General features: G+C 44.8%; 47 protein-coding genes (1 of these 47 running past the window's edge). 29 read left to right on the plus strand and 18 right to left on the minus strand.

What is annotated here, in order from left to right:
- Nucleotides 1-263: 263 nt before the first annotated feature.
- Nucleotides 264-488 carry a hypothetical protein gene (locus EV12_RS14025; protein ID WP_193742141.1) on the minus strand — a complete coding sequence of 75 codons (225 nt, stop codon included), beginning with the start codon at nt 486-488 and terminating at the stop codon, nt 264-266.
- Nucleotides 489-514: 26 nt separating this feature from the next.
- On the opposite strand from EV12_RS14025, the gene EV12_RS13600 reads away from it, so the two are divergent.
- The 5 genes from EV12_RS13600 to EV12_RS12885 all read left to right on the plus strand — a co-directional run bounded on the left by EV12_RS13600 (nt 515) and on the right by EV12_RS12885 (nt 7,682).
- Nucleotides 515-757 carry a bacteriocin gene (locus tag EV12_RS13600; protein WP_152562368.1) on the plus strand — a complete coding sequence of 81 codons (243 nt, stop codon included), beginning with the start codon at nt 515-517 and terminating at the stop codon, nt 755-757.
- A gap of 805 nt (nt 758-1,562) precedes the next feature.
- Complete coding sequence (locus EV12_RS04250) at nt 1,563-1,754, plus strand: hypothetical protein (RefSeq protein ID WP_036912422.1); 192 nt, start codon at nt 1,563-1,565, stop codon at nt 1,752-1,754.
- A 314-nt stretch (nt 1,755-2,068) separates the two neighbouring features.
- Nucleotides 2,069-2,398 (plus strand): DUF3764 family protein, encoded by a 330-nt coding sequence (locus EV12_RS04255; RefSeq protein WP_241466567.1) that lies wholly within the window; start codon nt 2,069-2,071, stop codon nt 2,396-2,398.
- Between the two features lie 414 nt (nt 2,399-2,812).
- Nucleotides 2,813-3,268, plus strand: coding sequence for an FUSC family protein (locus tag EV12_RS04260; RefSeq protein ID WP_036912428.1), 456 nt, complete (start codon nt 2,813-2,815; stop codon nt 3,266-3,268).
- A 787-nt stretch (nt 3,269-4,055) separates the two neighbouring features.
- Nucleotides 4,056-7,682 (plus strand): calcium-binding protein, encoded by a 3,627-nt coding sequence (locus EV12_RS12885; protein WP_052043462.1) that lies wholly within the window; start codon nt 4,056-4,058, stop codon nt 7,680-7,682.
- Nucleotides 7,683-8,728: 1,046 nt separating this feature from the next.
- Here the strand turns inward: EV12_RS12885 and EV12_RS04270 are convergent.
- Nucleotides 8,729-9,379, minus strand: coding sequence for a ParB-like protein (locus EV12_RS04270; RefSeq protein WP_036912431.1), 651 nt, complete (start codon nt 9,377-9,379; stop codon nt 8,729-8,731).
- Between the two features lie 363 nt (nt 9,380-9,742).
- Complete coding sequence (locus tag EV12_RS04275) at nt 9,743-10,198, minus strand: diadenosine tetraphosphate hydrolase (protein WP_036912433.1); 456 nt, start codon at nt 10,196-10,198, stop codon at nt 9,743-9,745.
- A gap of 295 nt (nt 10,199-10,493) precedes the next feature.
- Between EV12_RS04275 and EV12_RS04285 the strand changes: the two genes are divergently transcribed.
- On the plus strand, nt 10,494-10,688 hold the full coding sequence (locus EV12_RS04285; protein ID WP_036912439.1) for a hypothetical protein: 195 nt from the start codon (nt 10,494-10,496) through the stop codon (nt 10,686-10,688).
- 128 nt (nt 10,689-10,816) lie between these two features.
- Here EV12_RS04285 and EV12_RS04290 read toward each other — a convergent pair whose 3' ends face one another.
- Nucleotides 10,817-11,113 carry a histidine kinase gene (locus tag EV12_RS04290; RefSeq protein ID WP_241466568.1) on the minus strand — a complete coding sequence of 99 codons (297 nt, stop codon included), beginning with the start codon at nt 11,111-11,113 and terminating at the stop codon, nt 10,817-10,819.
- 537 nt (nt 11,114-11,650) lie between these two features.
- Here EV12_RS04290 and EV12_RS04295 point away from each other — a divergent pair.
- The 3 genes from EV12_RS04295 (at nt 11,651) to EV12_RS13130 (ending at nt 16,951) form a co-directional block, all read left to right on the plus strand.
- Nucleotides 11,651-11,956: a hypothetical protein gene (locus tag EV12_RS04295; RefSeq protein WP_036912444.1), complete on the plus strand. Its 306-nt coding sequence runs from the start codon at nt 11,651-11,653 to the stop codon at nt 11,954-11,956.
- A 3,209-nt stretch (nt 11,957-15,165) separates the two neighbouring features.
- Nucleotides 15,166-15,498: a CopD family protein gene (locus EV12_RS04305; RefSeq protein WP_241477270.1), complete on the plus strand. Its 333-nt coding sequence runs from the start codon at nt 15,166-15,168 to the stop codon at nt 15,496-15,498.
- 1,165 nt (nt 15,499-16,663) lie between these two features.
- Nucleotides 16,664-16,951 carry a photosystem I reaction centre subunit VI gene (locus tag EV12_RS13130; protein ID WP_241477271.1) on the plus strand — a complete coding sequence of 96 codons (288 nt, stop codon included), beginning with the start codon at nt 16,664-16,666 and terminating at the stop codon, nt 16,949-16,951.
- Nucleotides 16,952-17,454: 503 nt separating this feature from the next.
- On the opposite strand, the gene EV12_RS04310 is transcribed toward EV12_RS13130, so the two are convergent.
- Together EV12_RS04310 and EV12_RS13605 are read right to left on the minus strand one after the other, a co-directional pair.
- The gene (locus tag EV12_RS04310) at nt 17,455-18,324 is read right to left on the minus strand and encodes a proton-conducting transporter transmembrane domain-containing protein (RefSeq protein ID WP_241467000.1); all 870 of its coding nucleotides are present in this window, start codon (nt 18,322-18,324) and stop codon (nt 17,455-17,457) included.
- 314 nt (nt 18,325-18,638) lie between these two features.
- Nucleotides 18,639-18,857 carry a hypothetical protein gene (locus EV12_RS13605; RefSeq protein WP_152562369.1) on the minus strand — a complete coding sequence of 73 codons (219 nt, stop codon included), beginning with the start codon at nt 18,855-18,857 and terminating at the stop codon, nt 18,639-18,641.
- Between the two features lie 191 nt (nt 18,858-19,048).
- Between EV12_RS13605 and EV12_RS04315 the strand changes: the two genes are divergently transcribed.
- From EV12_RS04315 to EV12_RS04320, 3 genes are all read left to right on the plus strand, one after another.
- Nucleotides 19,049-19,324 carry a hypothetical protein gene (locus tag EV12_RS04315; RefSeq protein WP_036912455.1) on the plus strand — a complete coding sequence of 92 codons (276 nt, stop codon included), beginning with the start codon at nt 19,049-19,051 and terminating at the stop codon, nt 19,322-19,324.
- Nucleotides 19,325-20,267: 943 nt separating this feature from the next.
- A complete protein-coding gene (locus tag EV12_RS13610) occupies nt 20,268-20,549 on the plus strand; it encodes a hypothetical protein (RefSeq protein WP_152562983.1) in 282 nt (93 codons plus the stop codon).
- A gap of 183 nt (nt 20,550-20,732) precedes the next feature.
- Entirely contained in the window at nt 20,733-21,818 is a 1,086-nt protein-coding gene (locus tag EV12_RS04320) for a metallophosphoesterase family protein (RefSeq protein WP_036912457.1), read from the plus strand.
- 24 nt (nt 21,819-21,842) lie between these two features.
- On the opposite strand, the gene EV12_RS04325 is transcribed toward EV12_RS04320, so the two are convergent.
- Nucleotides 21,843-22,241 carry a DUF2721 domain-containing protein gene (locus tag EV12_RS04325; RefSeq protein ID WP_036912524.1) on the minus strand — a complete coding sequence of 133 codons (399 nt, stop codon included), beginning with the start codon at nt 22,239-22,241 and terminating at the stop codon, nt 21,843-21,845.
- Between the two features lie 628 nt (nt 22,242-22,869).
- Between EV12_RS04325 and EV12_RS04330 the strand changes: the two genes are divergently transcribed.
- Entirely contained in the window at nt 22,870-23,976 is a 1,107-nt protein-coding gene (locus EV12_RS04330) for a DUF389 domain-containing protein (protein ID WP_036912459.1), read from the plus strand.
- Nucleotides 23,977-24,107: 131 nt separating this feature from the next.
- Here the strand turns inward: EV12_RS04330 and EV12_RS04335 are convergent, their stop codons facing one another.
- The 3 genes from EV12_RS04335 to mscL all read right to left on the minus strand — a co-directional run bounded on the left by EV12_RS04335 (nt 24,108) and on the right by mscL (nt 28,599).
- The gene (locus EV12_RS04335; RefSeq protein WP_036912462.1) at nt 24,108-26,084 is read right to left on the minus strand and encodes a mechanosensitive ion channel family protein; all 1,977 of its coding nucleotides are present in this window, start codon (nt 26,082-26,084) and stop codon (nt 24,108-24,110) included.
- 1,393 nt (nt 26,085-27,477) lie between these two features.
- Nucleotides 27,478-28,107: an isochorismatase family protein gene (locus EV12_RS04345; protein ID WP_052039551.1), complete on the minus strand. Its 630-nt coding sequence runs from the start codon at nt 28,105-28,107 to the stop codon at nt 27,478-27,480.
- Nucleotides 28,108-28,206: 99 nt separating this feature from the next.
- The gene (mscL, locus tag EV12_RS04350; protein ID WP_052039552.1) at nt 28,207-28,599 is read right to left on the minus strand and encodes a large conductance mechanosensitive channel protein MscL; all 393 of its coding nucleotides are present in this window, start codon (nt 28,597-28,599) and stop codon (nt 28,207-28,209) included.
- 834 nt (nt 28,600-29,433) lie between these two features.
- Here mscL and EV12_RS04355 point away from each other — a divergent pair.
- The 5 genes from EV12_RS04355 (at nt 29,434) to EV12_RS04375 (ending at nt 35,156) form a co-directional block, all read left to right on the plus strand.
- A complete protein-coding gene (locus EV12_RS04355; RefSeq protein ID WP_241466571.1) occupies nt 29,434-29,829 on the plus strand; it encodes a hypothetical protein in 396 nt (131 codons plus the stop codon).
- 861 nt (nt 29,830-30,690) lie between these two features.
- Complete coding sequence (locus EV12_RS04360) at nt 30,691-31,386, plus strand: VIT1/CCC1 transporter family protein (RefSeq protein WP_081939914.1); 696 nt, start codon at nt 30,691-30,693, stop codon at nt 31,384-31,386.
- Nucleotides 31,387-32,179: 793 nt separating this feature from the next.
- A complete protein-coding gene (locus EV12_RS04365; protein WP_036912475.1) occupies nt 32,180-33,187 on the plus strand; it encodes an imelysin family protein in 1,008 nt (335 codons plus the stop codon).
- Between the two features lie 42 nt (nt 33,188-33,229).
- The gene (locus EV12_RS04370; protein ID WP_036912478.1) at nt 33,230-34,564 is read left to right on the plus strand and encodes a di-heme oxidoredictase family protein; all 1,335 of its coding nucleotides are present in this window, start codon (nt 33,230-33,232) and stop codon (nt 34,562-34,564) included.
- 109 nt (nt 34,565-34,673) lie between these two features.
- Complete coding sequence (locus EV12_RS04375; RefSeq protein ID WP_241477272.1) at nt 34,674-35,156, plus strand: Fur family transcriptional regulator; 483 nt, start codon at nt 34,674-34,676, stop codon at nt 35,154-35,156.
- 16 nt (nt 35,157-35,172) lie between these two features.
- Here EV12_RS04375 and EV12_RS04380 read toward each other — a convergent pair whose 3' ends face one another.
- Nucleotides 35,173-35,652 carry a GLTT repeat protein gene (locus tag EV12_RS04380; protein WP_036912481.1) on the minus strand — a complete coding sequence of 160 codons (480 nt, stop codon included), beginning with the start codon at nt 35,650-35,652 and terminating at the stop codon, nt 35,173-35,175.
- The gene (locus tag EV12_RS04385; RefSeq protein WP_052039556.1) at nt 35,649-35,912 is read right to left on the minus strand and encodes a DUF3721 domain-containing protein; all 264 of its coding nucleotides are present in this window, start codon (nt 35,910-35,912) and stop codon (nt 35,649-35,651) included. Before EV12_RS04385 ends, EV12_RS04380 begins: the two co-directional genes overlap by 4 nt.
- A 134-nt stretch (nt 35,913-36,046) precedes the next feature.
- Between EV12_RS04385 and EV12_RS04390 the strand changes: the two genes are divergently transcribed.
- Nucleotides 36,047-36,352, plus strand: a complete 306-nt coding sequence (locus tag EV12_RS04390; protein ID WP_052039553.1) for a cell division protein SepF — start codon at nt 36,047-36,049, stop codon at nt 36,350-36,352.
- Nucleotides 36,353-36,383: 31 nt separating this feature from the next.
- Here the strand turns inward: EV12_RS04390 and arsS are convergent, their stop codons facing one another.
- Both arsS and stpA read right to left on the minus strand, forming a co-directional pair.
- Nucleotides 36,384-37,382: an arsenosugar biosynthesis radical SAM (seleno)protein ArsS gene (gene arsS, locus EV12_RS04395; RefSeq protein WP_036912484.1), complete on the minus strand. Its 999-nt coding sequence runs from the start codon at nt 37,380-37,382 to the stop codon at nt 36,384-36,386.
- Nucleotides 37,383-38,073: 691 nt separating this feature from the next.
- Nucleotides 38,074-39,279, minus strand: coding sequence for a glucosylglycerol 3-phosphatase (gene stpA, locus EV12_RS04400; protein ID WP_036912486.1), 1,206 nt, complete (start codon nt 39,277-39,279; stop codon nt 38,074-38,076).
- A 325-nt stretch (nt 39,280-39,604) separates the two neighbouring features.
- On the opposite strand from stpA, the gene EV12_RS04405 reads away from it, so the two are divergent.
- A complete protein-coding gene (locus tag EV12_RS04405; RefSeq protein WP_036912489.1) occupies nt 39,605-41,116 on the plus strand; it encodes a hypothetical protein in 1,512 nt (503 codons plus the stop codon).
- Between the two features lie 123 nt (nt 41,117-41,239).
- Here EV12_RS04405 and EV12_RS04410 read toward each other — a convergent pair whose 3' ends face one another.
- Together EV12_RS04410 and EV12_RS04415 are read right to left on the minus strand one after the other, a co-directional pair.
- Nucleotides 41,240-43,996, minus strand: coding sequence for an AAA family ATPase (locus tag EV12_RS04410; RefSeq protein ID WP_036912491.1), 2,757 nt, complete (start codon nt 43,994-43,996; stop codon nt 41,240-41,242).
- 7 nt (nt 43,997-44,003) lie between these two features.
- The gene (locus EV12_RS04415) at nt 44,004-45,221 is read right to left on the minus strand and encodes a metallophosphoesterase family protein (RefSeq protein WP_036912494.1); all 1,218 of its coding nucleotides are present in this window, start codon (nt 45,219-45,221) and stop codon (nt 44,004-44,006) included.
- A 217-nt stretch (nt 45,222-45,438) separates the two neighbouring features.
- On the opposite strand from EV12_RS04415, the gene EV12_RS04420 reads away from it, so the two are divergent.
- The 6 genes from EV12_RS04420 to EV12_RS04450 all read left to right on the plus strand — a co-directional run bounded on the left by EV12_RS04420 (nt 45,439) and on the right by EV12_RS04450 (nt 51,004).
- Nucleotides 45,439-45,645: a helix-turn-helix domain-containing protein gene (locus tag EV12_RS04420; RefSeq protein ID WP_036912497.1), complete on the plus strand. Its 207-nt coding sequence runs from the start codon at nt 45,439-45,441 to the stop codon at nt 45,643-45,645.
- A gap of 901 nt (nt 45,646-46,546) precedes the next feature.
- The gene (locus EV12_RS04430) at nt 46,547-47,662 is read left to right on the plus strand and encodes a phosphotransferase enzyme family protein (RefSeq protein WP_036912502.1); all 1,116 of its coding nucleotides are present in this window, start codon (nt 46,547-46,549) and stop codon (nt 47,660-47,662) included.
- Nucleotides 47,663-47,682: 20 nt separating this feature from the next.
- Nucleotides 47,683-48,231: a DOMON-like domain-containing protein gene (locus tag EV12_RS04435; protein WP_241466572.1), complete on the plus strand. Its 549-nt coding sequence runs from the start codon at nt 47,683-47,685 to the stop codon at nt 48,229-48,231.
- Between the two features lie 416 nt (nt 48,232-48,647).
- Nucleotides 48,648-48,785, plus strand: a complete 138-nt coding sequence (locus EV12_RS14030) for a hypothetical protein (protein ID WP_193742142.1) — start codon at nt 48,648-48,650, stop codon at nt 48,783-48,785.
- Between the two features lie 192 nt (nt 48,786-48,977).
- On the plus strand, nt 48,978-50,024 hold the full coding sequence (locus EV12_RS04445; protein WP_052039554.1) for an SDR family NAD(P)-dependent oxidoreductase: 1,047 nt from the start codon (nt 48,978-48,980) through the stop codon (nt 50,022-50,024).
- Nucleotides 50,025-50,188: 164 nt separating this feature from the next.
- A complete protein-coding gene (locus EV12_RS04450) occupies nt 50,189-51,004 on the plus strand; it encodes a CDP-alcohol phosphatidyltransferase family protein (protein WP_036912510.1) in 816 nt (271 codons plus the stop codon).
- A 303-nt stretch (nt 51,005-51,307) separates the two neighbouring features.
- Here the strand turns inward: EV12_RS04450 and EV12_RS04455 are convergent, their stop codons facing one another.
- Nucleotides 51,308-52,375 carry a lytic transglycosylase domain-containing protein gene (locus EV12_RS04455; RefSeq protein ID WP_036912512.1) on the minus strand — a complete coding sequence of 356 codons (1,068 nt, stop codon included), beginning with the start codon at nt 52,373-52,375 and terminating at the stop codon, nt 51,308-51,310.
- Between the two features lie 16 nt (nt 52,376-52,391).
- Here EV12_RS04455 and EV12_RS04460 point away from each other — a divergent pair, with 16 nt between their 5' ends.
- The 3 genes from EV12_RS04460 to EV12_RS04470 are packed head-to-tail and all read left to right on the plus strand — an operon-like array spanning nt 52,392 to nt 55,367.
- On the plus strand, nt 52,392-53,087 hold the full coding sequence (locus EV12_RS04460) for a hypothetical protein (protein WP_036912514.1): 696 nt from the start codon (nt 52,392-52,394) through the stop codon (nt 53,085-53,087).
- Nucleotides 53,088-53,130: 43 nt separating this feature from the next.
- Entirely contained in the window at nt 53,131-54,459 is a 1,329-nt protein-coding gene (locus tag EV12_RS04465; protein WP_036912517.1) for an O-acetylhomoserine aminocarboxypropyltransferase/cysteine synthase family protein, read from the plus strand.
- Between the two features lie 14 nt (nt 54,460-54,473).
- A complete protein-coding gene (locus tag EV12_RS04470) occupies nt 54,474-55,367 on the plus strand; it encodes a homoserine O-succinyltransferase (RefSeq protein WP_036912519.1) in 894 nt (297 codons plus the stop codon).
- A gap of 1,402 nt (nt 55,368-56,769) precedes the next feature.
- On the opposite strand, the gene EV12_RS04475 is transcribed toward EV12_RS04470, so the two are convergent.
- On the minus strand, nt 56,770-57,671 hold part of the coding region annotated (locus tag EV12_RS04475) for a glycoside hydrolase family 18 protein (protein ID WP_036912540.1) (this coding region is incomplete at its 5' end). 775 nt of the annotated region lie beyond the right edge of the window; 902 of 1,677 annotated nt are visible.

A 57,671-nucleotide genomic window follows, 5' to 3' on the forward strand; every position in this document is an offset into this window, starting at 1 on the left:
TCTTTTGAGTTGAGTTGTTGGTGAACCCCGAGCCCCGCCATTGTGCGGGGCTTTTAAATGCCTAAAGCCATCCAATAGCTGACTCCTTCTTGACTTTGTTTGCTCAAATACGTATGCACTAGATCAGAGTAAAACTGTTGCTATTTATTTGAGACTAAAAAAATAGGATACAACCATTAGCCCCTTAAATTCTTTTAAATTATCAACTAACCAACCCATCAGAAGCGGACCTCATATCACCATCTCTGATCTCACGTGTTTTTCTAAATCTCACCGCAGGTTGATACCAGTCTTCTGGACTCTGATTCAGCCTTAGATCCCAAACCCAGCTCCATCCAGGTAGTAGCAAAAACTTGACGAGAAGGTTGATCTGAGCTTTTCACCAACTTTTCACCAGCAACGCCTGCTGTCTGCACCAGAAAGGAATAGGAGTTTTCACCAGAAAGGCTGCGATCTTGTAGGAGTCGAGGGAAAACAACCCAACACAATTCACACATTTATCAACTTCAAAACCATGACTACTATCAACACTGACTACAGCAACACTGAATACAGCAACACTGAATACAGCAACACTGAACTGCTTGATCAAGAGCTGACCAATCAAGAACTATCACACGTATCTGGAGGAATTGTCCCCGTATTCGAAAATCCGGTAGATGGAAAGGAATGGCGAGAAGGGTTTGAGAAACACTGTACAAAACCATCTAAGCATGGAAGATATCCCGAAGATTGTTTCTTTGGCTTTCCTTACTAACCCTTATTTATTATTGCATTAAACCAATGACTTACGACGAACTGACTTTTGAGGAACTATCACACATGTCTGGTGGTAGAGCGGCTCACGTGATAGTAACCCAGAAGGGTGAGAGAATTCAAGTAAAACAAAGAGATCAATTCAACAATAATAAGGAATACAAAGAATATATAAAACGTATAGAAAAGAAGATAGGCATAGGCACAGGATTATGACCTGCAACGAACCAACCAAAGATCAACTTACTCTCCAGGAACTATCAGAGGTATCTGGTGGTTCTAGTGGTTGTCCTAGAGGTTATGAGTGGGTCATACCAAATCCAGAAGATGATGAGCTACCCCCTAGGTATGAGTGTAGAAAAACAGAAGCAGAGTCCCGTGGATGGTGGGAGTAACAATCACCTCCCCCCATAAGGATGACCTTTAAAACCTCTATCACCCTAAACAAATGACTTACAAAGAACTAACTAGGGAGGAAGTCATTCTTCCTTTCACTAACGATGAACTAACTATCCAAGAACTTTCAGAGGTTTCTGGTGGTTCTTCAATAGTACACATTGTCAACTGGATTGTTGGGAAAACTACTCTTAAACAATCCAATCGCAACCCCTTTTCCATATAACACAAAGGAGAAGCTGAGCTTATCCAACCCACTACACAAGACAAATGACTTAATACGAACTCATTAATGACCAACTAACTCTCCAGGAACTATCACTAGTATCTGGCGGGGATAAAGGACCAGAGTGTAAGAAAAAGTTGATTGAAGTAGTCTGGAAGAATGGGGAAATGTGGTGGGACTGGGAATGGGAGTGTCCACCTGGAGTCAAAACCTAGGGCAAGAGGTTTATTTTTACAAATTCTGTGAGCGGGACTTTAAAACTGGTGAGAACAAGGAAAAGTTGCTTGCTGTTGTCGTTACATCTGTAACGAGCAACCTGCCTCTCGGGTCAGCTTCAACCCTGCTTGGTTCACACGTTACAGATGTAACCCGATAAATGCCTCTTCAGTTATTCAGACCTGCGTATTTCCAGCTTAAAGATCTTTACGCTGGGCCTGCCTTTTTAGTGACATCCTTACCTGGCAATTTGAAAGTTCATATGAGTCGCTATTCCAGATTCAAACCAGATGCAACCGCAGACCTCTATGCACAGGTGAATGCGGGCAATGCATAAGTGAACTGAAATTGGATTTCACCATTTCGGTGAGGCTTTCTCAACCCTCATCAAACGTTGCTTGAGTGCTATCGATGCATGGGCGATACCTCGCAACAGATCGCAGAGCGCTATCAATGTTCAGCGCGTACAGCTAGGTGGTGGGGAAGCATGGTCTAATTGGTCAACATTTTTCATTGGGAATGGCAATCGAAACCACCGTGTTTGACTTCAAGATCAGTAAAACCTTTGACGAGTGGAGAACTATTTACGACAGTGAAAACAACAAAGCAATGTTGAAAGCAGGGGGAATCACATCTCTGTACAGAGGCTTACACAAAGAAGATTCATCAAGAGCGATTGTGATATTCCAAGCTGAGGAGGGAGTTGCAATGGGCATGTGGAATGACCCTGAGGCAAAAGTAATGATTGAATCAAGTGGTCATATCTATGACGAAACAGCAATTACTCAATGGATCGCTCATTAGGCGACGGCTCAACCAACACCGCTAGGAGGTGGGATATCGCTTGATTGATTGTCAATCGTTTGCGGGGCCCGAGCAAGTAGGGCCCCTAAGCCACCTCATCCGGGAAATCCCGCCCAGGCCCCCTCGAGCCCAAGGGGGTTGTAGTGGCTTTCTTTAGGTCTAGGTCTGGATACTTGAAGAGTCATTGGTGCTAACCAGACAGTGCTATTACTCCCGCTGCATAAGGCAGGGCTTTTAAAGGAGAAACACCTCACTCTTTAGTCATTCCTGAAGTTGATTTGACCTGAGAGCTACAACCAAAAACATCCCAGATAATGAGTGACCTTTTAAGCATCTAATCCCAGTGGAGCATTTCCTTCGCCTCTCCTTATCGCTTACTGGCAATGTCGAGGTCTTCTATCAGAATCTATCTATATGAACTCCTTAATCAGTTCTCCGCTGCGGGTAGCGGTAGCTGCCGTCCTTTCCATGGCTTTGGCACAGGCTTTGCATCTTCCTGATGCTTACTGGGCGCCCATCTCTGCCATCGTCTGCTCGCTTGATGCTCTCGAGGATGCCTCCAAGACGGCTCGTCGTCGTCTGATCGGAACTTTTCTGGGCGTCGTTACCGCTGCCTTTCAGATTTACCTTACTCCATACAATTTGATCAATTATGGTCTTGCTATCGCCTTGCTCGGTCTGGTCTGCAGTACTGCAAAGCTGCACTCAAGCGCGTTTCGTTTCGGAGCTATCGCGCTTACGGTTGTGGTCACCGAGCCGAACCATGCTGAGGTCTGGATGACGGCTGCTACACGCTTCGTTGATGTCGCGATTGGCATAGTCGTAGCTCTGCTGGTCATTCTTGTTTGGCCGCGTATTAAAGAGACCTGAACTTTTTGAAACAAGCCCCATCAGTATTCGTGGCTTTTTGATGTTCAGTCTTAGAAATTCCTTAGTTTCCTTTTGCTGCAGTTGATGTGGACTGATACCAGCAACCAAAACATCCCAAAGTGTTTGGGTTCGCTGTGTGGCCGATTTGAAGGCCACAGATACATGGCACCTTCTTACCAATAAGATGCTTGCAAAGGCGTGTAATTGATAGAAGCAGGCTCTGAGAATAGTCATGCGCTACTGAAAAGCTAACCATCAACTTCTCGCCTCTAGCCAATACCCTATCTCCTCAACTAATCATCAGAAGCTGAACGGAAGATCACAATCTCTGATTCCATTGGCTGTTCTAAATCACACCTCAATATGTGATGCCAGGGCAATTAGTGTGGCGATATTGCCTCAGTTCAGTAAGGTCACAACAGAACAGGCTGCAGAAGCGATGGGGCATGACGTTGCAACCCATATCAAGCTCTACTAGCATTGAGGCGTCGAAGGGCGTTTACCGGAAAGGATTTGATGTGCTCTATCGATTTGAGATTTAAAAGTATGTAAGTATTTTTTGTTTACTAATGACAAAGCGATTCATCCAGGCGGCAGAATAGAAACAACAATCAAGATGCAGGAGGCTGTATTAATATATGATTGATATGATTGCAACTATGATTAAACAATAGCCGAAACTTTGAGTTTCTCTAACTGCTCCAACACACCTTCTTCTCAGACGGCTGTCAGGGCTGAAATCATGGCCAATCAATCCCTAAGCATTTAGACTGTTATTAATGCAAAGATGAAGCCCAATTCTGAAATGTCTAATCAAGTACCAACCAACCCGGAAAACGGCAGAAGGGTCTTAACCGTTATTCACAACAGCGACGAGGTAACCAACCCCCAATATGACGAAGAATGGCAAGGCAGCCTAAGAGAAGCTCTGGCCTACACGCAGGCAAATCATTACGAAGGCGGATATGAAATTGTATTCAGAGATCCTGGTAGCGCTTTAAAAGGAGATCAATTCGAGAGCAGCCCATTGGGCATTGGATACTGGACTATTAAGTTAAGAGATACTCTGCCAAATATATATCGTGGGGATATACTTATCAATCCAAATTCATGGATGAATATATCGCTTGTCCCAGAGAGTCTTCAGGTGCCTGGCGCTGGTGCCAAGTTGAGCGCTCAAAGGTTAGGAAATAGACAACGTGAACACCATACACTTGGAGCAGGATCCTCCGTATTGGTTGTCGGCGATGGTAGACATATTGATCAGGAAACGCACGGGCTAGAACCTGCAGACGAAGATCTCAAACTAGAATTAAATCGAATTAACTTTATTGGTAACACCGCGAGAGGATCGAACGGTGCTGGCGCGGGGGCAGGAGGGGGTGCAGGAGCAGGAGGCGCAATTTTACTTATTGATGGTGATTTAACGATCAGTGATTCAGTCTTTCAAACATTAAGAGCAAACGGTGGAGACGGACGACGTGCTGCGATCGGAGGGTGGCCTGGATATGGTGGATGTGAGTGGGAATCAGGATCGACAGGAGATAATGGTGGAGCTGGAGGTAATTTTTCAACACCTTTACATCGTAAAAATGATGACGAAGGTAATGCTGGTTATTTATCGTTTGCAAATCCTCCAGCTGGAGGCCAAGGTGGAGCGCCGGGTGCTGGGGTAAAACGTACTGATCGGTACTCTCATAAAGCCGATATAACCGGGGGGAGCGGTAGTAACGGGGAGTCGGGGGGGAGGCTAATGGGCTACGGAGGAGGAGGAGGAGGAGGTGGTGGTGGTGGTGGTGGTTACTACTCAGGCGCTATTCCTGGCTCCTGTAGTGGTAACATTGGTGAAGGAAGTACTGGTGCAGGAGGCAAAGGCGGTAGCGGAGGTTTATTTGTAACCGAAAAGGGTGGGGGTGATGGTGCTAGAGGCAGATTAAATACAGGCGAAAGAGATGTTGGTGAGAATGGTCTCGGCTATGGAAGTGCAATTGCCATAATAGGAAACCATTATGGACGCGTACCAAATCTATATCTGAATCGTACTGATTTTATCGATGTTGGCGATGGAATGTCAAACGCAATATATGCAAATAATGAAGACAAAAAAAGAATTTTTACAGCTGATTCTGGCTTTGGCAATGCCCCTCATCCTACAGCTGATGAATCTCATGATCTCATTGATGAATATGAGCAATATCCAGATGCGATTAAATCAGATACTCAGAAAATAGACGGAACATTTCCTTTTGTGCAACTTGTATCAACTCCGCGTAACTCAAATGTAGTTGATGCCAGGGATACTGTCGTTGAAGCAAGAGATAATATTAGCGATATTTTCATGGTTGCATATGAAGAACAGGAAACAGTCGTTGGAGTTCATTCAGATCTGTCGGATCCCAATAATCAAATAAATGAAATCTGGAGGAAACTTGTTCCTAACAGAGAAGAGGAGATAAATGCTGAATATGATTCGTATCTGGCGGGAAGCGAATTTAGCCTTCCAGATTTCCTATGGGAACAGAGTAAAAATGTCATCAAGGCCGGATGTGAGATGGCGGGTAAATCAAAAGCGGGGTGGGTTGGCAGTAAAGCGGCTGGTATCGCCTGTGGTAAAGGTTTTGACTTTCTAGAAGATGCATTATGGGCAGCCAACAAAAGAAGCAATATTGAAAAGCAAAGGAGTGCTGCCTTGGATGGGAATAATTATGAGCAGGCTCAATTGCACGATTATCTTCAAGAACGATCAGACGTCAAGGTTGGTCAGGTTGATATTAAACTAAGCCGCACACGTAATACTATTAAAAACTTTGCGTTGGGTGAAGATGTTTTAGTGCTACCTCGTGGTAAAAACAAAAGAATTCTGGTTTATACGACCTCCTCAGGAGAGGGCCATATGGAATTCAGTCTTGCATTTGACACGACTAGCAATACTGACTATCCCTTTATCACGGTTGAATTATCAGATGATAGTGCAGATGCCATCAGTACTAGTCAGAGTGCGCTTACCGACTATGTTGGAGATCTGCTAGCTGTAGTCAATGAAGATTCAAATGAAGAGCAAAGTTACACTGTTTTAGGGCAATCTATGCCTGGCAGCAAAATAGCCGATAGTAAAAATGTTGGTTATTATTCTGGGCCTGCTTCGACTCATATTGTTGTTGATCGTAGCAACAACGATCTTGCTCTGGATGATATTGTTAGAGTACAGTCATCTCTTGGGAATGATTTTGTTGTTGGAACAGATGGTAAAGAAGATATAAATACAGGCAAGGGGCATGATTATATTTTCCCTGTCTTTGGTTCTGACACAGTGAATGGAGCTGGAGGAGAAGATATCGTTGATTACCGCTTATTGCGTGCGGCACTTACATTTATTAGTGAAGATGGCAACGTCTCTAAGTTGAAAGTAGAAGGCAGCTCGGAAGATGAACCGCATACTAGCCGCGCTATCCCAGGACGTCATCCTATTGAAGTTAATGAAGATGATTACGAAGGTAAAGAAGATGAAGAGCTAGATTTTGAATTTAAGGATTATGAAGTTGATGCAACCCTCACGAATGTAGAGGGAATCAATGCGTTTGCAGGAAGTTATGTGGATTTTAGCGAGCTTCCTGATCCTTCTAACAGTGGAATGGGTGTGTACAAAGCGACGCTTGGTTCAGGCTCTACCTTTAAAGGTAGTAAATATGCGGATTATGTGGAAATCAATTTTAGCGATTTTTATAATTCCTCTGTAGATAAAGCCTATAACTATAAAAGTTTTACTAATCTTGAGGGTGGTGGAAACAGCTCTAGCGAAGACGAGGAGAACAAGGATTATCTTTTTGTTGATCTAAGTACTTATCAGGGCGATGATGGAGACCTTAGTGTGATCTACAGGAAAAAAAAGGACGCGTGGTACATTTATAATGAAGAGAAACCGATTCTTAAAGCTACAGGTTTTGAATTGAAAGAGTTTAAAGGGGGCGAGACAGACGAATTATTCAGTTTCACAGGCTCATCGCTAAGCCATCGTCACGAGGCTGGAGCCGGTGACGATGTTGTAATAGGTGGTAAAAAAGCGGATCAGCTCTTTGGGAATGAGGGCTCGGATGACCTTGATGGTGGGCCTGGCTCCGATACGTTGACAGGAGGGAGCGGCAGTGATGTTCTCTTTGGTGGCAAGGGCTCTGATGTGATGCGTGGTGGCGCAGATGCAGATACTTATCGATTAAGTAGTGGTAATGACATTATCCTCGATTTTACTTCGGAATTGGATGTCATTAAGGCTTCAAGTATTCCTGAACTCGAGCAACGGGAAAGTGGCGTACTCTTGTCTTATTCGGGGGGGGAGACACTGCTGCTGAATGTTACACTAAACAAAGTGGAAGATTGGCTAACGATGGAAGCTGGAGGCCTTGAAATCCTTGCCTGATAAACGACGAATCTCGACGATCGCAGTCGAGGAAGAGCGAGAGAATAGATAGTTTGTTGTTACCTTCATGCCTCGTAGCGGGCTTTTCAGCTCGTCGGGTTTCTTGTCCAACGCGTTGAACAACTCAGAGAGGGTACTGCCTTGGTAGCAAGATCTATCACGCAGAAATCAATATAAAGGTTGCAGTGTTATTTACTTTCAAACACTGAGGCTGTAAGACATCACTTCCAATGCAAGACTTCCTTGCATATAAGACAATGCAGAAACAAGCTAACTAAAAATTTCTAGACGTCCTAAATCATAAGCAATGCCATAGTCTCAGAGGCATTAATAATTCTTTGTTTTTTTCACATCAGGTCAAACGAAGCCACACTATGATTTATTTAAAAATAACACTACGATTTTGCCAAAGGCAAATCATAGGTAGATCATTTAAGTATTTATAAATAGAGCAACGAATAGCCACAAATCACCCAAATAGACCTTGCTGGCTTCGATAAAGGGGTGACGCTTTCGTCGGGCTATTCCGCCGACTAGAGGCGCGGATAGATTGGAGGGATAGTCATCATTGTAGCCCTGTTAGGCCAGGGGTTCTCAAGGAAGTCTGGCGTACTCATAACCCAAAGGGTGGAAGTTCAAATCTCCCCCCTCGGCACCAAATCAAAAGCCCCGGGAGATCGTTTTTTCATACAAAGGTCGTTCGGAAATGAACAAGAGAGGCCAAACTGTCCGATTTACGCGTATTTGCACACACTTGTAGCATATCAACAACATTGACTGTTCTTGCGCTGAAAACTCAAAAGGAGCTGCAACGGTTTCCTGATCTTGGAGTTCATAGGCACACCTACTTGAAGTAGACGCAGGCAATACGGAAGGAAGCGATATGCGAAAGGTTCGATCACTTCGGCTCAAAAGAAAGCCCCCCCAAAGTTCCAGAACTTCCTGATGAAATTTAGGCAAAACTAAAACTTGAGCACCTCGAAAAGCTTTTTAACTACTAGTCCACTCCCATCTTCTGCACAACCTTGGTCTGATGCAACGTGAACTCACCCAACCCAGCCAGTCAGGTGGGAGGCAGCCTTGGAACGCACCAAACTGCGAGCAGCCGGCAATGCCGGTTCAAGGCACTTACTAGAGAAAGGCGGTAATGCACGGCTGCGCAGCCAGCTTCCCCAGCGGAATTCGTGATAAGGGATCAATGGTTCAGGGCGTATCAGCCCTTCGCTTTTGAGCTTCCAAGCCAGGCTTCGGTAGGGGTCGTCCTCCAGCTGTGACAAGGTCTTGGGTAAAGCCTGCTGAGAAAGGGGGCCATGGCCACGTCCGTTGTAGAGATACAACCAACCACGTTCGGCCAAAAGGCGAAGGCTCTCCAAATCATCTTCAGCTGGACAATTTTCGATCAGATATCCGTAGGTGGTGGCGTCTTGGTCAAGATCCAATAGTGCTCGTAGACGGTGATGACGATCAATCATCCAGAGTGAGCCTGAACGATTGCGTACAAGAGGGACGGGCTTGCCCTTCAAATACTTCTTGTGTTCCTTAGGGCTTTGTCCACGGAAATCGAGCTGGCGACTCATGACTTCCGCTAAGCCCACGCACCACTGGGTGGGCTGGAGTTGAGACACGGAAACCTCAAAAAGCTCAAAGCCTTCGTTAGCACTGGGGATCCGCTTATAGCTGGGGAGATGAAAGGACAAACACCAAAGGCAGATGCCATCATCCTGACAAAGCCATAAAAAAACGCCTCTGGACTTAATCAGCGAGGCAGACCAGAAGCTCTCAGGCTGAGTAAGTGAGATGACAGTGACTTAAGCATCTTGTGTTGGCACAAATGATAAAAACCGGTATGTGGAATGGTGTTGGAGATGGATACATTGCTAATTCAATTATAGCTAGTCAATGCTTGTATTCCCATCCCTTAGCAGGAGTCTTATTTATTTTTAGCCGTGAAATTAAGCGTGTAGAATAGATATACAGAATATTAATAATGATTAGAAAGTTCTTTCTATTGAAAAACGACTATCCAAAGTGAAGCGTAATTTTCAGTTTTAGGATCAAGCCTAGAGTTCGAATGATTGCGCAAGAAGTCGAGCCTGTTTGACAAATTCAGCAATCTGGATTGGTGCAACTGCTGCTCGCTGCCCATTACTGACTGCACGGTAATGATCGGCAACGGCCCAAGCAGTTGTATTAAGATCAAGCTGGAAGCGTGGGATCAGATGCAAATGCAAATGATGAGCTCCTTCTCCAAAAGCAATGGCATAAACCCTGTCGCATTTGGTAAGCCGTTGTACAAGCCCACTACCAATTTGAATTGCCTTCCCCCAAGATGCTGCTTCATCGGCTTGGAAATCAATAGGTCCTGTCAAGTGACGACGTGAATCGAGCAGTAGCCAACCAAGCAAAGGAGCTGGTGCTGGATGATGGCGAAAAACCCAATGAGTTGTGCGTACAATTTCATAGTTAAATTGATCACTAGTGCTGCGATGGTGGTCACAGACTCCACAATTTTGCATGAGTTGAATGGAATACTGTTTTTTTTAATGGCACAAGTTCAGGACGAGGCCAGCTGATATAAAGAAAGGAATCTTACAGTTGTCTATGCACTATAAAAAAGTCGCAACAGAGGTAGACCTCCTGATAATTGCTCTGCAATGGATCATCACCATTGTGGATCACATCCTCAACATAAGCTTTCTGAACAGAACCATGGGCCTGATCACAACAAATGCCTTTAGACAACTGAAGCTAAACAGGGATATCGTCCACGCAAAAGTCTGAAGGTATTTCGCTCTTGTCTATAGAGCTGAGATGCAATGCAAAGAAACAAACCAGTACAAGCCCCACTCCATCGACTGGGTCTGTGATTGGCCTCTAGATCAATGGGGTGAGACGATGTTCCCCCTGAACGACGGGATACGTGGCAGTGATTTTGGATTGGAAACAACCCAGGAGGTTCTCATCGCTGGCCAGGCCTCACTTCAAGAGATGCAAGCAGTGAACTAACAGCAGAACAACGTTCTGGGGAGGGAGTTAGAGCCCTGGATGCGCTGCTATTGCCCAAACCAAAGGAGCAGAACCGGCAACAATTGCGCTCAGTAGTTGGGCAATGATAAGAACGACCTGCTTTGAACTCATAACAAGGGCCTGCTGGTTCTGGGCAATTCAGGCTCACAGGGATCCGGGCACTCGCACGTTTCGACTTCACCGCATCCAGAGCAATAAATCTCGCCGAAGGTCTCCTCGCTGTTGCTGGCTTCAATTTCGCCAATATTGGTTTTGTCTAGAGGTGGCGCAAAATCCAGGCCACTAAGCAACTCCCGAACAATCAGCCGAAGTTCTTCTGGATCATCAGTAATGTCAACCCGAGCCTGCGCACCTTCTACTGCTAGAAGCCTCATGGCTGGAAGTTGCTCAGATCGTTCTGACATTGGGAGCCCCATTGCCTGAGGTGAGATTGATAATTATTAGTAGTAATAGAGACCTGAGCAAGAACTAGTGGGGACTGTGAGCATCTGAACACTTGACACACTCCTCTGAAAGCATGCTTAAGGTTGCTAGTGGATATGGATCGTTATCAAGAAAAATTGGCTGATATGCAATCAGAAAACTCGAAAGAGTCTGCACAGTAGACCTAAAAGACTTGAATGTTTTCAGATTCGGTCATGGTAAATCTAGGCATGAAGAGATTCAGTACCATATTTTCGCTCTCGCCGAACCACTTCAATGATGACTGAGGGTCAATAAAAAGATGCTAATTCAACAGCCTAGTCATGGACTAATGCATAAAGATTGCAGTGAAGAAGGCTAAGCAATCAAATTGCACACAGTTTTTTTTGCCTTGGATACACAAAAACCGGCAATTCAATGGTCTATGGGCAAGAATTTGACAATCTAGGCTGGATATCGGTTATACTGTAGATATTGCCCTCTCTTTGAGGGGGGTTGCTTTTATCCATGTATGAGTCATGACTGTAACCAAGTCCGGCCCAGCCAATAAAAACAGCATACGCAAAGTTCAGCTTATACCCAGAAGCTCTCATTCAGAGCAGGTGAGACTGGTGAATACAAGCCTTCCAGGCATAAAAGTAATCGCAAGGAAGGATCTTTGGAACGACTTTAGGAATCGATTAAAAATAAACAATTATGAAATTGGCTTATTAGCAAGCGATCTAAATAAACTAGCCAAAAAAATTCAACCAGTAATTATCAATATAATTGATACTGTAGAGGGCATCATTAGAAGCTTCAGAAAAGCCCTTCATATGGACTGAATATAGCGGAAGCTTGTATTGATACTGTTAACATAAGATATCTAAACCGATAATATGCTTAGAAGACCATTGTGCAGCAAAACCACTCAAACCAACCATGATATGAAAAAGTAGATTTATACGAGCTGAATAAAGTTGGTATATCAGATCATTATCATAAATAGATGGAGACTAATCATTACATCGCAAGCAGAAGCTACAGACACCTAGACATGGGAGAGTCTGGTCTATCTATTCCGTGTCCAAGACAAGTCGCCAAGGTGTGAAGCTTATTGTCTTGTGGAATAGAAAACAATCATAAGCAGCTGGAACACCTAGCTAGACAATTACGGAAGGATTAGACATTGGAATTAAAGCACTAGTCATCGATGGCTACCAGATAGACACTGATGAGATCATCAAGAGAAAGATCAGCATTGTTAAATACGGGTGATTCACGCATAAGCGGGTACTGAGCAATGTCTACCTATATCGCAGTTTCGTAGGCCTATTGCTTCAATAGAAATTCATTTAAAGCAAGTGCTAACAGGGCTTGACCAACTAATAGGACGAGAACAATGATCAGCGCATAGAATATCTAAATAAGGTGGTCTTTCATTGGCTAAATCTTCACCTGCACAACGGAAAGGAATGTTATATTACAAATAAGAAAAACGAATGAATCACTCAAAGTTGCAACATCCCAACAAACTCAAAAAAGCTGTTGCCGCAAGGTGACTGGACGCTATAGCCGATCCAATCAGATCTAGCGTCAAGACAACAAGCATTGGTTGACCAATGAGTTATAATAGTATAAATTTGCATTTAGTAATGGGTAAGACCAAGCAACATAAAAAGCTCGTAAGGCTGGCAGAGAAAGCCGAGCTATGCGCCACACGAGAAGAAGCTCAAAAGCTCATACGCAAAGCCGAAAAGGCGCACGCAAAGCTAGAAGCATAGAAGCTCATTGCGCTTTGATCTAGAGCTGTATATGTGACTTGCCTATGCTGCCAACCACTGCTACTCCACAATCTGTCGATAATAGGATTGCTTAATGCTCCATAACGGAGCAAGTTGATATCTACGTAAACGTGTTGTCTAATCAGAAATTATTCTGCAGGGAAACACAATCAGCAAAACCTTTGCATAGACACTACAGACACATTCCTATAGGTCATCAATGAGTCAAGAGGGAGTTTAGTTGTGGAATAAGTCACAAATATAACTCTGGAATATATGGTATGTCACGGTACGTTTTCGAAACTATCGCGTCTCGGAGGATAAGTACTATCACTGGCTTTGAATGTTGCCAGATAGAGCAAAGAAACTATCAATGAAATTGCTGCTCCTGTTGCTAAGAAATAAGTGAGCATCTGCATCAGATCAACGATCTCTAGGTAGTCGGACGCTACATCCAAGCAACCGCAAGAGTCTTCATTCCGTTGTCTTTCTCATTGATAATCGGCATTCAATCATCCGAAATTAGCTTTCAAGGCTCAATGGTTATCAACGAGAGGCTAGGAATGCAGCGAGAACAAGCCAAAAAATACGTAAAAATATATACACACTAACACAATAGGGAATGATATGGTCTATTAGGAAATTGATTATGGAGGGGCGAGTGGAAAAGCACGCTGAGATGTTAAAGCTTGAATAGAGAACGTTCTTTAGTAATAAACAATCGGTGAGACTTAGCCGATCGTATAGAGCATAAAGAATAGAAGAATATAATACGAAAAAGCCATGAAAGGAGAATCACAGAACTGATGATCAGTCATAAGCAAGAAGTAACGCATAGCTGAACATCATAATTCATTTAGACATCGCATTCTGACTTCAGAAGTGGATTGTATATGTTTATATTTGAATCATGAGAAGAGTATCTAGGATACAAGGATTATTATTAAAATTAACGGCCATCATGGAAAGTCAATAATCAATAAAGGAGCCAAAAGGATGGTAAACATAAGAAAGGTGAAACCATCTGAATGATATTAACTGAAACTAGTCGAGGAATATGACTACTGCGAGTCAAAGTATGATATTGAGATGCATTTGACTGCATTAAAGCAATAAATTAATACATTAACTGCTAGGATTTAAATTAATAGACAATGCAGTTGAGTGAGGTACAATTATCTAAGTCTTCCAGAATTTGCAAATGATTAATATCATTTTTTATGTCCATGTAAATGCTAAAGCAAAATTATTCCTGCCAAATCCAGCAAAAATGAAAGAGCACCAACAATATCGTCTACACTAGTGTCAAAGGCTAACCCCATCGGCCTAAAAACTAACAATCAACGATTAGCAACCATGCTTTCAAACCCCAAGAATTCTTAGTTCAATCCAATGACAACAATTCACGTTCTCGACAATTTAGAGCCTTTCCTTAACACTGTTGGGCGTATCTACGAAGTAGGTGGCGGAATTATTACTGTTTTAGCGATCCTTTGGTTTCTAAACTTCGTTGCAGGACTAATTCGTAACACATATTCCGCTGGGCACTCATTGGGTAAATTTTACAGATCATATATCCATCGCTATTTAAAGACTATAGTTGTCGCGCTCCTATCTGTCATAACTAAGAAAGTCACCAATTCATCTGATTCCACAAAAGAAACCATCAAAGCGTAGTCTGTGTTAATAAAAACGAGAGTAAGCATGCTAGTTTCACAATAGGTTTAAGCAAGATCAGGAAGGGTGGCAAATCATCTAAGAACCATCAGGGATATCTCTTTAGATAGTAAATAGAAAGTGTCACATAACCAAAATCAGCAAGAAACTCTTCAAGGGAATGAATAAATCTATTGAGGTAGTTTATTGGCTGACACAAAATAAATAAGGCTAATTGAAAAAATAATAAGCTGAAGAAATGAATAATAATACGAGAGGCGATGTGTGAACTAAATGTCTTGCCTATCTCGAGAAAAAAACATTTAATTATGCCGACATCAAATGAAATAACTTGAAGCCTGTTGTAATCAAATAAGATCAAGATCAGGAAGAGAAAACAAAAAGAAAAAGATCAATATTTGAAAAACAGTAGACATTTGCATTAATCGCTCAAAAGTCACCTCTATTCATACTATTTTATTTGCTAAGACATTCGGATATCAATGTTGTTCTCAGTCCTGGTCATACTCCACATCCTTGCAGCTACGGTTTGGACAGGAGGACAGTTGCTTTTAAATCTAAGGGTCTTACCAGATGCTCTCAAAGAAAAAAGTGTGGCTCAGGTGCGATCATTTGAAAAGATGTTCGAGCCTTTAAGGGTAACATCACTAGCCATTCAAGTCATAAGCGGTCTCTGGTTAACATGGATCTATCTACCAGGAGGCCGAGGACTTTTTTCATTTCAGACACCAATTACATCCCTACTAACAACAAAGTTGATCCTATTGGCTGTCGCCTTTGCATTGGCTCTCCATGCACAAATAAGACTCATTCCTAATCTCAACGACGACAACCTTATTGAATTATCTTGGCATATTCGTAGCATTACAACAGTATCAATTGCCTTTGTGATTGTCGGTGCTGGTATCAGATTAGGAGGATTTTGAATTGACGAAGATTATAAATGATTCCATATATCAATGCTAGTATTTGGCTATCCCATCAAACATTAAGGCTAGATAGTAGTTGTCTAAGGGAACCTCTAGGAGATGATATATCCTACCTTCTGTTACAAGTTACTGGCTAGAACTGAAAAAGCATGTGTTGATAGAGCTGTCACAACCATTTGTCATCACAAAATGGTATTGAATAAATGCCTTTACTTTTCAGCTAGAACTGTCACATTCGCCCATGAATGTATTGACATTATTGAGAATCAATTGCCAACCCAACAATTGCAAAGTTAAATTCCCATTACCTAATCCCTGCAGATGACTTCACAATTGCTAGACATGGAACTTGCTGAGCTTTTCCCGTGGACAATTCATACCCGCTGGCTTGAGGGCCCTCCATGCATGTGTGAAGAGTGCCTGCAAGCTCGCCGAGAAGTACGTAAGAGTGAAGTTGGATGGGTTCGTCAACACCAACTATTTGACCGATAAGCAAGGATTAGACTAAGAGCATCAATTAATAACTGACCTGATAAAGAGATATATTTAGGCACGTCAATAATACTCTAATTATATAATTAGGAAGATCCATTAACCATTGGTGTATTGCATAAACTTAGTTATTAATATTTTAACCATAGAGGTTAGACTCGTATGGCTAATGGAGAAAAAGTAATATCATAAGGATATTAATCACTTAAAAAAGGGTCTTGCATTAAAGTAAAGCTATTAACTATTGATCAATATTTTTTCACTCTAATAAAGCTGATGGGACCGAAGCCTCCTTATGCACTGGTTTTACGCCTCGGCCAAGGCAAAGCAAACAAGTGTGGTACGTAACAGGTGAAGACTTCAAATAGCCAGCACCACCACAACGTAAGCAATCAGATGAACTTCTACTATGAGGGGGTTTGAGTAAGCGAGCTTCTGTCTTGTGGGAGGTTTTGAGTGATGTCATAATTGTTCTTTCTGTGAACAGGATTCCAAGGCCCTTGACATTGGCTTGCTCACCATCACAGGCCAAGCACCACGACACAAGCCCTAATTGGGGTGATCTTCACCAATAGACTTGGATTAGATCCTCAGCAGACAAGAGTCATTATTGCCTTAGGCATTTGGCAAAATCCCTTTTAAGCGGTGCAAATAGTGATGACTGCGACTAATGCCAATATATTGGTGTTATGCATGTGAAGCAAAAAACAGAAAAACTATTAAACTTGTGGTAAGGATCCCATCACTATTGCCAAAAGCCATCAACATGAAACTCCCGGCAAAAACTGCCCTGACAGCTGGAACAGCAACAGCTGTGATCATAGTTCTGCCTTACATAGTAAATCTGATGCTTACAGTGCTTCCAGGATTACTAGGAGCATTTGCCAGCGTAGTAATACCTATTTTAACTGCCGCGGGGCTTGCCTGGCTAATCACCTACATCTGGACAAATCAGTAATGTAGGATATAATTGGAGAAAATTAATTCCTAAACTTAAACACAAGTGTAATAATAGCTGTTTGGTTCATTGAATAGTTTCACTGGATGTATACTTGTTTTCCTTGTAGCCGCAGAGAGGGCCATCTTAATATAAGCGCTTTTTGATAATACCTGCAAATGCAAGCCTACAATTATATGCATAACAATTCCGCTAGAATATCTTAATTAGCCGGATCTATATCATACTATAAATAAATAAAGGCGACCTATCTCAAGCTAATTCGTAAAAAGGAAAGATGAGATGTGTTAAAGGTGAGATATATTAAAGCTGAGGTTCGGCAATAGAGAATCTATTGTCAAGTATAATCTCCATATGGTTATTGGCAAAAATGTATTCGATGAAACCATCAGGATTATGGCTTTCACTTCTCTATAAGCTCTATCTTGTCAACGCGAGCATCTTACTAGGGCCATCTTTAAGTACTATCAATACGCACTCCCTTGCAAAATAAATATAATTACTCAAACAAGTAAATTGGACAAAGCCGTTCCTGGCAAGGCCCTTGCTCCAGCAGCAAAAAGTGGTTCTAGCCTGACAAGGACAAAAACACCTGCAGCTACTAATGTTGTTGCATGAATGAGAGCAGAGACAGGAACGGGTGTTTTCAAAACATCAGGCCGCCAGACATACATTGGAAACTCTATTAATTTGGCAATTGGTCCCATAGTCATGAGGAAGCAAAGCAGAAGAGTAGTTGGATTTGAAAGCTTAGCGCTGATAATCGCTTCTTCGAGAAAAGATCCACTTTCATCAAATCCAAAACTTCTGGTCACCCAGAACAAACCAAGACTGCCAAGCAGAAATCCAACATCACCAATACGGTCAACCAGGAAAATATTTTGGGTTGTTTTGGAAGAGCCATTGGTGTCGTACCAAAAACCAACTAGAAGGTATGAAGAGATCCCCACCAGCAACCAAAAGACAAACATCTCTAATAGGTTTGGACTTAGGGCTAGACCTAGCAATGCGCTAGTAAAAAAGCCTAGGTAAGTAAAAAAACTCACATAGTTCTTTTTGCCAGCCATGTAAATATGTGCGGACAACATCAGCAACATCCCTGCAGTGCTGATCAGTGACAGCATCTCTGCACCAATAACATCTACAGCAAAACCGATCTGTAAATGGAGGTCAGTTAAACCTGGCAAGTCGAAGATCAACTTAGTGGCAGCAGTTCCTGCCTTTTGTTCCGCCAGAAGGGCGAAACTGAGTACAGCTGCTGTACCAACACAGCTAACTAAAAGGAATGAAACCGGCTTACTCAAGCGGTTCATGGTGAGTTTGAAACTGATCAACAAAAGTCCTACAAGGCATGCACCTGCCAAAGGCAGCACTGGAATTAACCAAGCGAGTTCTGAGGGTAAAGGCATTAGCCGAATTTACTGATTGTGGAAGTTGGAAGTTCTTTGATCAGTTCGTCAAGTGCGACAAAGGCGAGTAAGCCGAAGATGCCAAGCATGGAAATTGGAAGAATCACATCCATCTCTAATAGGACGAGTTTTCCTGTTGGTAGCAAAGCCTGAGCAAATCGCCAAATAGATCCTTAGCGTTTGGACATGAAGCCAGGACTTTGAAAAGGCAAGTTGACTGCATAAGGATTCAGGCAAACCTGGAGGGAGTCAAGCCAGATATCCAACAAGATTCTGAATCACCTTGAGTTAATCCACTCCAAAATACCCATCAAGGATTGGTGAAACGAGGGGACTGTGCGATCCAGGAGCAAGACCAGTATCACTAAAGCATTGAGAGCAAATACAGAGACTGAAACGGCTATACCAAGCTTTTTCTCGCGTGGAGAGATCCGGTCGTCGGCATCTGAATTTTTCTTTGGCGTTGAATCCACCGCAATACTCTGACGATCTTTCAATGTCGATGCTAAAGCAGGGAACAGAAGCCAGCGGGCAAATGTAGAGGCTATTGATCCTTTCTGTATGTCTTGAAATGAAAGGCCTATTAGCCTGAAACCAAAGCTTATTAGCGAGCCGCCACAATAAGGAACAATTCAGAGCCCCTTAGGTAGGCGTTTTAAGGGCAAAGAAAACACCATGAGATGGCAGGATGAGTCAAGGCGTTACTTTGCCGGCAATGATGATCAACAGAATGCGCGAAGCCATCTTGGATCAGCTTCGCTCCTGCAGTACACCTGAGCAGCTTCTAGCGCTAGATGAGCAAATAAGAGTCGAGACCGATGCAGGCCCTCTTTATAGCGTTATATGTAACTTCCTACGAGATCGCACGGTTGCTCCCGTCGAAGCCGCGATATGGCTTGGAACCTTGATGGACCATCGAGAGAAGCAACTGGACGACTGTCTCAACCTCCACTGTCAGCTTTAAGAAGAGGAACACTCTGCACCCATAGACGTACTATAGGGGATAGAGCCATCCGCAGAGAACTGTGCTGGCGCGCCCATACCAAGAGCTTCAGCACAAAGGTTTTAACGCTTAGAGGCTCTCAATTTACGATTGCCGAATGAAGTCAACGATGAAACTAGCCTCTAAATTCTGTGACTTCGACTACTAATAGCCGATATTATCAACACGAATGCAGCAGCCTAAGAAGTCGAAGCTTGTGAGCTAAGTATATTTGCTCAGCAGCCAAAGCGGGCTCATCGAAAGCTTTGCGGCCACCTCAAAGCAAATGATTCCAAATAGGGGATGGGCTTAAATCGCAATGCCCCCCATGGATGGGCCGATTGAATCTAATTTATGGTGCCTGCACTCCCCGCCCCGCCCCTATCGATAGCTCACGTAAAAGCTCTTATTCCTTAACCCTTTAAAAGCGTTCAATCGCAATGTCAGCAACAAGCCTATCCACACCAAAACAACAAGAAACTGTTCAGGCTTCGCGGCCAGACCATTCACTGCCACTGTCAGAAGAGCTGAGGAGAGACATCCCGACGCCCAAGCGAGGAATAGATATTAATATTTGCTTAAGATGAATTTGCGCAAATCGCCTGCAACTAAGTATAGGATTATGAGAGGTATTTTCCATAAATCCTTTCTATGCGCCAATCTTTTGCTGGTACCACTGGTGCAGTACAACCTTTGGCCACACCACGAATCCAATCAATCCGTGAAAAGATCAGCCTAAAGGAACTGGAGCTAAGTCTTACAAGACTTGGTCTAGCAACCACTACCCATACTGCAAATCCTAGCTAGCAACAAAGCCATCTTGAACATTTCGAAAAAGATAGACAAAAGACCAAACTTTGAGCACCCGAAAGGATCCAGTAGAGAGATATAATCTGAGCGAATCAAACAAAATAAAGATTCTTAATTGCAAGCCACTAACAAATCCTGGCAACAGACTTTATCCTATACTAAACAGTTATTAAATAAATTTAGTCATGCAAAGAATACCGCCAAAGCAGACTCCGGCAGAACGATAAATAACGAAGCAAATAACGATGCAAGCATCAGCAATAAATTCGCATCACTAAACATCAGAGCTAATAAATTATTAATATCTCATCAAACTAACTCAATCATTGAAGCTATAAGTTCTAATCAAAATCAACATCTCAGCTCAACCAATAAAGCTAAAAAGCAATCCCACTAGGAAAGTCGTACATTATGTCTGACCTCAGCAGAGCGTTCATCTCGCTAACTGGCCAATAGTGATCAACACCGAGGCAATTGGGAGCAAAAGGGCTAACTTGAGAGGGAAGCGAAGGATGAACTGCAAATACAAGTTGGCGCTATCAAGCCAGAATGACTGATCAACGGACTGATCTTCAACGCTATGTCCCTTAACCGCCGAGACTTCCTAGGCCTTAGCGGAGCAGGAGTGGCGAGCTTGTTTCTTCATAGGGCCCTTGCCGCAAACCTGATCAGTGATCCGTCAAAGTCTCTCTTGTCTGAACTGCCAAGGGGAGATCAGCGAATCGCACTGATCAGCGACCTCAACTCAAGTTACGGATCAACCAGCTACGTGTCTCAAGTTCATCGTGGCCTAGAGCTTCTAAACAAACTGCAACCAGATCTTGTCCTTTGTGCAGGCGATATGGTTGCAGGTCAGAAGCTCGGGCTCACTTCAAACCAGCTCGATGCAATGTGGTCTGCCTTTGATGAGCAGATACTGCAGCCCCTAAGAACTGTAGATGAGCCTTTCGCACCAACCATGGGCAACCATGACGCATCAAACAGCCGCGGAAATTCGGGATATATGTTTGAGCTCGATCGAGTGCATGCCAAGAAGTTCTGGCGTGGTCGCCAAGGATCACTTGGTCTCACATTTGTTGATGCCCATCAATTCCCCTTCCGATACAGCATTCGTCATGGGGAAATCTTCGTGCTAGTTGTTGATGCCTCTTCGGCCAACATCTCAGCAGATGACTGGATCTGGGCCGAGAGCCAGTTAGACGGATCAGAAGCTCGCCAGGCACAGTTGCGCTTGATGATGGGCCATCTACCGCCTTATGCAATTGCAAAAGGACGCGATCGTGCAGGCGAAGTGCTACACGAACCAAAACGTCTGCAGCAACTACTTCTGCGCAAAAATGTACATCTATACATTAGTGGCCACCATCACGCCTGGTATCCGAGCCATGTGGGTTCCGCCAATCTGCTTAGTCTCGGTGCCATGGGTAGTGGCCCCCGTCAAAGACTCAACGACAGAACACCCCCTCAACAGACCGTCACCTTGCTCGACCTTTTCAGCCAACAGGGCGAACTTGTAGAGACCACTATTGAACTCAATGGCCTGCAAGTCTTACCAGAACAACTACTGCCCAGTTCATTGCAACCTAGCGTTGGCCCAAGGCTTGACCTTCGCCCAACCAAAATCAATCTCAGCAACAAATCAACTGGCAACAAAACAAAGTTTTAGGTGAAACCTTAATTAGGAAAAGGTTTAAAACCATCGTCTAACCTGAGCAGTGGCCAACTGCACCTCGCGTTGAAAGAGAAGGGCCGCTGCCATTAGGCATACCATCGCCATAACGAACAAAGGCACCACAAGTAAGGCAAGATCCAGTTGAGTGACCACGCTGATAAAGACAACAGCTACAACCAGTGCCACCAATAGAATCGTGACGGTGAGAAGTTCAATCGCTTTCATCACCAACGCCATGCGCCTCTTCAATGCCTGTAACTCTGTTTTGCTCTCACGCTCTGATGACACAGGTGTATCCCGGCTCTGGGTCAAAGCTTGAAGCTCACGAGAACGATCAATAATGCGAACCAATCGGCTATTGAGAACTACCAGCAAACCTCCAATACCTGCGAGCAAGAAAACTGGCGCAACAGACATCTGGATGGCCCTCGACAGGTTTTCAGCGGGTTGATGACCCACTTGGGCAACCAGATCAACAAGCCGCAAGGCATAAATCATGAGCAAACGTATCGAGCAGTCAAGACAAGCTACCAAGAGCCAATCGAAAAAAGATGGTTGGCCTGATAAACGCTAGTTAAAAGTATGAAAAGAGGAAATAAATTACTGCAAAGACTTGTAGATAGCTAAGTACAGATTTGACATGAGACATCCGCGGACATTATCAAGATGACTCTGTAACTGAAGATATTAATGCCTGTATTAACAGGGTGAAAAGGTAGATCTGTTCATATGCAGAGAAATCGGTGAAATTGAATACTATCAATCAATTAAATATTAGATAATCTGAGGTCAAAACGACAGATCTGATAGGGAGAGGAGGTATATTCATTCCTTGAAAGAAGCAAGCAAGAGTCGTTCGAGATGACAACATCCTAATACGAAGAGGAACCCAATCACTCTTATGAGAAAAAGAAGAATGGGGAGATATAGTTAAAAGAAAAAACACAAAAAAGAAAATAGGTCAAATATTGTGAAAAGTTTCTGGAAGATGAAATCAACGCAGCGATAACATAGTCTTATTAAACAGGTTCGAGTTGATTAAACAATGAGTAAGAATGCCTTGCATCGCGCCTTCGACTTGCTGACAGGGCAATGGTCTGTTTTTTTGGAACAACCTGTTCCAATTGAGGTGCTGGATGAGGAACGCATTGCTAACTCTTTGCCTTCCTTTGGCTTCTTTGTTCTACTTATCACATCAACAATAATCGCAACCTTTGGACTCATTGCCAACAACACTGCCGTTGTAATTGGAGCCATGATCGTGGCTCCATTAATGAATCCAATCTTGAGCATGGCCTATGGGATATCAATTGCAAGCAGCCTGTTGATCAGACGATCATTAGTGACATTGATCATAGGTACGGGAGTCGTTGTAATCACAGCAGCTGTGATTACAGGGTGCATGCCGGTAAGAGTCTTAGGCTCAGAAATACTGGCTCGTACGTCACCAAATCTGATCGACCTGCTAGTAGCTATTGCGGCCGGAATAGCTGGTGCATTTTCTCTAACCCGCAAGCGTATTGCTAGTTCTATAGCTGGTGTCGCAATCGCCGTTGCGCTTGTGCCTCCACTTTGCGTTAGCGGCATTGGGTTGACACTTGATCCGGAGATCAGTGCCAGATTTGCCAGAGGGGTAATAAGGGGGCTCAACCATGAGGTTGCAACAGGGTCATTCATACTTTTTCTGGCCAACCTTATAGGCATCACCTTTGCCGCTTCACTTACCTTTCTAAGTCAGTCCTATGGATCGATCAAGCGCTCATGGCTTGCATTATTAGCATGGTTAGCTCTGATAATTCTAATTTGTGTCCCTCTAAGTTCATCCTTAAGAAAGTTCTTCCTTATAAAGAAGATTGAGATGGAACTCTCTACGATCGGAGCAAATCAACAAGAGCCAGGAACAACAAATATGAAAATGACAGGAATTAAACAGAAGATGCAGATCCGCTATATGTATGTGAATTTAAAAGAAGATCGTGCTGTTCTAGATCTGGTACTCAATGTCCCAGAAGGCACACTGACTGAGGAAAAAGTGGCCACTATTAATCGAATGCTGTTTGATTCAATAAAACAGTTTGGGATTCGACAACTGGATGTAGACACAAGAATCGTTCCATCACGAGTTCATCAGTACAGAGAGACTCTTAAGTAATCAACATCTTAACCTGGGAATTGAGGAATTAGCAATTAAAAATTTACGAAGAATTAGCTATCGAAAATGCTGACCATATAGTTTGCCTAACACTGATTCAATATAGAATTTCTTGATTTGGTTAAAGTTAGTCATTTTTGACGAGAAAACAACACATTTTGTATAGGAGCACCAAGTGTAATTCCCTCCCGGTCAAAAGCTTCTTTAATCTGCAACCTAAACTCACGGCCTACACTCCACTGAGCCAAGGGTTGAGTTTTTATCCAAACACGGATTAAACAACCTGATGATTGCAACTGATCAATCCCAAGGATCTCGGGAGCATCAAGAAAATAATCACTCCATTGCTTATCATCTCTCATGGTATTGGCTACAAGCCGAACTACATCGAGCACATGGCGGAGATTCTCGCGAGCTGATACCTCGATGTCAAAATTAACTCGAGACCAATCCTTAGTAAGGTTCTCTACGGTTCGAATCTGGCTATTAGGCAGAGTTGTTAGTTGACCATCAGAACCACGAAGTTGAGTATTGAATAAATTCATATTTTCAACAAAGCCACCAAAGGTGCCGATCGTAACGACATCACCTATTGCAAAACGATCACCAGCCAGAATAAGAAATCCGTTAAGAATATCCTCTAGCACATTTCGAGAAAGAAAACCCACACCCACAGCGATTACTCCAGCACTGGTAAAAATAGACCTGTCGACTCCTATTGTTGTTAAAGTCAAAACGAGTCCAAGAAAGATAGTTACAACAGTTGCACCACCCTTAAGAACCTTAGAGTATGTACTTGACCTAAGGGTATAGCGCATCGAACTAGCACTAGCCTCCCTTCTAGAAACGCGCCTTATCCAATTATTAATATTGAACTCAATGATGATGACAATCAAAAGCCGCAAAATAGAGACGCCTACCCAAATCAACGGAATCGCAATCGACTGCTGCAGGGCAATAAATGAGTAAATACGCATTGAAGGATAAACCGCTGTAGCAGAAAGCAAGACTAAGACTAAAAATGCGATTCTCAGAAAGTTACTTACTAATAGAACGAGTTCCAAGAAGTTCTGGGTCTGGTTCAATAAAGCGTGAGTATAAGGAAAGGATCGAGGAAGATTATCTATGGGTTGATTTGGGTTTGTAGGTATAGATTCATTGACTTTAGTAACACCAGATAAATCCTTTGAATGTTCGAGTTGAGCGATATAATTAAAATCTTCTTCATTGTTGGAGAGGGGCATAAGGGTACCCGAATAAGCAGACATGGCATCGTCTTTAAGAGATTCGGCTAGTGATTCCTGTTTATGTAATAAACGACGATTTATGGAGAGCAATGAAGCTCGTATGGTCTTGAGAAGAAACAAACCCAAAATGCCTATTACCAATAAGCCAGTAGACAATAAAATTCGTAGGCCTGGGAAGGAGGATGAAAATTCAAGGCCCCACAGACGATCACTAAAGTTGTTCCTGATTCTCTGCTGCCACTCTTCCGCCAACTGAGGGATCTCAATGCCTGCATTCTGAGCATCTGGAGCCGTTACAGTGATTACAGTCTGTTTAAAAAGTCGATACTTTGGATTGTCTGGCAAATAGATAACTGTGGATTTATTTTGGGTGCCAATCTCAACAGCAGGAGTAAGAGGATGTAAAGGTTTCTGATGTAAGAACCACCAGAAGCGTGGGTCATATATTCGTTGTACGCCATTAGTAGAAGACTTACCAGACGACTGGGCCTCTTGCCAAAACCTGACAAGGCGGTTTTTCACAGATTTAACCGTTAACTGAACAGACTGAGCTCGCTGCTCAATGTTCTGGGCTGCCTGCTGGGGACTGATATTATTTGAAGCTTGAGCAGCGAGAGTGAGACGATTGTTGGGGCTAAGGATTCGAACAGGAAAAACAACTCTGCTACAGTAAAGGGGGCCACATCGCCAAGGTCTATTAAGGTCCCAGACAGGTCGGTTCATAGGATTACTGGTGGGAGCTGCTGTTGAACCCAAAGAGATCTGTGCAAGAGCAGGGGAAAACAGCAGACTGATCAGTAAGCCACAAAAAAGACAAAGCAAACAACGCAAACCTAATTTTTTTCTGGAAAGTAGCTGCATTACCAATCCTTACCAATCTAAGAGATGTAGCTAGATTAAATGAGTAGCGGACCCATAGGCAGAAAAACAAGAAAAGTTTGATCCATATACGCTGATGGGGAACACACAGATAATATTTTCCTTTCTAAACTTACCGTCTACATAGGCTAATACAGGTGAGCAAGTCAAGAGTTAGGCTAAAGAATTGGCATACTAGATACTATTGACAACGAAGATGCTAGATAGAGAGAAAAAATAGCTACGTGATCAAGATGGATATTGTATACGCTAAAAGTCTAGGATATAAATAATGGATAGAGAATTATCAAAAAACTTCAATCCGAAGAATAGGTGATATGGATAATACAAAGATGACTAGTCTGAATTAACTCAGATTTGGCTAATATTGGCAAACAATATATAAATCCGTAAGGAATGATGGCAATACGTATGGAATAAAAAGCAGCGCGAATAGGCTCTATCTCATTTTTGATTGAAATAGACCTAAAGAAAAGACTTTTTTTTATGATAAGCGATAAAGCTTAAGATAAGGTTTAAGATAAAGTTTAGCTTGGCTCGAACGCAGTATACAAATAAAAGATTCGAATATGGAACAAAGAAAGTGTCTGCTCTTATCACAAGAAGTCATTAAGCAATGCACTATATACACGAAAGGGATATGTTAGGTATTGAGTAGAATTAATTTGCAGGCAATTGCAGTCACTGTATTAAGTTCGATTTCCATGCGACTCTTACAGGAGACTAAAATCAATAGGTAATTGTATCTAATACTATTCAACATCAGTTGCATCAAGCTAGTAAAGCTTATATAGATCTAAGATTGGGGAGTATTTGTTGAAGGTTCAAGGCTAGCCAAATCGGCTGTAGCTTCAGCTAAATTGTTGCTGAATTTACAAGTCCCCAAATAACAACCTAGGAAACGTTCTCCTTGCTTTGCAGGGAACTTATGGATAGTGCCTCCTTGGGCTGTGGAATGAACAAGAACAGCCTTAAGAGTCATCTGAGAATTGAAAACACTACGACAGCTTCACGCAATACACCAAACTTTGCCATAGGTGGATGTACTGCCTTGTAAGGCTCGATTCAATATACAAAATAGATTAATAAAATCTTATAGATCAAAAATGTGAGCATAATCCTCGCCCAAAAACCAGTCTAGGCAGAACTTGTTCCGAAATAAAAACAATGCAAATGAAAATGTTATAGATCCTTACCATAAGTACAAGAATGACTCACTAGCATGGTTAACGCAAACACAAATCTCCTGTTTGGTTAAAAGTAAAGCTATATCTCTATAGGTTAACAGTTGACTTGGTATAGAGTCAAGAAAGATTGCATTCGCAAATGCTAGGGATCGTTCATCATCTGGAAGGTAAAGTCAAGCTAGACATTATCAATCTGATAGACACTCCTTGACTAAATTACTAATGGTTTTAAATTCAACTCTATCAGCTCGATGACACCACTCAAACATTACTGATTCTGTAGTTGTCAAAGTCACACCAACTGACTCCATACGTCTTAATGCAAACTCTAAGTCAATTCTCCTACGACTACCAATTGCATCGACAGCGAGGAAAACCTGATAATCATTGGAGATTAGATCTAGTGCTGTTTGAAGGACGCAGACATGAGCTTCTATTCCACAAAGAAGAACCTTTTTAATACCAGACTTTCTAAATTGTTGAAGGAGTTCTACGCATCCAACACAACTAAATGACAGTTTTGGAAAAGGATTATTTACTGTCCGTGTCGCTATAAGTTCTATTGTATGACCAAGTCGTTGAGGATATTGTTCTGTTGTTGCGATCTCTATACAAAGAACATTCGCGGCATCAATGAGACGTCTGATATTCCAAACGATCTGTTTCTGATCATCAACAGCCTGTATCAATCTTTCTTGAACATCGATAATCAAAAGTGCTGTGTCATCAGGTTGCATTAAATTTCGGCTGGGCAAAAGGGAATGAGTAGATAAGTAAGTTACATCCATAATTGAATTATTGGGACAATCATTAGTCATGGACTTCTTAAGATTCTAGTGGACAAGAAGCAACAAATCAAGCAATAGTAAGTAAGAATATTGACAAGATAAAGGCGGTTGGTTACTATTTTGATCATCTCAGAGCTTACGGGATTCGAGCGCTATTGCTAAACGTTCAACAGCATCAGCTAAATCTTGCTGGGGGGGTGGAGCAGCAGCAGCTTTAGCCTCCTCTTTTCGTTTGAAGCGTTCGAGAGCCCTGACCACAATAAAAACCACGAAGGCAATGACCAAAAAATTAATCATTGAGACCAAAAGTGCGCCGCCGGGCAAGGCACTAAGCGTGTCTACCTGAAGTCTGTGAAGTAAAGGGTCCATTAAAGCGCCAGTGACCAACTTCACAAGTGCATCTACGAGCTTTGAGAAGGCACCACCTACGACAACAGCCACCGCCAGATCAACGACATTGCCGCGATTGACAAATTCTGTGAAGTCGTTAAGGACGTTGGTTATTTTGCGACGGTACGCCATATGAAGCAATTTCTAAACAGACCCCATAATGCCCCTATCAGTGAGATGACGCCAAGCCCTCGAAAAAATTTAAACAGTTTGCTCCTCATAAGTCATCATGGCTTGGTTAGAAGAAAACTTATTTAATAGTTAATGAATAAATTTGACTCATTAATTCGGCAAAAGAATAAAAATCCCCTGGCCTCCACTGGCCAAGGGATCGTTTATGCGTTCCATCAATAGTATTACGTATATCCAAGAACTACTGAGTAATCGAAGTCCCATAAGGGTGTGCCGGATGTATCAAGGTGACTTATCAGCCAGTCTATTGGGAAGGTTTGATTGGGTTTGATAATGCAATCATCTCTGTTTCTACTCTGTTAAATAAAACTATTTAACGTGAAAGTAATAGCAGTGTAGTGAGACTACAGAACATCAAGAAAATGATGGGTAGATTATTCCCGATGTAAAAGAAAGGCTAACAAAGCAGCACACACTTCTGTGTAATACGAGTTTTAATAGAGGTTGATGCCGTGATATAATCGTAAAATATAATTCGAGAAGGCCGAATATCAGAGTAGAGTACTTAATGAATAAGTCTGCAAGAGAGGGGAGGCAGATTAATCCAATTATGTGAATCATTTTGTGGGCAGAATGATAGGATTGTGCCCGTCATTTTTATATTAATACCTTGATTTCGCCTCTGGTGCTAGCCTCAAGGAATAGCAACCTTAAAGACATCAACATGAAAAGTACTTAGAGCTGATGATTAGGACTAATCCAAATTGCTTTGTGGACGTGTTAAAGACATATCCACACCTTAATTCAGAGGGCTGGATAGCAAAGCAAACTATAGTGATCGCCATCATTAGTTTAGTTACCTTGATGCCTATGGCGCCTGTAAAAGCAACTCCAATCGTGCTTTTGTGCTCTTATCTCTATGAAGGAAAATCATATAAGGAAATATACCTTGTCGACTCCGAGCGCTTATTAGTAGAGATCCGTTATCCATTCGCACCTTCTGAAGAGGAAAGGAATATCATAGAGAGTCTTATTGTTGAATCATCATCACCAACTATTGTTGTTGCTAGACTTCATACAGATGACAGTCATTACTTCAAATATGAGATCAATAAAGTAAACCTCGAGGTTAAACCATTTTCAGTTAGTCTAATCGCTGGTGTACAGCAAATGACAACGCGTAGCTGCACGAGAATACAAACATTCATGAGCCTCAATGATAAGAGTTAACGATAATCCAAAGGCAAAGTTACTTCATTATTTAATGACTTAGCGCAAGCTGGCTTGAGAACACACTACACACAAGTTTAATGGCCAGGTTGATCATCACTGTGAGCATCGAAAATACATGACCATTCGCGACGGCACTTTAGTGACAATTTGAGCGATCCAGAACTAAAGATGACAAACAAGTCAAACACCTTGCACTCAATACCCTAGTAAAAAACATAAAAACACTCTCTGGCATTAATCTTTAGCAAAGTTGCCATAAGATTCCAATCAAAAGGGTATTGCTGGCAGTCAAAAAGGGCCCTGGTAATAAACAAGTTTACATGAAATAAGAACACCTAAGCGCTACTACAATAGATAGTTAATGACTTAACCTATATCTTCTAAATAAGCATTATGCTCCCAAATAGTTGGGAGCAAGGCGAAGATTCAAGAAGATAAAAGCTAATCCAGATGCTTCCTTACCCTTGAGGAGATGAGCAGGGCTTTTAGTCTGTTGTAGACAGCTATTGTAATGACCCAAGTCATAAGCATATCAGCCTTATGGCATATTTGTGATTCTTTCCTGTCTAGTATTTCTACAGAACTCGTGTGAACTTAGTTTCGAACTTATAGAATTTGTATTCTATGGTCAAAGGCGCATGGGTAAATAAATAGACGCAAAATATGGGATTAATCTTGGCTTGAATAGGATTTCATTGATAAATTTTGCATCTAGCTTATCCCACATAGCTGTTGGTCCAATCATTCTCAAGATGCGTTACCAAATAATAATAAACAAAAGCAGGAACTAAAGTTTCCCTTCTTTGCAAAGTCAAAACAAGGTTCAGACACAAAATCATTCACATCGCAAGCATCCAGTTGCCATCTATTCACCCAGAGCCGCATAACAGTTCTCGTACAACCTGGCTACGGGCAGCCGTTCTTGGTGCCAACGATGGCATTGTCTCCACTGCAAGCTTGGTGGTGGGTGTGGCATCGGCCCAAAGTAGTCACCATGGCGTGCTCCTGTCTGGACTAGCAGGTCTAGTGGCCGGGGCAATGTCAATGGCTGCTGGCGAATACGTGTCAGTCAGCTCTCAAGCTGACACAGAAAAAGCAGATCGGGAGCAAGAACGCAAAGAGCTATCCAAACACCCTGAAGCTGAACTAAAAGAGCTGATTGAAATCTACCAACAGCGAGGTCTTGATCTAACACTTGCAAAGCAGGTTGCGATACAACTCACCAAGCATGATGCACTCGCTACGCATATGCGCGAGGAACTAGGTTTCTCACCAATTAGCCAGGCAAGGCCAGTCCAAGCTGCAATCGCATCAGCCAGCATGTTTGCTCTAGGCGCAGCTGTTCCGCTCATCGTTGCATCACAACTGCCAGTGAAACAAATTCCAGTGATCGTATCGATTGCATCATTGATCTGCTTAGGCCTTCTCGGTGGCCTCTCAGCCCGTGCAGGTAAAGCATCAATTAGAAAAGCGGTTGTAAGAATAACGTTCTGGGGTGCACTGGCAATGGCTATCACTGCAGCCATAGGAAGTCTATTTGGTGTAATTCACTGAACAGGCGGAAATCATCCGACAAAGTATCCTGACTTGACACCTACATGGACGCAAGAGGATTTGATCGATAGTTAGTAACTATTTTGTAGTTTATCGTGTATTTACTACAGCAAGAAGAATGGTTGATTAGCCAACAACGTGAATACTCCAAAAGATTAAAGCCATAATTATACATAAGAAATCCATGCAATGGTTCCCTCTATGAAGAAAGCCGGAAATACCTAAAAGAATCCTTACAAAAGGTCAGGAGTGACTATACATCAACTCCAAGATAGGTGGGTTCAGATAGAACCATGACAAGTGATCTGGGAGGGTAAAGCCTCCTATTGCGACTTCAATTGTCTTGGCTCTAAAGAGTTTCAAGCCAGTCATTCCTCAAGGAAATGGCAAGCCTTGATGGACAAGACTTTCCTGAAATATATCGCATGAATTGACTTTTAAATTTATACTATCTACTCTGATGATGACGATCACAAAATAAGCTCTTAATTGTAAATAACTATTCCTCACTTGCCATGTAGCTTCTAAACATTTGATCTTCGTCTCAAAGCACTTTTTCCTTAAAGGGTTATTAAAAACTGACTGCAGCCAAACCTGTTCAATGCAAAACACAAACTTGCTTATCTGATGGAACAATTTCACTGAAGACGTATTTTACAAAAGGCTGAACCAACAACAATGAAGCCTCTCCAAGTAACAAATGAGTTGTTCGCCTGTATTGTTTGCGTCGCCTTGTCAGGCGTTCATCAATAGTGTCTGAAAAATAACCACTCACCCAGCTTCGGGTTTCACAATGATTCGTTTGCCTCGCCTGGCTCCACTTCTTGGTGCCGCTGCTCTCTCGGCAAGTATCACAGCAGCATGCACACCGCAGTCACAGACGGCACCTACGGAGAAGGAAGTAAGCAGCGCATTAGTTAATAATGTTGTACTGCCTAGTTATCAAAAACTTGTAGCTGCAACAGAGAATCTTAAGGAGGATCTGAACAAGTTCGCGAAGGACCCTACCGACGCCAACCTTGAAGCCGCCCGCAAGCAATGGAAGACTACGCGTAAAACATGGGAAATAACAGAAACCTGGGCCTATGGTCCAGCCGAAACAGATGGTTTTGACCCCAATCTTGATGATTGGCCCGTCAGCAGAAAGGAGCTGGCCCAAGCCTTAGATGAGAGTAACTTTTCCAAAACAACCTTTGCAGACCTCGACACAACTGGACGAGGCTTTCACGGAATTGAATATGTTCTTTTCGGCGATGGAGGTCAAGCTGTTTCAGCAGCTTCAATGACTCCTCCACAATTGCTATATCTTCAAATCGCCGGTGAAGACCTCGAGCAGAATGCAAAAGGTTTGCTTGCCGCATGGAGTGGAGACGAAGGCTTTGGCAAAGCCGACGTTGAGGCCGATCCAAGCAAAACTGTCAGTGACATCCTTGAAGGGATGACCGGCTGTTTAGATGAGGTTGCCAATGGCAAATTAGGAGCAGCCCTTGAGGCAGGCAAAGACGAACTAGAAAGCACTTTCAGTGGCAACACCGGATCCGATGTAGTTTCAAACCTAAAAGGAGTGCGGCTTGCATGGAAAGAGTCCAAGCTGCAGGCTCTTGTTAAAGCCCAAGATGAAGAGATCGCAAAAGCATTGACTGATCAACTGAATGCGGCCATTGACCTTGCCAAAGCACTGCCTAAAAGGCTTAACGACAAGATCGATGATCCGGCAACACGTGAACAGATCGAGGATCTCCAGGCGGCGATCATGGCCGCATTAGAAACCACTACTGCTGTATCAGAAAAGATAGGATAATTTTTTAATTATATATTGAAATAAAGATGAGATGATTGAATCATGAGATTCATTTTTCTCTCAAAATTACTTCTGGGATGTCTGGCCCTTCTAGTCGCAGTTGGGTTTGGCATCTCATTCAAGTTAGTGCGTCCCGTATGGGCAGGTGATCCACATCGCCCCGCCGGTGACATGACTGTTTTCAACCGCTCATTTGGTTCCTTTGAAACAACAGCTGACGGACTAACCAAGGCTGAGTTTGATCGTCATACTCAAACAGACCCCCTTTTCGAGCAGAAGCATGTTCCCCTTGATGGACATGTCGGTGCAGGCCTGGGACCTCTTCACAATGCCAAATCATGCTCCTCGTGCCATGTCCTAAACGGCAGAGGAAAACCAATCGCTGGCCAATCTCTCTTCAGAGTTGCGATGCAAGAAGGAGGTGGTAATCAACCAGTTCCTGAGATTGGCTTCCAACTGCAAGACAAAGCAATCTTTGGTCACAGTCCTGAAGCAAAAGTTGAACGAAACTGGATAGAAAAAGACGGCCTACGTCAATTAAAGACTCGCATCACTCAACCCGATGGCACCGAGCTCTCAGAGGAAACCATGGCCCGATCACTGCGCATCGCACCACCAATGATTGGCATTGGCCTGCTGGAAGCCATCCCAGAAGACGACGTGCTGGCTAATGCAGATCCAGACGATCATGATGGTGACGGAATCTCTGGTAGACCCGTTTGGACCATCGACAGCGATGGGGAACGCCGCATTGGCCGATTTGGCTGGAAGGCAATTGCAGCCAGCGTGAACCAACAGAGCGCTAACGCCTACCTCGACGACATGGGACTGACAACGGCAACAGGGCCGGATAGCACCATGGCTGCTGATGGGAGCCCGGCAGATATCAGTTGGGAAGACCTTGATGGGGTGAGCTACTACACACAGACTCTCGGAGCACCAGCCACAGCCGAAGCATCTCACAGCCGTGTAGTCAAACAGGGATCAGCACTCTTTGATCAACTTCAATGTGCTAGCTGTCACGTGCCCAGCCAGCGCACAGGGAACAATCAACAGGCAGTGGCAAAAGTCATCAACGACCAAGCAATCTGGCCTTACACCGACCTTTTACTTCACGATATGGGTCCTGGCCTCGATGACGGTGTGGCTGAAGAAGGTCTTAGCCTCTCAACGGAATGGCGAACTGCCCCTCTGTGGGGATTGGGAATGACCCAGAGGGTTAATCGCAAAGCAAGCTTCTTGCACGATGGCCGGGCACGCAGCATCGAGGAAGCGATCATCTGGCATGGTGGCGAGGCTAAAACTGCCCAGCAGCGCTATCAGGCCTTGCCGCAAAGGCAGAAGGATCAACTATTGGCTTGGCTCAAACAACTTTAAAGAAAAACGCGATCTAGCTTGAGATGCTGCCTTGCTTGAAGCAAGAACACACCATCAATTACGCCAATCACTCTCATTAGCGGTTACTATTGAGAAATGCATTGCAGAGGTGGCCTTGCCTACTTCTTCGTCCCTGGCCCGTATCCATGGACAACTTGAGGTTGGCTTGCATCAGGGTGGTCGACGTTTAACGCCTCAAAGACGCCGCGTTCTTGATCTCTTTGAAAGTATTGGTTCTGGCATTCACCTCAGTGCTGAAGAAGTCCATCGGCAACTTCTAGAGGCAAACTCAAGGGTGTCTCTAGCAACGATCTACCGCACGCTGCGCTTGCTTGTCGAGATGGGCTTTCTACACGAGTTGGAAATAAGCGATGGCGGACATCGCTTTGAATTAGCAAGTCACGACCACCCAGATCATCACCATTTGGTATGCGTGCGTTGTGGTCGTACTGAGGAGTTTGAGAGTAAGCCAGTACTGGAAGCTGGACGCTCTGCTGCTGAGCGAATCGGGTTCCAACTGATCGAGTCAACATTGAATGTACGGGCTCTATGTCCGTCTTGTCAGAGACCCTCGACAACCAATGTCCATTGATAACTGATGATAAACATCAGTGCTGAGAATGCTGATCACACGGCATCCAGTGGGTTCCCATCTGGTGAGCGCCTTTGCATCCCAACTCCCGTGCCTTCGCTTCGGCCTCTAATTGAGTGGGGTAAGCCATCAACCGAGGGTCCGTTTGCGACGCAGACTTGCCGCTTACGGGAAGGTGATGCTGATGGGGATTTTCAATCTCCGATCCACCCAAAGACACCAAGCCCATGCTTATTGGACCTGCCGTCCACACTCCCATGGTGCTTACACCAACACTTAGCAAGCCCATCCCAACGACAGAAGCATTGATCACCCCCATAGCAACCACGCCAATGGAAACAACACCCATGGGAACAACACCAATGCAAACCACTCCCATTGGAACAATACCGATCGAAACTGTGCCTAAGGGAGCTATCCCAATAGCCAGCTTTTTCGGTTTGCTCCCGCAGTGTGCTGATGCTTTGTCATCGCCAGTTTGATCAGCAGTGTTCATGGATTGTGTTGAGACTCCATTTGAATGCCGTGCTTGTCACAGACCATCCACATCTGACCCATCTGATGGGACCCCTTACAACCAAATTGTGGGGCGGCAGCTTCTGCCTCAGCTTGAGTTCTAAACATCGCCTGCTTCGGTTCAGTAGCTGATGTTTCAGCAGCGTTGATCCCTACTTCGCTCATTACAACTGTCAATCCAGTCGTTGCAGCAATCAAAAGTAGCGATCCACTTAATGTAGTTGAGGCTGATCGGCCCATGAGCTCCATCATTTCCACCATCCATGATGCATCCAGATTGAAGGATGCACCACAAAATCCCCTCGCTCGCTTTTGGCGAGCGAGGGCTGGATCAGGCCCATCGACTGCACTAAAATCCCAAAAGCGTCGAGGCTATGGACGCACCGTTTGCTGACTGGTGGCACGAGATCGTCGTGTTCAAACCATTGGTTTTTGAACAGGCCTTTGAAGCCGTTTTGGCTGTCCGCGAACAGCACACCGTTTTGCTCAACATCTGTCGGATGGACCCAGAACATGCCCAGCGCACCATTGATTTTGTGATTGGAGGTGTGACTGCACTTGATGGACAACATGTACGCATTGACGAGAAAGTGTTCCTATTTGCACCTTCACTTGTCGCGATCAAGGCGTTGCAAGGTTCCCTTATAAGAGATTCAAGCAGCAAATCTATCGAGCGCTGATCATCAGCTTTCATCACAGGGCCTTGAATGATTAACCGATCTCTCCCTCAGATCGAAGGGCGCCTCCACAGCTTGATCCATTGCCTGCAGTGCAACCAAAACAATGAGGGCCAACAGTGATTGGTTGACCAGGCCATTGAAATTCGCTTTCCAGCAAGTCCCTAAGGTGATGAACAGGCCCCTTAAGGTGAAGACTCAGTTGCTGGTTGAAATCACAGTCAAAAAGCTGGCCCTGCCAATTCACACTGATCAAGCTTCGGCACATAACCGTTTTTAGATTATCGGGATTATGAGCACCTTCAAGAAGCTGCTGATAACTCTCTCGCTGGCCGGACATGCTCAACTGTGTAGCGAAACGTTGAATCGGCATGTTCGCTATCGTGAATAATCTGGTGAATTCGATGCCATACCGTTTTTTCAGCTCTTTACGATAGGCCTCTTCTAATTGGGCTTGAGGAGGAGGCAGATGAGGACCCTGGGGGTTAAAAATCAAGTTAAGAATTAGTTGCTCATCGGATTGCCCATAACCAAGTTGATTCAACTGACGTAAACCAATAAGGCTGCGTTCAAACACTCCTTGACCACGTTGTTGGTCTACATTCTCAGCCTCGTAACAAGGCAGAGAAGCAACCACAGTGACACGTTGTTTTGCAAGAAAAGCCGCTAGGTCTTCCTGGCCTGGCTCAGTGAGGATGGTTAGGTTGCAACGATCGATAACCTCCACACCCAAACATCTGGCCTGAATGACCAAATCCTTAAATCCTGGGTGAAGCTCGGGAGCTCCACCGGTGAGGTCAAGACATCCCAGCTGGTATTGATCCAACACCTTTGGTATCAAGGCCATGGTTTGCGGATCCATCATTTCCAGACGGGTCGGTCCTGCATTCACATGGCAGTGGGCACAGCTCTGGTTGCATCGGTAACCAAGGTTGACCTGCAAAGTACTTAGGTTGTCCCGATGCAGCTCCGGGAAAACCTCAGATCGAAACGCAGTTGCTGACGTGTCGTGAGAAGGCAACACAGAAATCATTTGAGTGCAATCATCCTGACGTGGCCAATGGCAAACAAACCACTTAGTTAGTTATTACTGCTGATGTCGAAACAAACTGATGATTCTTTGAAACCAGAACCTTTAGCGAGACGACTTAATAGAAGTACAATACTTTACTCACGTTCAACAGAAGCTCTTTACTGAACCAATCATCCACTAGCATAAGAGCAGAGAGGCAACAACAAAACATTAACCATGCATCCTGTACTTGCTACATTCAGATCAAGTCTTTACAACATTTACGTTCCCACTTTTACTTTATAAATTGAGAGAAAGCAATGGCGAGATTATCGATCATGCCCTAAAAAGGATACAAAATATTCGAGGGTCAGGACAGATTGCAATGCCGTACTTTCTAAGGTAGATTCACAAGGAAGAATGCATCCTTACTTTAAGAAATGAATAGCATCAAAAGGAATCTTGTTCTAAAAAAGAGATGGTTAAATACGATCAACTCATGCAGTCACTCAATATAGAATTTTCAAACGACTTGGAATGATTTCTCAAGACATGGAGCTGGCTAAATTGTTGTTCGATATACTGAATCTAGAAGAACAATCAATCAAGGCAAAGGAACTCTAGTACTTATATCTAATCTCACCCTTGAGACCCAATAGGCTCGAAAGAATGACCTCCTCTTAGCCCTCCCAAAGATTACAGATTACAGCTGTCAACGAGCTGAACGACGTTCAGCAAGTGACCTAAACCAAGCCACGTATGTGCTGGGGCCGCTAGGAACCAGTACATCAAAATGCAGGGGATCCTCAGGATCACTAATTCCTTGCAGGTGTTCATCTCTAAGGCTGGGTCGGTATACTTCACCGCCACTACTATCCACAAGAACCACTCGATTGGGACGGTTATAAATCGTACCTAAATCCTGTAACAAGGTAAGAAAACCGCGGTCGCTTCCGCCACGTAACCATCCGGTTCCATCAGGAGATGGATTGGATGTAACCGTATCACCCACACCCATCAAAAGTGGCATCTGATCAACAGGAATACGCTTGCGGCAGAGATCCAACAATCCCTGATGAGTCTTAGGCGCTGAACGCACATCAAAGTCTTTGCCTAGAGGAGCTTTGCCTTTGTGTTTAGCGATATGCTTGTTAATCAAAACTAATAGTCCGGCTTCCTTCACAGCACCTTGGAGCATGAACTGGATATCAGTGGTGCCTACATCACCAGGGGCAGCAGGCTTGAGTCTCTCCAGTTGTCCATCACAACCCATATTGGGAGCAATATGCAGAAAAAACGAATTAGGAAAGCCAGCACTTATGGCACTATTAATCAATTCATTCATCAACTCCTGCAGCATAATTTGCAGGGATTGCTGAATGCCGACATCGTCAGGAGTCAGGCTAAACAAGCCATTCAAGAGAATTGTGGGCGATAGCTCTGTATCAAGAACTGACATCTTTGCGAGGATTTGGATCTCCTCAGAGGTGCGCTGGGGTAGCAATGCATGGAGACGCTGTTCAAGCAAGGTCTGCATTCGGCTAGGCAGTGCAGCAAGAAAGGCAATTTCTGCATCACTAATACCGGGATGACTGATCTCGCCATAACAATTCTGGAGTTGCACACCGCCTGCGGCTAATCCCGGTAAGTAGAGGCCCTGCTTAGCCGGCAGCTGGGGATCACCCAAAGCTCTCTCGACTACACAATTGACTCCACGATGTCCGCCATGCTCTCCATTGGTAAGCACAGAGAAAGACCCCTCAAGCCTTTTGGCTGCCCATACGTAGGAAGGATCCAAAACTCTCGTCAGAGGATCCTTGACAAGGGGGATACAAACGCCGTCAAGATCCTGAACGATCAAGAGGTCTTCAGTACTGACCATCTCAGACAAAAGCTGATCGAGGTCGATGTGGCCCATGTTTCGTTGATATGGCCGGGTCTACACACCTTCCCACGTTGGGGACGATGGGCCAAGTCACTGACATGGAAACGCTTTGGCTAGCGGCTAGTAACTAGTGAGCAACGATCATTGATGCGAGGACAAAGTTCAGCTGTTTGTTGAGCAGATCCTGATTGAACTAAAGGCCACAAAAGCTGTCCGGTCTGAAGAGAAGGTGCTCGAATTATCATAGAGATTAAACGTTTTAATATGCTGATATGCAAATTTCCATTTTCCTGAGATCAGCCGCATCCGTAGGGTTAAAGAAGACAACAACAAATCTGCATAGAAGCAAGGAGGAGTGATGAACAACAGTTTTTTCACCAAGTCCCTAAATCCGGAGTTGATTCAAAACAGAATTAGAGCACTGGAAAATGGCAATGTAGGGTTCTACAGCGTGGGGCTTTATCCTGCCTCACTGGCATACAACTGTGCGATGCAAACAGCTGGTGTCAGCTTATTGCTTGCCCCGCGTCCAGAACGGGAATTGCTGGGAGCCTTTCCAGAGGGTTCATTGGATGGAATGGATGAGGCCCATATTGCATCGGTTGTAAAGATGGGCACACATATAAAAGCTGGGGTTCGTGTCACAAACACACTGGCTGATCTAATTGAACGCTGTGAACTCGTCGTCCTCAGTGCGAACAGCAACCATGTGGAGCTAGACCTCGAGGAAGCATGTCGACTACGTAAGGAGATGAAACGAGAACAGGTTGTTCTAGCTTGTCTAGCCGGTTCCTTCTCTCATAACCAGATCAATAATGAATCGTATGTCCTATGTGAAAAACAACCAAATCTAGCTTTCTTCTCAGGATTTCACCGCCATGGAGCATTGCGAAATCCGTTTGATAGCTTCACGGCAAACTTCTGCCATCCAAATGCACTGACAGCAATGCTTGGAGCTCGAATGCTGGATCGATTATCACCCAACATACAGGTTTCATCAGGTGTTCACAATATTGAAGGGCAATATATCAAAGCAGCAAAAAATATGGCATCAATATTTGCAGGGTTTGGTTATACATACCACCATGATAATCCAGGCGTACTTCCAACTCTACTGACCTTACTTTTAGATCAGTGTCTTGATCAAGCTGCCACAGTGTCGATGTGTAGAAATGATCGTCAGGGGCTCTACAATCAACAACCATTTTCATTAACGGAGCTTGGTTACGGAGTGCAGCGCATTGAAGCCGCATTGGCTCGAGATGGGGAGATGGAAAAGGTGCGAGATCACACCTTTGCACAACTTACTGCCATGGTTGCAGATGTTAGGGGCAGCATGATGCTTCCGGTTTGTGGCAAACCTACGCGTAACTTTCAAGCTGGGCAAATACTCGCTAAAAAGATGAAAGAAGAACAGCGCTGCCCCCATCAAATGGAAGAATTTGAAGAATGGTGTGAGTCGGATGGGCTACAAAAGGGAGGGTTAGAAGGCTTAAAGTCTCTACGTTATTGGCCACAAATTGTTCGTAATTACTCTATCCCTCTGCATGATTCATCAATGGTGAATCTTTTATACATGTCTATCTATGGAAATCAATCTACCAAAGGAGTTGCTTATTCTGTGATGACAGAGAGTCGTGAACTCACTAATTACTGCCAGGAATCTGTCAGGCCAACCCATAGCCGCAGATATGCCGAAGCTCTGCAGAATCTTGACAACCAAGAGGCTATAGACCTCATCGTTAATGCAGTGATTGCCGACAATGGACGACGTGCAATACGGGATGATTCATTCCTTAATGATACGGAGTCAGTAGACAAGATACCTGCTTATCTCAAGGCGATGAATGTAATCGAGTCAAGCCTATAAATAGGATTCACCAGCAGATCACCAGTAATTTCAACACATCTGCTGAATTGAAAGCCAATATCCCTTGATTTGAATCATGAGCAAGCTGGCTGATCTGGTTATCAGATCATAAGTCTGAGTCAATTAAGGACTTGGCAAGTAAATAGTCTTATCGGCAATTGTTTCGTAAGGGGTAGGGTCGCAACTGAGCACAATTACCTGAAGGCCACGCTTTACCGCCTGGGTCATCATCCTGAGCACTGTCTCGATGCGATCTGGATCAGTATTGGTAAAAGCATCATCAAACAGAATTGGCAAACAGTCGCCATGTCCTCCTTTGAGGGCATCTGCGATCGAAAGACGAAGAGCCCCATTGAGCTGTTCCTTCATGCCACCACTTAAATCTCGAAACTGTACGTTTTGACCATCACGTCGAAGGCCTAATTCTCGAAATCCATCATGAGGGTCGAAATTAAGGTGACAACGATCGTTTTCGTTACCAAGCAGGGGCTGTAAGTAAGAACAAATTGCCTGGCTAAGTGGAGTCGTATATCGATTCGATAGTTCGACTTGAGCTTGTTGAAATGATTTCAAGAGCCTTTGCTGTGCATGAGCAAGCATCAATTGTTCACGCTCTTCCAGCTTGGCCTGATTGAAGTTGACGCGGGCTTCCTCAAGAGCAGCATAAGGATCAAGGCTTCCAAGCCCTTCACAGCGTTCACGCAGAGCTCCTCGTTGTCCGCTAAGCACCTGTAAATGTTCCTGCAAACGTTTTTCTTCGGCATCCAGCTCTGAAAGAGCTGACTTGATGGCTTGTAGAGTTTGGGTTCCGAGTTGTTGTTCCAAATCAGAAACTTTCTGTCCCAAGTGAGTCAGTGACTGATTAAGTTTCAGTAGTTTTTCCTCAATGTCTGGTTCAGGACCATGTTCAGTCAAAAGAGATTTCCTATGTTCTTTTCGTTCAATTTGTTTTGCACTTAGCACCTCAAGTGAAAGTGTAAGCTTCTGCAAGTTCTTGTCTTGCTCATACTCTTCTCGATGCAGCTGCTGAAGTTGTAACTTGACGACCTTAATTGACTCACTAATGGTTCTGTAATTCTGGCGATATCGCTTAAGCTCAACGCGGATTGTCTCGAGATCAAGAGGTTGATTCAAGATTCCATCATTAGAGAATGAACTGTCATCTAACTTGGAAGGTTCTAATTCTGAGGTCATCTCTTGCTCAAGTTCATGCTGACGAGTTTCAAGTTGTTTTTTTTGCAGAGATAGGCTTATATTTCCATCATGTCTATCTTGACTTCCATTGAGTTGTTCGTTAACAAGATTCAATTGCTGACTCAACTGATTTCTGTGATTAATCTTTTGTTCGGCTTCCTCTAAAGAGTTCACTTGCCATGCCTTCAGGGTATCCGTGTACTTCAGAAGATGCCTCTGATGGTCTCGTTTTAGATCCTCAATACCCGTACCTTGACCAGGATTAATATGAAAGCGAACTCCATCACCAACATTCACGGTGAAGCTTGATGTAAGGCGTTTCGTCTCACCCTCCTTCAAAGGAAAGCCATCGACAAGTACAGGTTGATCAGCAAGTTCTAGATTCAACTGAGATGCCATCGTTTCAATGCGAATAGCACATCCTTTGACTTGGTCATAACAATCACGAAGCCGCTGCAAGTTAGCCACACCAAGATCAGGCAGTGCGTCGAGTTGAATTTGCAGTGTTTGGGATTGGTTGCGCAAGCGTTGTTGCTCGTTGTGCTGTCGTTGGAGGGATTCGCGTTGAAGCTTGAGCTGTGTGAGTTCTTCTAACCGTCTCATATTCAGACCCCTTAATTCCCAGTCCGATCGTTGTTGCTCCAGATCACCGAGCTCTTGCTGTGTGGTCTCAATCTGCTTTTGGGTCTCACTAAGACTGTGCTTAAGCAGAGTCTGCTGCTCACTCCCCTCCTCAAGATTCTTCTGGCAGAGGAAAAATTCTTTGTTGATTTGATGATTGGCATCAAGGACGCTTTGCAGTTGTTTCTTTCGCAGTTGAAGAGGTTCGAGCTGCTGTCGATAAAGGAGCAGAGCAGCTTCGTCCTGACGGGTCTGCTCCTGTTGCGTTTGCAACTCGAAACGTCGCTTCTTGAGGGCGGGTTTGCGGTCTGACATGAGCAAATCAAGCTCATGCTCAAGTTGATCCAACTCTGCACTGGTGGCTTCAAAGCTGTCCCGTTGCAGTTCAGCAGTCTTAAGAACATCTTCCGCGCTCTCTCGTTGTTGCTGACATTGCCAAAGAAGTGAATTACGACGAACCCCTCGACTAGTGAAAGTGGCTTCCACAAGAGTCTCCAACTCCGTACTCACCTTTTGATCAAGAGGTGATTGCAAAGACACTTCTGCCCGTTGCTCCAATTGCTGCATCAACCCATTGAGGTCGTAATGCTGCGGTCCTTGATCTAAAAGATTCTGGCCAGCTAGCCCCTGTAACACCCAGAGATGAGCCCATCGACTCGGAAGGACTCGCGCTGCCTGACGACTACCAACGATCTCATCAACTCCGAGAAGTTTTGCTAGAAGCTCTTCTGCTGCAGAACCGCTGAGTGGTACTTCTTGCCCGGTTCCATCAAGCCGTACGCTGCCACTCTGTCCACTAAAGCGTTTGCTCAACGACCAGATCGCACCTTTTGCTTCAAAAGAAAGTTCAATGAGGGGGTGGCCTGGGAAAAGATTAGAGCGCAACGCTTCTACTAGCGAGCCGCTAGCTGTGGCCTTGAGAAATAAGCCTCGATGCATCGCCTCCACAAGTGAGCTTTTACCGCTTTCATTGGCTCCTGAAATCAACGTCAATCCGGGCGAAAAGTCGACCTCCAAAAGTCGATGACGGCGAACATTTTCAAGATGGCAGTGCAGTAAGCGCATAGTGCGATCAGTGATTCAAGGATGATTCGCTGCAAAGTCGATATAATTCACAAAGAGCCAACTCGATCAGCTCGGCTTCGCTCTGCTGTTCAGTTGTAAGAGATTTGATAGGTTCAAGTTTTTCAAGTTCTTCCTGTAGTTGTAAGGCAATAGAACTAATCAAATGATCTTCACGGCGATCAGTCATGGCCCGAAGTTCTTCCTGCCCTGGACGTCGATGGCAGATTCCTTTAATGCGTACATGCAGCAATTGCGTCCTTAGCACCTCGATTAAGGCATCAAAGCGTTGATACTCACGAAGGCTCAGTTGTCCATTAATTTCAAGCCTCAATAGATCACGGCCTACTCGACTTCCAATGCGCTGCTGGAGAGTCCGCTCGAGTCGATCAAGATCGCTTGTGGTTCTGAGCTGTACCCGAAGATTGTGCCAGTGCAACCCAGCCGTTGATACAGACTTGGGGATAGGACATGTCCCTCCTCTATCAATATCAAACACTAAAACCTGCCCACGCTGGTCCTGGTCCCCCTGATCAAAGCGATCCGGTTCAGGGGTTCCGCAATACCAAGCACGATCTCCTACTTGTTTGAGATTGTGCCAGTCGCCAAGAGCAACGTAATCAACTTGCCCATGTTGGATCATGTCAAGATCAATGCGGTTGATCCTGTCCGACTGACCAGCGCTGTCTTGGTTGTAATCAGTACTCTCGAATCCGTGCACAGCTCCATGTGCAAGAACAATTCGAGGACAATCTTCAGCTATATCCTGCCAGTCCAGCTGACTTATCCAGGCTGAGGGGTCTTCGCTATCGCGCTGACGCAGCAGAGGGCAAGGCAAAACAAGAGCATGCTCAATCAAAACCGGCTCCGGTTTAAGAAGCAGCTGCATCAAGGGTGCTCGTTCCTTCAACTGCCTTTGAACATCCTGGCGCTGCCAAACCCCTCCAGCTCCACCATGGTCATGATTGCCCGGAATCACCAGGACTGGACGATTCATAGAGCCAATCACCTCCAGGACCTCCATCACCACAGCTGATGGGACGGTGCTGGAATCGAACAGATCGCCTGCCACCAGAACGGCATCGACGTTGTGCTCTTCGGCAACAGCAGCGATCCGTGAAACAGACAAGATCCGCTGCTGTTGCAGGCGAAAGCGCTTCTGAGGATCTGTGATATTCCTAAAGGGCTTACCGATTTGCCAGTCAGCGGTGTGAAGAAATCGGGGCAAAGCTGCAACACTCTTCGGTTCCCCATGGTGCCGTGACTCTTCTATTTCCGAAGCCCCCTCAGGGGAGTTCAAATTGGCAAAGGGTCCCTATATGTGTGTCAAGCACTGACCTGAAAGGTCTTCTGAGCTGGGGCCAGTCAGACTTGGTCATAATTCCCCGCAGAACTAGTCAGATTTAAAGCAGTTCAACTGCGCAGCATGGTTCTGCCCACCCTTAGTGTTCGAAGTGAAATCATTAACGCCTCGAGAACGCTTTGTCCTCCGTCTGGTTTGTGACGGGTTTACCAACCGCGAGATTGGTCACCAGATGTTCATCGCAGAAACAACTGCTCGAGGGCATGTCAACTCGATCCTTCGCAAATTAGATGTCCGCAATCGTGCGGCGGCAGCTGCTGAGGGTATCCGGCGTCAATGGGTTGCCTGATCAAGTCTTATGTTCAAGAGCCTTTGTTGAAATCTTCACTGCGTTCAGCTTCTATCAAGCGGATTGATTCTAAAGCCCAGAAGTGATCTACAGATGGAAGGGCGCGCAAGCAAGGCCTGTAGATCACCACAGTCCTAGGTCGCATAAGTTCCATAGAAGACAGCAAAGTGCTTCTGATGTTGTCCCAGCTGCGCGGCTATTTTCCTTGTCAGATTAGTTGGGAAGAAAATAACAACTCTTTCGAAACATTCACAATAGAGGCCACTGCTGATGAATGGAGCTGCCATATTCGGGATTTTTATCTTGCGCGTGCAATGAGAGTCATACCTATAGAGAAGGATTACAACATTAAGTTGGTGAAACTATTGCTGAAAAAGAGATGCAACGATATGTAGATTAAAAGCTGCTCTATATGATTGCCCAACAAACTTAACAAGACCCTGTAACATAGGAGCCATAGATTCTCAATGCCTTAATCCACAGGGGTAACAAAGCTCGATTAACTATAGATTACTTATAAATCGATGACCTGAAAGCCAATCTCTATGATCATTCCCAACCACAGATTCGAGCCTATCGACTAAATAAATTCGCTACAGTGGGCATCAACCTCTGGATCTCGAACAAGGCATGCACCTCCAGCTCAAGAACAAAAGCATCATTCCAAGCATGATGAACTGAGGAACCAGGCCCTAACTTAAAAATTCAATCCGTACAGAACTAGCCTGATTTCAGCTGCAAGTCATCGACTCTGTAAGTCAAAGAGAGAGCTTAGGGGATCCACCGCCTGCATTTCTGCACACTCATCACTGGCAAAAGCCTCTAGGGACATCATCGTTGCCAATAAAGACACAACTAAACAGTCTTGGCCAAAGCCCCACTACTTTCCAGTAAAATTCTTATGAGTATTGCTGGAAAGTTTTGTTCTCAGGAAAATATATCAAAAATTGATGTATTAGGGTCTGGGAACGTCAATGATACTTTTTTAGTGGCCTTAAGTGGGCCTGAACCTCAGCGCTTCGTGCTTCAACGTCTCAACACCCATGTATTTGATCGACCTGATCTAGTGATGAAAAACATGCTCAACCTTGTTGAACATGTGGAAAGAAGATTAGCCTCAAATCCATCAGAGCTAACCGGCAGGAGATGGGAGATCCCAAGAGTTCTACCAGTCCGTGGCTTAGATGAACATTGGATTGAACAAGATGGACAGTTCTGGCGTTCCATCACCTACATCAACTCCGCTAAAACTGTTGAGGTGCTACACGACGATGAACACGCTAAAGAGATTGGATATGCACTTGGCATGTTTCATTACCTCATCAGTGATCTCCCCAACGATGGATTAGCAGACACGCTTGAGAATTTTCACGTTACTCCTGCATACTTACAACAGTTCGACATCGCCCAAACCATTGGATGCAGTGGTAGCGTTCCAACATTGAAGCGAGACTCACGCCTTAGCTCGGCGATGCATTTCATAGAGAAACGTCGCGCTGGCGTCGATGTACTAGAAGCCGCACTTTGTCGTGGTGAACTAAAGAAACGTCCCATTCATGGTGATCCCAAGATCAACAATGTCATGATCGACAACCTCACAAGACAGGCGGTGGGCTTGATTGACCTTGATACCGTCAAGCCTGGCCTTGTTCACTATGACATTGGTGATTGCCTTCGTTCCTGTTGTAATCCGGCAGGAGAGGAAGCTATCGATATCAGCCAGGTTCAATTTGATCTCTCTGTATGTGAAGCAATCCTTGATGGATACCTCTCTGTAGCAAGAGGCTTCTTGAGTGAAAGGGATTATCACTACATCCCCGAGTGCATCAAATTGATCCCATTTGAACTTGGTTTGCGCTTCCTTACTGATCACCTCAATGGCAACATCTACTTCAAAACGAACCATCCGAACCAAAATCTTGATCGAGCGGAGGTGCAGTTCCGCCTCACGGAAAGTATTGAAGCTCAGTGGACCTCTATTGTTGGCTTGGTCGAGCGCCTGAGGAGCCAAAGCTAAAGATGGCTCGCCATGCTGTCATGACACGCCAAGTATGCACTCTGGTTCCCTATGAACCAAGGCAGAAAGCAAATTTGCTTGTCAGTGCCGAATTTGTATGGCATGAGGAAGGGATTCTTGAGCTCAGTTATGGGCTTCGCAGTCGAGGAAAAGCTGGGCTCAACGATGTTCAAATGCCATCCACTGCAGTTTCACCACAGAGATGTGATGAGCTTTGGTCTAACACGTGCTTCGAGGCATTCCTGGCTCACCCTGAGCAAGAGAACTACTGGGAACTCAATGTTGCGCCTAGTGGCGATTGGAATCTTTACTCCCTGGAGAACTACCGTAATGGGCTGCAACCAGAGCTCGGCGTACTACTCCCAGCCATCAGCATCCATGGTGGACCAAAAGATTTTCGCTGTGATGTACTTCTCAATTTACGTCCCTGGTGGCCAGGTGTTTCCTGCCCAGAGTTCTCTCTCGCTGCGGTCATGAAACATACCGATGCAAGTTATAGCTATTGGGCCATTCGCCATACAGGCCAAGGTCCAGACTTTCATGACCGCCGCAGTTTCATTAAACCCTAAATCGTGCACTCATCCTGGGGACAAAGCAGCCACTCAGAAGCAAAAGCATGCTATTGCTCTGGCTTAGGCAGATTTAGCGCTCGCAAAACATTATTGAAACATTGAAGTTTCATGCCTAATAGATTCCGAAAGAACCAAGCAGCCTTCGGTTTCTTGATCATCATCACTGTAGCCATCATGATTACAGCACTCAATATGAGTAAAAAGCAGCTTTTAATTCGAGAGGCATCTTTAGTCAATCAATGTCTGCGAATGGCTGATCTCAGCGCTTGCACGTCCATCGATATGGAACGAATCCATCCCAATACGCGTGAATTGATATGGCGGATGATCAAGAAACTGCAGATGAGCTGGTCGTGAGATAGAAAGAAAAGGTTCGCTTCGATACAAAATAAATGCCATCTGCTGTAATCACCATGTTCAATAACATCGTTATTATTCAGCTTGCAGCAATCCTTGCTGCTTGCTCATATGACAAAGATGAGGCAATTATCAAATGGGGCGGACTACTGGTTGCTGCCGTGACTTTGGTTGTCGGCTTGGTGCAGGGCTAAGCACTAGATCAAAAACAAGGGTTAGCTACTAGGCGGGACGCGTACCCCAACTTTTTTCTTGCCTGAGAAAGGAATTGTGCTTGGAGTAGACGCAAAGGATGGTGCGACGAATTCAATTCAGCTGGTAGCAGCGTTGAAGGTCATCCCCTAAAGCATGGCCAAGCCAACAATATTCTGAATAGGGTGCAAACCATGAGCCCCACCCCCTTGTCACCAGTTCACTGCCGTCGAATCTTGCTCACAGGAGCAAGTTCTGGGATCGGCTATCAGGCTGCAGTTCGAATGCATCGTGCAGGGCATCACCTAATCCTCCCTTGTAGAGATCGTTCTACTGCCACGGCAACGCTTAAAAAGCTCTCAGAAGAGACGATTCAACATCAGGAAGAGAGAGGCACCCTCTCAGCCCCAGTCTTGGACTTAGCTGATTTGGCAAGCGTCAAACATTGTGCTGATGAGCTATTGAGCATCGGCGAGCCAATCGATACCTTGATCCTCAATGCAGGCCTTCAATACACTGGTGCAGCAAAAGCGCAGCTCTCATCTCAGGGCTACGAACTCACCATCGCGGTCAATCATCTTGGTCATCAGGCCTTGAGCATCCACCTATTACCGCTGTTAGATACAGGGACGAGCCCACGTGTGGTGGTAACAGCTTCTGAGGTGCATGACTCCAATTCTCCTGGCGGACGCTTTGGCAAGCCTGCTGGCTTAGGTGATTTGACGGGTCTCAAAACCGGAGCTGGCTTTGAGATGATTGATGGCAGTTCAAGCTTTAATGCAGACAAGGCCTACAAAGACAGCAAGCTTTGCAATGTACTGTTCGCTCGTGAATTCGCAAGACGACTGAGTTTGCGTTCCATACAGATGCCGGTGCTGGCCTGGGCACCAGGGCTAGTGATACCTCGCAGCTCAGGAGGCTTCTTTCGCTACAGTCGTCACTACAATGAATTGGGACAGCGACTCTTTTCACTAGTGGTGCGAGATTTGTTGCGCATTAGCGAATCAGTAGAGAATGCTGGGTCTTTACTGTCGAGACTTGCTACAGATCCATCCTTAAACACAACTCCATTCAGCTATCGAAGCAATCGGCTTGACGGTCCAGGGCAGCACCGTTTTGAAGAAGCAAATATAAGCAAGGAAGCACAGGACAACAATCTGGCCAAGTCGCTGTGGGAAGTGAGCGCTGAGCTGATAGGACTACCTACTGAGCTACCACCTGCCTCGGCATCACAATGCTAAGCTTTGTTCAAGAGGACCTAATTAAGTGTATATATAGGCCCTGAATTAACAAAAAGCAGAAGCTACAACATGCAGCATGTACCTCAAATTCACAGTCAAAGATTGACAAGTCTTGCTCGTAAAATTATTGCGATTTCTACTAAGTCAACAATAACAATACTATAATGCCAAAACTTCCCCCTGAACATAAGTTTTGGGACCTGTCAGATTATGCGCGTCCAGGGGCAACATGGCTGGTAAAGCTACTGCTACCTACATCTATAGGCGCTATCACATTGACATGGCTATTTACCGCAGTAGGCCTAGTTAGTGTACTGCTAATTTTCAATCGTTATGCTCTTACACTTGCAGGCTCACTACTGATATTAAAAAGCTTGCTTGATGCTGCAGATGGTGAAATGGCTCGTGCAAGAAATCGACCATCACATACTGGTAGATACTTGGACTCAATAAATGATTTAATTCTGAATGGGCTTGTGTTGTTTGCGATTGGCATCCCGTTGATGGTACCTGTTTGGAAAATTGCGTTAACCTGGATCTCATTTCAACTGCAAGGGACCATATTTAATTATTTTTATGTGATTAAAAGGCATCAGGCATCCGGGGATAAAACAAGTCGTATATCGGAAGTTGCATCTCCAATTCCTTACCCTCAAGAGAATCCAAGAGTGTTGTTTATCCTTCATAAGCTATATCTAATTTTCTACGGCTGGCAGGACTGGATTATTGGCACAATGTTCAAGGGCAATCAAATAACTAACTCAAGATCTCGCCCAATCCCAAACTGGATTATGAGCTTAATCTCAATCTTTGGCTTGGGATTCCAGCTACTGATTATAGCGATACTTCTCTGCACCAATAGTTTAGAGCTAACCTTTCCTATCTTTTTGATCGTCTACAATATCATCGCGGCACTAGTTGTATTTAGTGTTTTAATATTAGGGTCAAAAAATTTACCAAAAACGCCAGCAAGACTCTAGCTTCTGCCTTATAGTCAATCTTCATTGAAGCAGAAGTCTTAACTACAATCCACTAGTTCCAGATCAACCCAATATCCTTTGTATCAACGAGCAAGTATCCTAAAATGATCGATCTACAGAATTCAAGAACTGCCGGCAAAAGATATCTCATTATCAACAAGTGATTAAACCAAATAACTTTAGATCGCTAGCATTTATAGCTATGCTCCATGCACGGGGATTAAGAGCGATTGACTATTTATGGCCTAATTCATACTGTGTGAGCCATTAATCATCCTGACCATTCTAAATTGATCAAAGTGGTCATATTGGTCTACTTGCTGGAAACTTCCTTAAAAAGGTAGACACAGGAATTGGCTTGTTTTGATTATAACCAACAGGCAGCCATAAATCCCCAGCATCAATGTCAAAGTGAATTTCCCAATGATAAAGACCAGTGAATGTGCGTGGATCTTCCTTCAATAAGGCTGTGTATTCGAGCACGGCCCTTCCGTAATGGTCGCTATTGTTATATCCCCACAACCCTTTACGGATATCTTGCAGCCCGCCGCGGCGTACTAGATAACGAGCGGCTGCCTGAATCGCGTCGTGGGGGTCACGGATGTCGCCTTCTCCAATACCATTCTCTTGCCAAGTTGTTGGCAAGAACTGCATCGGTCCTTGCGCATTCGCTACAGAGACACCATCGATGCGGCCCATTCCTGTTTCAACAAGGTTCACCGCCGCCAAAACTTCCCAATCGATACCCGTTGAACTTTCTGCTTTGCGGTAATAGCTCAATAAGTTCTCTGCAGGCTCGGGCGGAATGATTCTCCAGGCCGGCATTAAGCGAGGACTAAAGGATCTCCTGTGCATAGCAAGAAACTCACGCCTTGCTGCTAAATGGCGTTCAGCCACATGACGCCAACGGCTCGGCAAGTGAACCAGCACCTTGTTAGAAGTGGGTACATCCTTAGACAACTCTCGGTAGATGAGCTGTTGTTGATGGCCAAGGCTTGGTAGATCTTCTTCAGGTGTTGATGGTTGAAGCAGCGCTTCTTCTACCTCTTGAAGAAGAGCCGCAAGCTTGATCGGATCATCTGGAACGATGGGGTAATGACGCCCATCAGCCATACGTGGCCGATCGGCATCGCTTGGCAGAATCGGACTTTTTGATGCGGATTGGCTTTCCGCCACAAAAACATTCGTGGTACTTAGTGACTTAAAAGCCAAGCTACCCATGAGGCTTAGAACCCCAGCGCTGAAAAGCATTAGAGCGAGGTGGCGTTTCCCCATGACAACCAACTCAAAGGCAAAGATGACGCTACCGGAACTAACCAACAAAGGCTCGATGGCACTGATCAGCCCGCCGCCGCTTACGCTGCCGTCCATTACATGAAACCCTCGCGTGGCCAAGGAATCCACTCACCGAGCTGATGAGCTCAAAGAACTTGGCTGGTCCAGCGAGGACGTAGCCCGCTATGCGGAACTATGGGACTACCGACAGCGTTGGGGTGCAATGAACTTGGAGCGGGAGGACCGCCAGTTCCTAAGAAAGGCTGAAGCCGCTCTGCCAGTAATCGTCACCGGCAAGGCTGCAGCCAAAAAAGCCACTGAGGACAAGTCTTACTACCGCAGGCTCCGCTTCTACCTCCAGGCCATGGATGAAGCAGAGACAGCTCTCGCACTTGAAGAGAACGCTCGTGGCGCATGGCCGATTCTGCTGGAAGAGGAGTTGCGGGCTCTCGACTATTACGAACCTGTTCTCGGTCTGCCAGACACCCTCAAGGCGAAGAAGTTCGATGCTGTACGTGAATCGATTGCTAGCCGTGCATCAAAGCTTGCCGCTGATCAGGGCCTTGTGGTGAGTTTTGATTTCCAGGCTCCCCTCAACGCTCTCAAAGCGCAAGAACCGACAAAGTGGCGCCAATTAAGAGAAGAAGACACTGCCGCTGATCAGACCTATCCCATCCTCAATGCCTCTGTGGTCGAGGGATTCCGCCAGGAAGTGAGAGCCGAATTGGTTCCCTTGATTCGCGAAACACTGCCATCCTTAGCAAAGACAGATAAAGCTGATCTGCCTAACGACTGGAACCGCGCCTGAAACTAAGTTGCTAGAAAGAAGGGACGTTCTTGGTTACGTGTAGTTGACTTCACATCACTTCGAAACCCTCCAGCTGCATGCCGGCCAGGTACCAGATCCTGTCACGAACTCAAGGGCTGTACCCATTTATCAAACCAGTTCGTATGTCTTTAATGACGCTGAACATGGTGCCAACCTGTTTGGGCTTAAAGAATTCGGCAACATTTACACCCGTCTGATGAACCCCACGACGGATGTTTTTGAAAAGCGTGTTGCGGCTCTTGAGGGAGGGATTGCAGCTGTAGCAACAGCTTCCGGACAATCAGCCCAGTTCCTGGCAATTACAAACTGCATGCAGGCTGGAGACAATCTAGTCTCTACATCCTTCTTGTATGGAGGTACATACAATCAATTCAAGGTGCAGTTTCCACGCCTTGGCATTGATGTGAAGTTTGCTGATGGTGATGATGTTGACAGCTTCGCCACACAAATCGATGCCAACACCAAAGCAATTTATGTGGAATCGATGGGGAACCCTCGCTTCAATATCCCTGACTTTAAAGGCCTTTCAGGCTTAGCAAAAGACAAGGGTATCCCCTTAATTGTTGACAACACCCTTGGAGCAGCTGGTGCTTTGCTTCGGCCCATAGAGCATGGCGCTGATGTGGTGGTAGAAAGTGCCACCAAATGGATTGGAGGCCATGGCACCAGCCTTGGTGGAGTGCTTGTGGATGCTGGCACCTTTAACTGGGGCAATGGCAAGTTCCCACTGATGAGTGAGCCAAGCGCGGCATATCACGGCCTGGTGCACTGGGATGCTTTCGGCTTCGGCAGTGATATCTGCTCCATGCTCGGCGTGCCAAGCGATCGCAATGTGGCCTTTGCACTGCGAGCTCGAATTGAGGGTCTGCGCGACTGGGGAGCAGCTCTGAGCCCATTCAATTCATTCCTACTTTTGCAAGGGCTCGAAACACTGAGTTTGCGAGTGGAACGCCATGCATCCAATGCCATGGCTCTTGCTACATGGCTGCAGGATCATCCCAAGGTTGCCAGTGTCAACTATCCCGGCCTGAAAAATGACCCATATCACGCACAAGCCAAAACTTACCTGACGAATCGAGGCATGGGATGCATGCTGATGTTCTCCCTTAAAGGAGGCTTTGATGATGCCGTGAGCTTCATCAATGGTCTTGAATTAGCTAGCCATCTCGCCAATGTTGGTGATGCCAAGACATTGGTGATTCATCCTGCATCGACCACCCATCAACAACTTTCTGGTCAAGAGCAGGAATCTGCAGGAGTCACTCCCACAATGGTTAGGGTATCTGTTGGCCTTGAACACATTGAAGATATCAAGGCTGATTTTGAACAGGCCCTAGCGGCCATCAGCTGAGACTGGAGGCATCGATGGCGCTGATCCTGCCACGCAGTTATCACAAAATCGCCGCGGTGGAGAAGAACCGGATCTCATGGATAGAGCCGGAACTTGCAGAACGTCAGGACATCCGGCCATTAAGAATCGGGATTCTGAACATCATGCCCCTGGGCAAGCAGTATGAATTCAATCTGCTGCATCCCCTAGGGCTTTCACCTCTACAGATCGAACCGATCTGGATAAGGCTACGTAGCCATAGCTATAAAACATGGGACCTTGCGCATCTCGATAATCTCTATGTGAGCTGGGAGGAAGCGATGGAGCCTAATCCTCTTGATGGTTTGATCATCACTGGAGCACCAGTTGAGCATCTTCCATTTGAGGAAGTAAACTACTGGCCAGAGCTCGTCAAAATGATCGAAGAGGCACGGCGAAACTGTGCAAGCACGCTCGGCTTGTGCTGGGCTGGTTTTGCCATGGCCTATCTCGAAGGTGTCGATAAAAAATCATTTACTAAAAAGTTATTCGGGGTATTCCCAATGCGCAGCTTGGTCCCCGGTCATGCCCTGATGGGCACTCAAGACGATCGCTTTGTGTGTCCGCAGAGTCGCCATGCGGAGTTACCTGATGGCGCAATGGAAGCAGCACAGCGACAGGGACGTCTACGTTTACTGGCCCATGGTGAAAAGGTTGGCTACACGATCTTTGAGACCACCGATCAACGCCAACTGGTGCATCTTGGCCATCCGGAGTACAACGCAGGCCGCCTCTTAACCGAGATGGAGCGTGATCAAGCGAGAGGTGATGTTCAGCCCCCTGAAAACTTTAATCCAGACAACCCTTTAACTCTATGGCGATCACATCGCAATCTACTGTTTCAGCACTGGCTCTGGTTCTGCTATCAAAGAGTAAGCTTGCGTGACTGAAATGCTGTCAGAATGACTAGGTATAGCAAAAAAAATAACCCAAAAAGCCAGGAAGCCTCTATCAATATAAACTCGAAAGCACCATAGATATAGTGTCATTCTCATTCATTGCTCAATTTTTTATGACATGTAAATGCCGCAAAGGTCAAATGAATCGCGGGGCACTCAAGATACATGTCAGACATTGAAGATTGTATTTAACTATAAAGCTAGAATATGCTGAAAAAGCAATGAAATAAAGCCATTCACCAAGAGTATCTCAATGATCAAAAAAAGATTTACGACTTGCCTGATCTCTTCAGTATTGATTGATCCTGGCCCAGTCATGTCAGAGGCTATCGATAAGCAAAAGGGCCTGACTGAATCAAGCAGAGAGGGTGATGCTGGAACAGTTGGTTCTACACTTCATTAGGCCTGTCCATCGGCTTAACAAGCAATATCTCTCTTGAGCACCAACAACTCGGCTCCTTGGATATCAGACGAATCTTATCAGATCAACAAAACAATAGGTCCAAGTATTGCCATAGGTTATCTCTTCCAAGCTGCATCGCGCCTCGTAGGCGAATATTTAGGCCTTTACCCAACAGCTACAAACAAATTCAAAATATCAGGAAGAAAAAAAATTGGAACAATGCAGACCAAGTCGCAACTAATTTAATGCAACTCAATATAGTCAAGGATATTATAACAGGTTCTAAGTTTACTCCTTAGATAGGTGGAGGATTAGGATTTGCCTTTAGTCAATACAATGTGATGAATGGTTTTACAAAGGATCAGCATCCGGAACAGCATTTGCTGGCCAAGACAAGGCTGGGATTTCCTATGAGATTTCCAAGGATACAAGTTTTTACTTGGGTTACCGCATTGCATGGATTAATGGAGGCAATACTATCGATGCATGGAGTGACAAACCTAAAACTGAGAACCATTTACAACAGAGCGTAGATGCCGGCATTCGCATACGACTCTAGTGATTCCTTCGGAAGTCGTCTACCGTAAAAAATCAATCATACCTATTGCTATAAAGCCTAATCAATCAGACTCATAATCTTCTTATTGAAAAAGACAACCAAAATCACCATCGGCCATTGATATGATTACGTAGAGTTAGGACAACAGCTGATTCTCTACAAAAGGAATCCCATCAGTGTTTGCTATTGCTAATCATTCATCTGAATAGATACGAGAAAACTAGAGATTTGATGACGTACCAACCTCATCAATAAAACCCGCATGATCATGGAAAGTCAGAATTGTATTGATATCTCCAAGGCGCTGATCAATAGATCATCGCCTTACTTGCTTAAAAGGCAGTTCATCATTCAGACGATCGTGAAACTCTCCTGGCTCTATTAACAGATGTAAAAAGACAGTTCATCAATAGAGCCATTCAAATCGGCAATCAGGCAAGAGTGGTGAAGTCGCTGATGTTGAACTGCCCATCACCACCGAACACAACATCAAAACCAGGGCTGCGTGCAATGACCTGATCAGGAGAGGCCCCACCACGAAGAAGATCGGACGCAGCACCAATCAAGCTCTGCTCACCAGAACTATCGCTGGATAATGCCCAGAACATCATTCCACCCAGCTCAGCGGCATCGACGTAAGCAGCCTTGCCGGCAATTGTGCTTGGTGTCTCGATCGAACTCCAGATCTGCTCCTGGTCGTTGTAGAGATAAGCAGCCTTGGCATCGTCGTCCCAGGCAAGGTCATAGGAGCCATTATTGATGCCGGTAACAAGATCCTTCTGGTCATAATTGCCAGCCTCATAAGAACCGGGAGCAGAGTTTGCAGAGCCCAGCTCGCCATAACCCAGCTTTTCACCACTCTCGACGCCACCCCATGCCCTCGTGTATGTCGGTGCTCCCAATACCACCTTCTCGGGGGCAATTCCAGCATTTCTGAACTGCTGAATGGCAGTCACAACGTCATAACCACCAGCATCAGCCGTCATCGCAGCCTGGTGTCCTGTAACAGACTCCCAGCCGCCATGGAAGTCATAGGTCATGACATTATAAAAATCGACGTAAGCATCAATTGCCGGCAGATTGAGATTAGCCAGCTTCTCTTGACCTCCCGCGGTAGCAATTGAGATCTCGTAGTCCTCGCCGGTGCGAGTCTCGAGGAGATCCATCTTCTGACGCAAAACCTTCAGCGTCGCCGCGAAGTTGGCGCCGTCCTGATCACTGGAAGCATTACCGCTAAGACCACCACCACCTGGATACTCCCAGTCAAAATCGACGGTATTGAAGAAGTCGTAAGTCTCGAGGGTTGTAATGACGTTGTCAGTAAACCGTTCAC

The sequence above is a fragment of the Prochlorococcus sp. MIT 0701 genome, assembly GCF_000760295.1.
Taxonomy (GTDB): Bacteria; Cyanobacteriota; Cyanobacteriia; order PCC-6307; family Cyanobiaceae; genus Prochlorococcus.

Excerpts from the sequence above, each read along its gene's own strand:
- EV12_RS04405 (WP_036912489.1), top strand. The coding sequence starts at position 39,605 with ATGAACAACAGTTTTTTCACCAAGTCCCTAAATCCGGAGTTGATTCAA.
- EV12_RS14030 (WP_193742142.1), top strand. The coding sequence starts at position 48,648 with ATGTTCAATAACATCGTTATTATTCAGCTTGCAGCAATCCTTGCTGCT.
- EV12_RS04450 (WP_036912510.1), top strand. The coding sequence starts at position 50,189 with ATGCCAAAACTTCCCCCTGAACATAAGTTTTGGGACCTGTCAGATTAT.
- mscL (WP_052039552.1), bottom strand. The coding sequence starts at position 28,599 with ATGGCGTACCGTCGCAAAATAACCAACGTCCTTAACGACTTCACAGAA.
- EV12_RS04435 (WP_241466572.1), top strand. The coding sequence starts at position 47,683 with ATGACACGCCAAGTATGCACTCTGGTTCCCTATGAACCAAGGCAGAAA.
- EV12_RS04330 (WP_036912459.1), top strand. The coding sequence starts at position 22,870 with ATGAGTAAGAATGCCTTGCATCGCGCCTTCGACTTGCTGACAGGGCAA.
- EV12_RS04290 (WP_241466568.1), bottom strand. The coding sequence starts at position 11,113 with ATGTCAGAACGATCTGAGCAACTTCCAGCCATGAGGCTTCTAGCAGTA.
- arsS (WP_036912484.1), bottom strand. The coding sequence starts at position 37,382 with ATGATTTCTGTGTTGCCTTCTCACGACACGTCAGCAACTGCGTTTCGA.
- EV12_RS04445 (WP_052039554.1), top strand. The coding sequence starts at position 48,978 with ATGAGCCCCACCCCCTTGTCACCAGTTCACTGCCGTCGAATCTTGCTC.
- EV12_RS04365 (WP_036912475.1), top strand. The coding sequence starts at position 32,180 with ATGATTCGTTTGCCTCGCCTGGCTCCACTTCTTGGTGCCGCTGCTCTC.
- EV12_RS04370 (WP_036912478.1), top strand. The coding sequence starts at position 33,230 with ATGAGATTCATTTTTCTCTCAAAATTACTTCTGGGATGTCTGGCCCTT.
- EV12_RS04295 (WP_036912444.1), top strand. The coding sequence starts at position 11,651 with ATGACTGTAACCAAGTCCGGCCCAGCCAATAAAAACAGCATACGCAAA.
- EV12_RS04390 (WP_052039553.1), top strand. The coding sequence starts at position 36,047 with ATGGACGCACCGTTTGCTGACTGGTGGCACGAGATCGTCGTGTTCAAA.
- EV12_RS04275 (WP_036912433.1), bottom strand. The coding sequence starts at position 10,198 with ATGCAAAATTGTGGAGTCTGTGACCACCATCGCAGCACTAGTGATCAA.
- EV12_RS04315 (WP_036912455.1), top strand. The coding sequence starts at position 19,049 with ATGAGTCAAGGCGTTACTTTGCCGGCAATGATGATCAACAGAATGCGC.
- EV12_RS13600 (WP_152562368.1), top strand. The coding sequence starts at position 515 with ATGACTACTATCAACACTGACTACAGCAACACTGAATACAGCAACACT.
- EV12_RS13130 (WP_241477271.1), top strand. The coding sequence starts at position 16,664 with ATGCCAATATATTGGTGTTATGCATGTGAAGCAAAAAACAGAAAAACT.
- EV12_RS04430 (WP_036912502.1), top strand. The coding sequence starts at position 46,547 with ATGAGTATTGCTGGAAAGTTTTGTTCTCAGGAAAATATATCAAAAATT.
- EV12_RS04260 (WP_036912428.1), top strand. The coding sequence starts at position 2,813 with ATGAACTCCTTAATCAGTTCTCCGCTGCGGGTAGCGGTAGCTGCCGTC.
- stpA (WP_036912486.1), bottom strand. The coding sequence starts at position 39,279 with ATGGGCCACATCGACCTCGATCAGCTTTTGTCTGAGATGGTCAGTACT.
- EV12_RS04335 (WP_036912462.1), bottom strand. The coding sequence starts at position 26,084 with ATGCAGCTACTTTCCAGAAAAAAATTAGGTTTGCGTTGTTTGCTTTGT.
- EV12_RS12885 (WP_052043462.1), top strand. The coding sequence starts at position 4,056 with ATGAAGCCCAATTCTGAAATGTCTAATCAAGTACCAACCAACCCGGAA.
- EV12_RS04285 (WP_036912439.1), top strand. The coding sequence starts at position 10,494 with ATGCAATGCAAAGAAACAAACCAGTACAAGCCCCACTCCATCGACTGG.
- EV12_RS04455 (WP_036912512.1), bottom strand. The coding sequence starts at position 52,375 with ATGGACGGCAGCGTAAGCGGCGGCGGGCTGATCAGTGCCATCGAGCCT.
- EV12_RS04325 (WP_036912524.1), bottom strand. The coding sequence starts at position 22,241 with ATGTCTGTTGCGCCAGTTTTCTTGCTCGCAGGTATTGGAGGTTTGCTG.
- EV12_RS04250 (WP_036912422.1), top strand. The coding sequence starts at position 1,563 with ATGGGAGTGTCCACCTGGAGTCAAAACCTAGGGCAAGAGGTTTATTTT.
- EV12_RS04410 (WP_036912491.1), bottom strand. The coding sequence starts at position 43,996 with ATGCGCTTACTGCACTGCCATCTTGAAAATGTTCGCCGTCATCGACTT.
- EV12_RS04385 (WP_052039556.1), bottom strand. The coding sequence starts at position 35,912 with ATGGGCCGATCAGCCTCAACTACATTAAGTGGATCGCTACTTTTGATT.
- EV12_RS04470 (WP_036912519.1), top strand. The coding sequence starts at position 54,474 with ATGGCGCTGATCCTGCCACGCAGTTATCACAAAATCGCCGCGGTGGAG.
- EV12_RS04320 (WP_036912457.1), top strand. The coding sequence starts at position 20,733 with ATGTCCCTTAACCGCCGAGACTTCCTAGGCCTTAGCGGAGCAGGAGTG.
- EV12_RS04380 (WP_036912481.1), bottom strand. The coding sequence starts at position 35,652 with ATGAACACTGCTGATCAAACTGGCGATGACAAAGCATCAGCACACTGC.
- EV12_RS04345 (WP_052039551.1), bottom strand. The coding sequence starts at position 28,107 with ATGACTAATGATTGTCCCAATAATTCAATTATGGATGTAACTTACTTA.